The 45,646-nt window shown below is 46.6% G+C and carries 53 protein-coding genes and 3 pseudogenes; 41 read left to right on the top strand and 15 right to left on the bottom strand.

The features are described from left to right. Positions 1-96 precede the first annotated feature (96 nt). Complete coding sequence (locus QUA77_RS17505; protein WP_333039577.1) at positions 97-1,728, bottom strand: alpha-amylase family protein; 1,632 nt, start codon at positions 1,726-1,728, stop codon at positions 97-99. 436 nt (positions 1,729-2,164) lie between these two features. After that, complete coding sequence (locus QUA77_RS17500; RefSeq protein ID WP_333039578.1) at positions 2,165-2,743, bottom strand: DUF3611 family protein; 579 nt, start codon at positions 2,741-2,743, stop codon at positions 2,165-2,167. Positions 2,744-3,798: 1,055 nt separating this feature from the next. Between QUA77_RS17500 and QUA77_RS17495 the strand changes: the two genes are divergently transcribed. The 3 genes from QUA77_RS17495 (at position 3,799) to QUA77_RS17485 (ending at position 6,418) form a co-directional block, all read left to right on the top strand. Continuing rightward, positions 3,799-4,026 (top strand): AI-2E family transporter, encoded by a 228-nt coding sequence (locus QUA77_RS17495; RefSeq protein ID WP_333119776.1) that lies wholly within the window; start codon positions 3,799-3,801, stop codon positions 4,024-4,026. Between the two features lie 370 nt (positions 4,027-4,396). Beyond that, the gene (locus QUA77_RS17490; RefSeq protein WP_333451452.1) at positions 4,397-5,248 is read left to right on the top strand and encodes a DUF1206 domain-containing protein; all 852 of its coding nucleotides are present in this window, start codon (positions 4,397-4,399) and stop codon (positions 5,246-5,248) included. Positions 5,249-5,449: 201 nt separating this feature from the next. After that, a complete protein-coding gene (locus QUA77_RS17485) occupies positions 5,450-6,418 on the top strand; it encodes a TIGR03885 family FMN-dependent LLM class oxidoreductase (protein WP_333451450.1) in 969 nt (322 codons plus the stop codon). A 31-nt stretch (positions 6,419-6,449) separates the two neighbouring features. Here the strand turns inward: QUA77_RS17485 and QUA77_RS17480 are convergent, their stop codons facing one another. The 4 genes and pseudogenes from QUA77_RS17480 to QUA77_RS17470 form a co-directional block, all read right to left on the bottom strand. Next, positions 6,450-6,779: a hypothetical protein gene (locus tag QUA77_RS17480; protein ID WP_333451448.1), complete on the bottom strand. Its 330-nt coding sequence runs from the start codon at positions 6,777-6,779 to the stop codon at positions 6,450-6,452. Between the two features lie 99 nt (positions 6,780-6,878). Then, positions 6,879-6,947 (bottom strand): annotated as a pseudogene (locus tag QUA77_RS29355) (hypothetical protein); the annotation flags it as partial. A 248-nt stretch (positions 6,948-7,195) separates the two neighbouring features. Beyond that, complete coding sequence (locus tag QUA77_RS17475) at positions 7,196-8,107, bottom strand: DUF2382 domain-containing protein (RefSeq protein WP_333039584.1); 912 nt, start codon at positions 8,105-8,107, stop codon at positions 7,196-7,198. 542 nt (positions 8,108-8,649) lie between these two features. Continuing rightward, positions 8,650-9,888 (bottom strand): HetZ-related protein, encoded by a 1,239-nt coding sequence (locus QUA77_RS17470; protein WP_333451446.1) that lies wholly within the window; start codon positions 9,886-9,888, stop codon positions 8,650-8,652. Positions 9,889-9,931: 43 nt separating this feature from the next. Here QUA77_RS17470 and QUA77_RS17465 point away from each other — a divergent pair, with 43 nt between their 5' ends. Continuing rightward, a complete protein-coding gene (locus tag QUA77_RS17465; protein WP_333039588.1) occupies positions 9,932-10,300 on the top strand; it encodes a hypothetical protein in 369 nt (122 codons plus the stop codon). Between the two features lie 107 nt (positions 10,301-10,407). Here QUA77_RS17465 and dtd read toward each other — a convergent pair whose 3' ends face one another. From dtd to QUA77_RS17445, 4 genes are all read right to left on the bottom strand, one after another. Continuing rightward, the gene (gene dtd, locus QUA77_RS17460; RefSeq protein ID WP_333039589.1) at positions 10,408-10,863 is read right to left on the bottom strand and encodes a D-aminoacyl-tRNA deacylase; all 456 of its coding nucleotides are present in this window, start codon (positions 10,861-10,863) and stop codon (positions 10,408-10,410) included. A gap of 879 nt (positions 10,864-11,742) precedes the next feature. Beyond that, complete coding sequence (locus QUA77_RS17455) at positions 11,743-12,873, bottom strand: GTP-binding protein (RefSeq protein ID WP_333039591.1); 1,131 nt, start codon at positions 12,871-12,873, stop codon at positions 11,743-11,745. A 943-nt stretch (positions 12,874-13,816) separates the two neighbouring features. Next, complete coding sequence (locus tag QUA77_RS29350; RefSeq protein ID WP_445242227.1) at positions 13,817-13,996, bottom strand: transposase; 180 nt, start codon at positions 13,994-13,996, stop codon at positions 13,817-13,819. Positions 13,997-14,338: 342 nt separating this feature from the next. Next, a complete protein-coding gene (locus QUA77_RS17445) occupies positions 14,339-14,509 on the bottom strand; it encodes a hypothetical protein (protein ID WP_333451443.1) in 171 nt (56 codons plus the stop codon). Positions 14,510-14,726: 217 nt separating this feature from the next. Here QUA77_RS17445 and QUA77_RS17440 point away from each other — a divergent pair, with 217 nt between their 5' ends. The 4 genes from QUA77_RS17440 to QUA77_RS17425 all read left to right on the top strand — a co-directional run bounded on the left by QUA77_RS17440 (position 14,727) and on the right by QUA77_RS17425 (position 21,085). Next, a complete protein-coding gene (locus QUA77_RS17440; RefSeq protein ID WP_333451441.1) occupies positions 14,727-17,597 on the top strand; it encodes an ATP-binding protein in 2,871 nt (956 codons plus the stop codon). Then, the gene (locus QUA77_RS17435; RefSeq protein ID WP_333039597.1) at positions 17,590-18,921 is read left to right on the top strand and encodes a response regulator; all 1,332 of its coding nucleotides are present in this window, start codon (positions 17,590-17,592) and stop codon (positions 18,919-18,921) included. Before QUA77_RS17440 ends, QUA77_RS17435 begins: the two co-directional genes overlap by 8 nt. Before the next feature lie 98 nt (positions 18,922-19,019). After that, positions 19,020-20,549 (top strand): thymidylate synthase, encoded by a 1,530-nt coding sequence (locus tag QUA77_RS17430; protein ID WP_333039599.1) that lies wholly within the window; start codon positions 19,020-19,022, stop codon positions 20,547-20,549. After that, a complete protein-coding gene (locus QUA77_RS17425; RefSeq protein ID WP_333039601.1) occupies positions 20,546-21,085 on the top strand; it encodes a dCMP deaminase family protein in 540 nt (179 codons plus the stop codon). The genes QUA77_RS17430 and QUA77_RS17425 overlap by 4 nt, the downstream gene beginning before the upstream one ends. A gap of 241 nt (positions 21,086-21,326) precedes the next feature. Here the strand turns inward: QUA77_RS17425 and QUA77_RS17420 are convergent, their stop codons facing one another. From QUA77_RS17420 to QUA77_RS17410, 3 genes are all read right to left on the bottom strand, one after another. Beyond that, positions 21,327-21,812 (bottom strand): salt stress protein, Slr1339 family, encoded by a 486-nt coding sequence (locus tag QUA77_RS17420; RefSeq protein ID WP_333451438.1) that lies wholly within the window; start codon positions 21,810-21,812, stop codon positions 21,327-21,329. Positions 21,813-21,884: 72 nt separating this feature from the next. Then, entirely contained in the window at positions 21,885-22,490 is a 606-nt protein-coding gene (locus tag QUA77_RS17415; RefSeq protein ID WP_333039604.1) for a VWA domain-containing protein, read from the bottom strand. A gap of 118 nt (positions 22,491-22,608) precedes the next feature. Then, positions 22,609-23,085 carry an NAD(P)H-quinone oxidoreductase subunit N gene (locus tag QUA77_RS17410; protein ID WP_333059805.1) on the bottom strand — a complete coding sequence of 159 codons (477 nt, stop codon included), beginning with the start codon at positions 23,083-23,085 and terminating at the stop codon, positions 22,609-22,611. Positions 23,086-23,516: 431 nt separating this feature from the next. Here QUA77_RS17410 and rplC point away from each other — a divergent pair, with 431 nt between their 5' ends. The 31 genes from rplC to prfA all read left to right on the top strand — a co-directional run bounded on the left by rplC (position 23,517) and on the right by prfA (position 42,984). After that, on the top strand, positions 23,517-24,152 hold the full coding sequence (gene rplC / locus QUA77_RS17405; RefSeq protein WP_333039608.1) for a 50S ribosomal protein L3: 636 nt from the start codon (positions 23,517-23,519) through the stop codon (positions 24,150-24,152). 190 nt (positions 24,153-24,342) lie between these two features. Beyond that, on the top strand, positions 24,343-24,975 hold the full coding sequence (gene rplD, locus QUA77_RS17400) for a 50S ribosomal protein L4 (RefSeq protein WP_190657994.1): 633 nt from the start codon (positions 24,343-24,345) through the stop codon (positions 24,973-24,975). After that, positions 24,968-25,276, top strand: a complete 309-nt coding sequence (locus QUA77_RS17395; protein WP_006634999.1) for a 50S ribosomal protein L23 — start codon at positions 24,968-24,970, stop codon at positions 25,274-25,276. Before rplD ends, QUA77_RS17395 begins: the two co-directional genes overlap by 8 nt. 158 nt (positions 25,277-25,434) lie before the next feature. Then, the gene (rplB, locus tag QUA77_RS17390) at positions 25,435-26,298 is read left to right on the top strand and encodes a 50S ribosomal protein L2 (RefSeq protein ID WP_333039612.1); all 864 of its coding nucleotides are present in this window, start codon (positions 25,435-25,437) and stop codon (positions 26,296-26,298) included. 113 nt (positions 26,299-26,411) lie between these two features. Then, positions 26,412-26,693, top strand: coding sequence for a 30S ribosomal protein S19 (gene rpsS, locus QUA77_RS17385; protein ID WP_006634997.1), 282 nt, complete (start codon positions 26,412-26,414; stop codon positions 26,691-26,693). A gap of 97 nt (positions 26,694-26,790) precedes the next feature. Continuing rightward, on the top strand, positions 26,791-27,150 hold the full coding sequence (gene rplV, locus QUA77_RS17380) for a 50S ribosomal protein L22 (RefSeq protein WP_006634996.1): 360 nt from the start codon (positions 26,791-26,793) through the stop codon (positions 27,148-27,150). 113 nt (positions 27,151-27,263) lie between these two features. Then, a complete protein-coding gene (gene rpsC, locus QUA77_RS17375; protein WP_006634995.1) occupies positions 27,264-27,992 on the top strand; it encodes a 30S ribosomal protein S3 in 729 nt (242 codons plus the stop codon). A 114-nt stretch (positions 27,993-28,106) separates the two neighbouring features. Next, entirely contained in the window at positions 28,107-28,526 is a 420-nt protein-coding gene (gene rplP, locus QUA77_RS17370) for a 50S ribosomal protein L16 (protein ID WP_333039615.1), read from the top strand. A 159-nt stretch (positions 28,527-28,685) separates the two neighbouring features. After that, positions 28,686-28,967, top strand: a complete 282-nt coding sequence (rpmC, locus tag QUA77_RS17365) for a 50S ribosomal protein L29 (RefSeq protein WP_333039617.1) — start codon at positions 28,686-28,688, stop codon at positions 28,965-28,967. 68 nt (positions 28,968-29,035) lie between these two features. Then, a complete protein-coding gene (rpsQ, locus tag QUA77_RS17360; protein WP_006634992.1) occupies positions 29,036-29,284 on the top strand; it encodes a 30S ribosomal protein S17 in 249 nt (82 codons plus the stop codon). A 116-nt stretch (positions 29,285-29,400) separates the two neighbouring features. Beyond that, positions 29,401-29,769 (top strand): 50S ribosomal protein L14, encoded by a 369-nt coding sequence (rplN, locus tag QUA77_RS17355; protein WP_006634991.1) that lies wholly within the window; start codon positions 29,401-29,403, stop codon positions 29,767-29,769. A gap of 1 nt (position 29,770) precedes the next feature. Next, positions 29,771-30,133 (top strand): 50S ribosomal protein L24, encoded by a 363-nt coding sequence (rplX, locus tag QUA77_RS17350; protein WP_242719707.1) that lies wholly within the window; start codon positions 29,771-29,773, stop codon positions 30,131-30,133. A gap of 142 nt (positions 30,134-30,275) precedes the next feature. Continuing rightward, positions 30,276-30,821: a 50S ribosomal protein L5 gene (gene rplE / locus QUA77_RS17345; protein WP_006634989.1), complete on the top strand. Its 546-nt coding sequence runs from the start codon at positions 30,276-30,278 to the stop codon at positions 30,819-30,821. Positions 30,822-30,843: 22 nt separating this feature from the next. After that, complete coding sequence (rpsH, locus tag QUA77_RS17340) at positions 30,844-31,248, top strand: 30S ribosomal protein S8 (RefSeq protein WP_190657976.1); 405 nt, start codon at positions 30,844-30,846, stop codon at positions 31,246-31,248. A gap of 122 nt (positions 31,249-31,370) precedes the next feature. Continuing rightward, the gene (gene rplF / locus QUA77_RS17335; RefSeq protein WP_333039622.1) at positions 31,371-31,919 is read left to right on the top strand and encodes a 50S ribosomal protein L6; all 549 of its coding nucleotides are present in this window, start codon (positions 31,371-31,373) and stop codon (positions 31,917-31,919) included. A 2-nt stretch (positions 31,920-31,921) separates the two neighbouring features. Further along, on the top strand, positions 31,922-32,284 hold the full coding sequence (gene rplR, locus QUA77_RS17330; RefSeq protein ID WP_333039624.1) for a 50S ribosomal protein L18: 363 nt from the start codon (positions 31,922-31,924) through the stop codon (positions 32,282-32,284). A gap of 162 nt (positions 32,285-32,446) precedes the next feature. Next, positions 32,447-32,995 (top strand): 30S ribosomal protein S5, encoded by a 549-nt coding sequence (gene rpsE / locus QUA77_RS17325; RefSeq protein WP_190745441.1) that lies wholly within the window; start codon positions 32,447-32,449, stop codon positions 32,993-32,995. 146 nt (positions 32,996-33,141) lie between these two features. Next, positions 33,142-33,588: a 50S ribosomal protein L15 gene (gene rplO, locus QUA77_RS17320; RefSeq protein ID WP_006634984.1), complete on the top strand. Its 447-nt coding sequence runs from the start codon at positions 33,142-33,144 to the stop codon at positions 33,586-33,588. Positions 33,589-33,690: 102 nt separating this feature from the next. After that, positions 33,691-34,995: a preprotein translocase subunit SecY gene (gene secY / locus QUA77_RS17315; protein WP_333039629.1), complete on the top strand. Its 1,305-nt coding sequence runs from the start codon at positions 33,691-33,693 to the stop codon at positions 34,993-34,995. Positions 34,996-35,000: 5 nt separating this feature from the next. Next, a complete protein-coding gene (locus QUA77_RS17310; RefSeq protein ID WP_333451434.1) occupies positions 35,001-35,585 on the top strand; it encodes an adenylate kinase in 585 nt (194 codons plus the stop codon). 293 nt (positions 35,586-35,878) lie between these two features. Then, entirely contained in the window at positions 35,879-36,103 is a 225-nt protein-coding gene (gene infA, locus QUA77_RS17305) for a translation initiation factor IF-1 (RefSeq protein WP_006276978.1), read from the top strand. 368 nt (positions 36,104-36,471) lie between these two features. Next, positions 36,472-36,585, top strand: a complete 114-nt coding sequence (rpmJ, locus tag QUA77_RS17300) for a 50S ribosomal protein L36 (RefSeq protein ID WP_015178722.1) — start codon at positions 36,472-36,474, stop codon at positions 36,583-36,585. 83 nt (positions 36,586-36,668) lie between these two features. Next, complete coding sequence (gene rpsM, locus QUA77_RS17295) at positions 36,669-37,052, top strand: 30S ribosomal protein S13 (protein ID WP_006634981.1); 384 nt, start codon at positions 36,669-36,671, stop codon at positions 37,050-37,052. A gap of 84 nt (positions 37,053-37,136) precedes the next feature. After that, a complete protein-coding gene (gene rpsK, locus QUA77_RS17290; protein WP_332978136.1) occupies positions 37,137-37,535 on the top strand; it encodes a 30S ribosomal protein S11 in 399 nt (132 codons plus the stop codon). A gap of 174 nt (positions 37,536-37,709) precedes the next feature. Continuing rightward, positions 37,710-38,654, top strand: a complete 945-nt coding sequence (locus QUA77_RS17285; protein WP_332958426.1) for a DNA-directed RNA polymerase subunit alpha — start codon at positions 37,710-37,712, stop codon at positions 38,652-38,654. Positions 38,655-38,779: 125 nt separating this feature from the next. After that, the gene (gene rplQ / locus QUA77_RS17280; RefSeq protein WP_190657966.1) at positions 38,780-39,130 is read left to right on the top strand and encodes a 50S ribosomal protein L17; all 351 of its coding nucleotides are present in this window, start codon (positions 38,780-38,782) and stop codon (positions 39,128-39,130) included. A 29-nt stretch (positions 39,131-39,159) separates the two neighbouring features. Further along, the gene (truA, locus tag QUA77_RS17275) at positions 39,160-40,002 is read left to right on the top strand and encodes a tRNA pseudouridine(38-40) synthase TruA (protein ID WP_333451431.1); all 843 of its coding nucleotides are present in this window, start codon (positions 39,160-39,162) and stop codon (positions 40,000-40,002) included. A 181-nt stretch (positions 40,003-40,183) separates the two neighbouring features. Further along, on the top strand, positions 40,184-40,639 hold the full coding sequence (gene rplM / locus QUA77_RS17270; RefSeq protein ID WP_015178725.1) for a 50S ribosomal protein L13: 456 nt from the start codon (positions 40,184-40,186) through the stop codon (positions 40,637-40,639). Beyond that, the gene (rpsI, locus tag QUA77_RS17265) at positions 40,639-41,052 is read left to right on the top strand and encodes a 30S ribosomal protein S9 (protein ID WP_006634975.1); all 414 of its coding nucleotides are present in this window, start codon (positions 40,639-40,641) and stop codon (positions 41,050-41,052) included. The genes rplM and rpsI overlap by 1 nt, the downstream gene beginning before the upstream one ends. Before the next feature lie 198 nt (positions 41,053-41,250). Further along, positions 41,251-41,559, top strand: coding sequence for a 50S ribosomal protein L31 (gene rpmE / locus QUA77_RS17260; RefSeq protein WP_333451429.1), 309 nt, complete (start codon positions 41,251-41,253; stop codon positions 41,557-41,559). 330 nt (positions 41,560-41,889) lie between these two features. Next, positions 41,890-42,984, top strand: a complete 1,095-nt coding sequence (gene prfA, locus QUA77_RS17255; RefSeq protein WP_333039635.1) for a peptide chain release factor 1 — start codon at positions 41,890-41,892, stop codon at positions 42,982-42,984. A 15-nt stretch (positions 42,985-42,999) separates the two neighbouring features. On the opposite strand, the gene QUA77_RS17250 is transcribed toward prfA, so the two are convergent. Together QUA77_RS17250 and QUA77_RS17245 are read right to left on the bottom strand one after the other, a co-directional pair. Further along, complete coding sequence (locus QUA77_RS17250) at positions 43,000-43,437, bottom strand: hypothetical protein (RefSeq protein WP_333451427.1); 438 nt, start codon at positions 43,435-43,437, stop codon at positions 43,000-43,002. A 284-nt stretch (positions 43,438-43,721) separates the two neighbouring features. Continuing rightward, positions 43,722-44,432: pseudogene (locus QUA77_RS17245) on the bottom strand (IS1 family transposase). A 177-nt stretch (positions 44,433-44,609) separates the two neighbouring features. Here QUA77_RS17245 and QUA77_RS17240 point away from each other — a divergent pair. After that, on the top strand, positions 44,610-44,990 hold the full coding sequence (locus QUA77_RS17240; RefSeq protein ID WP_333451425.1) for a hypothetical protein: 381 nt from the start codon (positions 44,610-44,612) through the stop codon (positions 44,988-44,990). Positions 44,991-45,075: 85 nt separating this feature from the next. Then, positions 45,076-45,646, top strand: a pseudogene (locus QUA77_RS17235) (hypothetical protein); the annotation flags it as partial.

The raw sequence follows: 45,646 nt of genomic DNA, 5'->3' as shown, positions 1-45,646 counted from the left end.
TTACGGATGGGGGCCAGAAACCGCGTTGTTTACCTAATCAGCGAAGTAAATTCCTAATAGTTAGAGTCGCTAGTGTTCCCATCAACATTAACTTTTTTACCCCAAGATTCGATTGGCTCGAAACCAGCGATAGCCGTAGGGTTCTAAGGGAATAGAGGGCGAGTCGGCACCGAGAGATTCATACAGGCGATCGCCAAATAAATCGAACAGAGGGGTGTATTCGTGAAATTTCAGCGTAGCGGTACAAGGTTTGTCGGCTAAATTGTGCACAGCAATCACCGTCCTGCCTTGCCAGTCGCAGCAGTGGGCTAACACGGAGGGAGAGTCGGTTTCGAGAATGTGCCACTTGCCCCTACCCCACTCAGGACATTGCTTGCGGATGCTAATTGCACGTTCCATCCAGTTAATTAATGAGGCAGGATCGCGCTGCGCTGCGACGACATTGACTTGTTTGTAACCGTATTCTCCGTGGGCGATCGCAGGTCTGGCAAGAGTATCAGTTGCAGCCGTCGAGAAGCCACCATTAGCTGCATCTGACCATTGCATCACGGTGCGAACGCTGTCTCGACCTTCCAGCGAAAGATCGTCGCCCATGCCAATTTCTTCCCCATAGCGCAGCATGGGTGTACCAGGCAGGGTGAAAAGCAAGCTGTAGACCAGTTCAATGCGGCGGCGATCGCCTCCCATCATCGGTGGTAAGCGACGACGAATCCCGCGCCCGAAAATTTGCATCGTTTCATCAGGGGCAAATGCTGCAAAAATTTCCTCTCGTTCCGATGAAGTAATGCGGTCTAGCGTCAGTTCATCATGGTGGCGCACAAAATTAAGCCACTGACAAATAGCAGGAATATCCGGTAAGGTTTTTAGTCCCTCGCGCAGCGCTGTGGATTCTTGACGCGCCAGGGCCAAAAACAGATGCTGGTTCAGCAAAAAGTTGAACAGGATGTGCATTCTGTCGCCCTTATCAAAGTAGATAGGAATTTGCTCGCGATCGACATTTGCTTCTGCCAGCAACACAGCATCACCCTGACGCGATGAGACAAACTCTCTCATTTCTTCCAAGAAACCTCGCAGGCTTTCGGGGTCTGCACCTTCGATGCCAATTCCTTTAATTAAAAAGGGAACAGCATCAATGCGAAATCCAGACACCCCCAGTTCTAACCAAAAACCCATAATTTTGCATATTTCTTCTCGTACCGCCGGATTGGCAATATTCAAATCTGGCTGTTCTTTATAGAAGTGATGCAAATAGTAAGCGTTTGCTTGTTCGTCATACTCCCAAATACTGTCCTCGGCATCGGGAAACACCAGCAATTCTGGATCAGTTTTGGGTGGATTTTCTGACCACACATAGTAATCGCGATACTTGGAGTTTTTATCGCTTTTGGCTGCCACAAACCAAGGATGCTGATTGGACGTATGATTTACTACCAGATCGATCAGCACGCGAATGCCTCGTTCCCTTGCTTGGTGCATGAACTCGACAAAATCTCCCAGGGTTCCCAGTCGCGGATCAATGTTGTAGTAATCCATCACGTCGTAACCATTGTCGCGGTTAGGGGAAGGATAAAACGGCAGCAACCACAAACAAGTAATTCCTAGCGCGGATAAATAGTCTAGGCGGTTGATAAGTCCCTGAAAGTCGCCTACACCATCGCCGTCCGAGTCCATGAAGGTTTCAACATCAAGGGAGTAGACAATTGCATTTTTATACCAGAGGTCTTTCATTGCAGTAAATTTCTTAATAGAGAAACGGTGTAGCATGGCTGTGTTCAGAAACCCGGCCACAGGGCTATTTAGGAAGCTGAATGCCACGGCTATAGCTCATCTTTCGGAATCTGATTCTAAGTCATATTTGTCCCAATTAAAAATATATCAATATAAAGGTAGATGAAATATCTATCAAGATAATAAATTACGTTTTTTAAATAAATAAAAAAATAACGGTTGATCAGGCTGACTACCATTACGAGGAGCGATCGTTACCAATTTCCGATTATATGTTCATCCAAATAGCCAACTTGTTTAGCTTGTAGCTGCACTGTCTTCGCTCTGTTTCGCCAAGACAGTGCAAAACCACAAACCTTAGTTAAATCGGTCAGCCTTTCTCACTCCTAACGACATAGGAGCTGTGTTTGCCTTTAGCGATCGCCCATGCTGCCAACTAATCTTCTACCCAATTGAGTAACCCAAGAGAAGTAACAGCTCCAAAAAAGTGAGCGCCAACCAGATTGACGTTTGCCATCGTCACAAAAATATCTAGGGAACGAATCACATTTTCTGGCGCATAAGCTGCCATCGCTTGGGGCTGACTAAGAGTTTTTGCTAGGACTACAGCAACTGTTTCTTCAGAAGCGACAAACGCGATTAATACCCCCACCAAACTAGAAATTAATCCAACTCGTAAGGTGTGAGTAATATGTTCTTTACTGGGATATACTTGGGAATTTTCGGCGTGCAAAAGTCGGCCTAAAAGGCGATAGCGAAAATCCCAAAAAATTCTAAAGCACAGCAATAACAGACCAACTATCGCTAAAAATATGCCGAACCCAATACCTGCATTATTATTGGTTTGATCGCTCATGTTGCGACCCAACATAGCAAATAATAAAACAATGCCGGAAACAGCACCAAAGAATAACTGTATCCAAAAGCTAAATCTACTAAACAAGCGAAAAGTTGCGACGAATTCGCTTTGGGTCAGCGGTTGCGACAAGGGTTCTGGTTGATTCAGTTGATTCATTATATACACCTTATTGCTGAATTGAGCATCAAAGCAAACGACGTAAGAAATAGGTTCTGCTTGTCTTCCTGTCGCAAGCGATCGCCTGGTGGTTAGCTATTAGAGTTTTCCTGAAAAGTCAGTTAACGGCAGGACAGGATGCCGGATGTTTGAGAACCGAATTCGGCAATTTCCGGTAAATAAAAGGTTGAACTCAACACGGACACTGCCGTTGTGGTTGATTTGATTCTCCTAAAATCCTCCCGGTTCTGAACAATCAACTTCTTGCGACAATGGGAATTTAGAGTCTTAAAAATCGACTTAGGCAAAACGTCTATTGTCTTTGTTCACCATTTCAAAATCTTGCTTCTACATACCATTTAATCAAACTAGCCCAACCTTGCCATCTGTCTGATGCCATAAGAAAATATCCACCTGATGGAAGATGATTGAGGAAAAATTTATGATACAGCTTTGAGTTAAGTGCGATCGATCGGACTATTGGCGATAGATGCTTGATTTCCAACTCCGGCACTGGGGCGCATCCATTCTTACAACGTCCATAAGCTAGTTAGGGCAGTTATTGCAGATTCCCAACTATTCATATGCGAGTTGGGTGCTATTGGTTGCAAGCAAGATTACCCGGACAAATTTTTGACCCCATTCCCAGTATTGACCATTTAACCCAACAAATTTAAACTATTTTTAGGTGAACCAATTCGCCTATTTATCTGTTGTATTCCTACTATCTAACCCTGATTACCCATAGCTTATTAGTTATATTTTTGACCATAGTTCTGGTAAATTCGATGCCATACCGCCACGCAAATATCAACCTTTTTATCGCTTTTTACCTCAGCGAGCGGATGAAATTATCTCAAAATGCGAAGAGGGTTTAATGGGTTGGTTGGCAGGCATTGCATAAAGCATGAGTTTTAGTGCTATAGCAATCCTTGCAGAATTCATAAATTTTTTACCCACCCCAACCCTCCTCTTAGTAAGGGGAGTTATTAAGAAATTCACCAATGATTTATGCTTGCTATATTACGAGCATTATTAATTTGTTTGCTTAGCAAGTGACACGGCTTTTTGTTAACGGGATTGTGGCATTTATATTCGCTTTCATTCCCTATATAGGCGAATTTTTAAGCGTAATTTCAGCACGGCTGCTTTTATTAGATTCGCCTTGGAAAGCAGGCGAGGTGTTGTTGCTATATTTCCTAATCAAACAATTTGCAGCAGGAAATTTTGTCAGCCCTATCCTTATAAAAAAGCAGGTATCTTGGCTTCCCAATTACCCCTGAAACTCTAGACAGTATTCAGATTATTCTTGGGTTTTGTGGGATTATTTTTAGCGCCCCCAATTCTAATTGTTATTAAAAATTTTGTTAAATAATTTTAAATCAAGGATATACTATACTGCTGGCAGACTGCTCCATCAGGGAAGCTATCTCATAGCCCATAAAGCTAGATTTGTCAAGGGTAATAAATAGGAAATTTATCAATCCATCCACCTCTGAAACTCCCGCTCAAGACAGATGAAAAAAATCTCTAAAGAAGGTAATTATTGAATTAATAAATAATACAAATTATTTGTTTAAAAAGTCAGTTAACAGGAAAGGAATTCACCATATGCCTAGACCAGCAGTCGTTAACAACTAAAGTATAAAAAATATGAAACGCCACAACTCACCCACCGACAGTATTAAAGACTCAATTGGACAGACAGCTTCTCATCCCTGGTTTGAGCGACTGGCAAGATTGGGATATGCTTCCAAAGGCTTAGTTTACTTTATTGTCGGTTTTCTAGCAGCACAAGCAGCCTTTAGTATGGGCGGCAGGACAACGGATACTAGCGGTGCATTATCAGAAATTGTTAACCAACCGTTCGGTAAATTTCTACTATTTCTGGTAACGATTGGCATTATTGGTTATGCCCTTTGGCGTATCGTTCAGACAATTCTCGACCCAGAACACCAAGGACAGAAAATGGATGCCAAGCGAATTGCCCAACGCATTGGCTACGCCTTAAGTGCTTTAGCTTACGCAGGTTTGGCTTTAACGGCTGTAAAACTGATAATGGGTTCGGGCCGTAGTAATAGCAATACAACCGAAGATTTGACAGCCCAAATTTTAGCGCAACCGTTTGGACAATGGCTGGTAGGATTGGCAGGATCAATTGTTATTGGTGTAGGCTTTTCTTATTTCTACGAAGCATATAAAGCCAAATTTCGCCGCCATTTCAAGCTAGATGAAATGAGCCAAACCGAGCAAAAGTGGGCGACAAGGTTGGGTCGATTTGGAATTGCTGCCCGTGGAATTGTTTTCGTTATAATTGGTTTTTTCTTAATTCAAGCAGCAAGGCTCTCGGATGCCAGTCAAACGAAGGGATTGGGCGAGGTGTTGGCAATTGTGGCACAACAGCCTTTTAGTCCAGTGATTTTGGCTTTAGTACCTTTGGGTTTAATTGCCTATGGCATCTACTCGGTAATTGAAGCTCGCTATAGGCGAATTTTACGCTCATAAGCTTAACCGTTATACAGAAAGTTATGAATTTTGAGTGCAAGATTATTTTGGGTGAATTCAAAACTTATCTAACTCAAAACTCAAAACTTTTACTAGGCGTCCTGATTCAATCACCTGCTTTTAAGTCTGGATATTTTAACTCAAAACTCAGGGCGGGTAAGGATGTACCGCCCCTAGTCAACTCAAAACTCCTAAAAACTTATGGCACAAATTGGTTATCACGCTTCCCACGAACAGTTTAAGCCCAGCCAACTGCTGAAATATGTCCAAATGGCAGAACAAGCTGGCTTTACCCATGCCCTTTCTTCCGATCACTTTCATCCTTGGAGTGAAGCGCAAGGACAAAGCGGTTTTGCTTGGTCTTGGTTGGGTGCAGCAATGCAAGCAACGCCGAGGCTTTCCTATCGAGTTGTTTGCGCTCCCGGACAGCGGTATCATCCGGCTATTATTGCCCAAGCTGCGGCAACTTTAGCAGAAATGTTTCCAAATCGTTTTTGGCTAACGGTTGGCAGCGGTCAAGCGTTGAACGAACATATTACTGGGGATAAGTGGCCTACTAAGAGCGATCGCAACACGCGCCTCAAAGAATGTGTCGATATTATCCGCGCTCTTTGGGCAGGAGAAACCGTCACCCATCGGGGTTTAGTGTGCGTAGAAGATGCAAAACTCTATACCCGCCCGGAAATTCTCCCATTAATTATCGGCGCCGCAGTTACCCCAGAAACCGCAGAATGGTTGGGCAGTTGGGCAGATGGATTAATTACTACTTCTCGCCCACCTGAAAAGTTAAAAAAAGTCGTCGATGCGTTTCGTCGCGGTGGCGGAGAAGGAAAACCAATGATTTTGAAAGTGCAGCTTTCCTATGACACTAATGCAGAGAAAGCACTACAAGGCGCTCATCATCAATGGCGTAATAACATCTTCCAAACTAAAATGCTGACAGAACTGATAACACCCGATCAATTTGAGGCCGCCGGGGAGTTTGTGCAACCAGAGGAGTTATATCAACACGTCCGCATCTCGGCAGACCAAGAGCAGCATATTGAGTGGTTGCAAAAAGATATGGAATTGGGGTTCGATCAACTAATTTTGCACAACGTTAACCGAGAACAAGAGCCGTTTATTGAGGTGTTTGGTGAAAAAGTAGTGCCCGCGCTGACAAAAAGTTGATGGGAAAATCAGTATGTAAATGCGATCGCTTTTAGGATTGATACTGCTTTAAAAATAAATTATTCCTTTTAGCAGGACTAGCAGGAAGGTATTTCGTAGCTTCCTCATTATTAAACAGTGGTTCGATGGGACCTTGATAAACCAAAGCTTGATGAATTAGCGCCGTAGCACTCCCCCGACTGAGCAACTCGGTTGGATTAAGAACTCTGGGATCTTGATAGTTGACCGGGATATTTGCTTTTGTCGCTGCTGCCACTTCATCAACCACATCTTTAGGAATTTTGTCGGCATCTTTATAATAGGCTTCTTGAATGGAGGTTCTGCCCAATAGCCCTGAGTACATCATTAAAGGCACTTGCATTGGGTATGTTCCTAATCTTTGATCGCTCAAAGGCTAGGCGGATTATGCCGCAAATTAGTCCGGTTCCACAGCGTGTTTAGGTCTAAATGTTCTATCAACTTATCCTGTAACAATACCTTTTTTAGCTAAAGATTTAATAAATGGACGCGCCCAGTAATTAGGCGGAACATCAGGAAATGGCTACTGAGCTTGGTGAGCTGCAACTGGCTCAGGCTTTACTAAAAACTGGTCGCATAGATGCTAAACCACAAAGCTAAAAGTGCTGCGCTTAATTAACGGTCAACACCAGGAATTAGACATGAGAAATCTCAGATTTTTGGGCAGTCTTAGTGAGCCTTTAGGTTCGTATTTGCGCTTCAACCCTCATGTGGTCGAAGACAGCGCAATTACAAACCCTTGTTCAATTCAGTCGCACTCTAACGCCCTTCCGTCTTCACGTCCAACTCTTCACGACGCAGTGTTTTCGTTGCCTCAACAATTTCCGTTTCAACTTCTTTCCTGATGTTAACTTCTTCGCGCACGAAAGCTTCTTTTTTGATATCAGCAGTTTCTTCGTAAACTTCCATACGCATCACCTTTTCCTGCTTGAAGGGAGTATCCCGAGTTACTGGCGCACCTGCCTTTTCTGGAGTTATACTCTCAATTACCACTCGCTCTTTTTCTGTGGGAATTGAAACCCGTGCCGTTTCGGTTTCAACTCGCTTGCCAATTGCTACCTCGCCAGTTTTGTGACGGCTTTTTTCTGCAACCAGTCGTTCTTCGTAGAGTCGGAATTTGTGATGTTCGCGCTCGTTCATCTGATACAATTGAGGCTCTTGTTCGTAAGTGTAGGTGTTGCGATCATAACCAGCAGCCCTAGCTTGGTTAGAGACAGAGCGCGGCATAGAAACTGGTGGAGATGCTTGTACAGGCAATGAGGTTTCTAAAGGCAATGATGCTTCTACAGGTGCAGACGCTTCTACAGTTAGAGTACGATAAACACCCCGAACTTGTTCTTCATAATCGTAATCCACCACCATTCCATCCTCATACCTGGGTAGTCTTTCTGCTTGGTCTTGACTGCTCAAACCCGTTGCGTAGATGCGCTCTGCATCAACATCCACTCGACAAAGAGCAACTGGAACTAATACCTTCTTGCCAAATATCCAGAAACCCGTGTCAACAACAAAATATCGGAAACGTCCTGTCTCATCAACTAGCGCGGTATCGATGGAGCCAATCTTCTCATCTGTATTTCCAGCATAGATATCCAGACCTTTGATATCTTCGCCATTAAAAGCAGCTTCGCGGTAGTTGGGATTAAAATCTTCAATTTTGTAAAGTAACATAGGAATCCTTCCCTTTCTATCTACATCAACTTATGCCCCCATTTTAGATATAACTCAAATTTGATGCTTCCTTCTTATGAAGTATTAAATGAAACAGAATAGTACGATGAGGATATTTATTTGATTTTTTTTCTGTCTCTGGATAGATGAATTGTCATTTTTTATCCATCTTCCCCCCCTCAAGTTTCACAATTTGAACTTTGAACAACTTTGCCTTGATTATGCTACTCCCTATGTTTAAATATCATTATAAATATATGATGCAATGCAATGCTGCCTCTTCAGCAAGCAATTTTCCATAACTGAGAACTAATGACTAATGACTAATAAAAACAAATTCCCCTGCCTAACCAGGGAACGAAAGATATTAAAAAAAGTAATGTTGTTTTAATAAATTGAATAGGCCAAAAAGCGGCGATAATTTAGTAGCAGCCCTTGTTGATTTGAGAGCGGACGCCGGGGCGGGCATTCCTGTGCAGGTGCCGCACCCGATCGCATTTTCCAGTCTCAAGAAAACAGTTGCATTCATATTTGAGTACCAGTTAAGCTTGGCTGCTGTTGCGAGTCTGGCTAGCCAGCTCCAACAGTTGCGCCCAGCGTTTTTGGACTTGTTTGGGAGTGCATTTGAGCGCCGTGGCGATCGCCTTGTCGCTTTCTTGATTCCGCTTCATTTCTAACAGTTGCTGCATTTCGGGCGCAAGTTGAGCGCGAAATGCTTCCCATTTCTCCGAAGTCATTCCCAGCTTTTGATCGACATCAGCACCCAGCCATTCGTGGACAAGTTTCCAATTTTGAGTGCGGGCAAATTTTTCGACGTGGTACTTAAACCGCTGTTGCAAGTAGTCGCGCTGGCGGGAAGACAAACCGAGCACGCGGTCAATTTCCGAAGCCGAAAGGTCTTGCAATTTTAAAGTTAAGTAATTCACGCATTCTGGCTGATTTTGCGATTCCAGATAGGCGATCAATTCCGAGACTACTCGATCGCGCAGCACAGCATCAGCCGGATCGACAGTTTCCGATACCATTTGCTCGCGCACTTGTTGCAGCGCCGGAGAGCGGCTGTACATTTCCGCTTCTTCTCCCTTGCCGGATTCTACAGCCATTTCAATGTCGATCGCAGTTTCGGGAGGTTGGCCCTTGGCAAATCCTTGAGCGCGCAACACGATCAGGCGTTGGCGGTTGCGGCCGGGTAAACCGATTTGGCGCTTCGCGTAGTGTTCGGTGAAAGCCATGTACTCAGCCAATTCTAGCTGCGTGCGGGGCTGGTAGGTGACATCGAGTTGGTGTTCGCGGCGGAAAGCTCGCAGAGATTCGATGTAAAAGCCTTGCAAAAAGTCTTCAATCATGTTGTAGCGAGCTTGGAAGTTCAAGTTCGAGCGGAAAGAAGCAACATGGCGGTAAATCATAGCCGCGAGGTGAGAATGCAGTTCGACGCGGCCTTGTTTGGAACCGAGGCGGTAGTATTGCAGGGTTTTTTGCAACCGATGCTCGGCCAAGGTGATTTGCCAAGCTTCAACTTCGCCGGAAATTTGGATGCGATCGCTTTTTTGGCAAATCCGTTCGACTTCCTTAGCAATCCGCATCGCCACTGCTTGAGCGCTGCGGCTGGAAGTTTTCATTTCCGCTTGCAATTCTTTGAGGGCGAAGTTAGCCAAAGCGAGGACATCGATGCTTGGAAGAGAATTGATTTCGGCGGTTTGTTCGCTGGATGCAGCCGGAATGCTGTTGATGTCAGAAGCGGTGTTGCAGTTGACGGTGTTGGTGGCAGTTTTGAGAGTCATGGCGTTTATCGGGTGGTAGGGCACAGCGGGTGTGCGAGGACATTTGTCAGAGAGTGAGGTGGCAGTTGCTGGCGGTTTCGCTTGCTGTGCTGATTCAACTCTCTATACATTGAATGTTACGGAAGTAGAGATAACCGCAGTGATGCCAGTGTTCCACTCTCTCATGCAACAGTTTTTGGCTGCTGAATCTGATTCTAAGCGCTGGCTGTGGAAGATTGATTTTATTGCCGTTAAAGCCTTACTGTACAAGCATTCTGAGCTGTTATTTGGGTGGGCGAGCGCGAGGAAAATTGAGGGTGCTGCCAGGCCGCTGAGTGGACAATCTAATAACTGGCTATTTGAGGCGGTTTTGACCGTTATAGATTGTGGAATCGAGACTCGGCAGAGTGTAGCTAACTGCAATGTATTCTGAAGCTACGGCACAGTAATTCGGAAACCCGGTTAATCTGGAAATTTGATCTTATCCAAGAAGGAAGAAGGAATAAGAAAGAAGCAAAGAGAGCTTTGTTGGCAAACAATTCACCCTGATTCTTTCTCTAATACCAAAGTCACCGGCCCGTCATTCTCGATCGAGACTTGCATCATCGCTCCAAACAAGCCTGTTTCGACTTTTAAGCCGCTCTGGCGCAACTTTTCGACAAATTTATCATAAAAAATTTCCGCTCTTCCAGGAGCCGCTGCTCTGTCAAAGGAAGGTCGCCGACCTTTGCGGCAGTCCCCGTAGAGCGTAAACTGACTCACAACCAGCAACTCGCCGCCGATGTCTTGTACGGACTTGTCCCAGCGCCCGGTATCCCCGGCAGAGTCGGGAAACAAACGCAGTTCCAGGCATTTGCGAGCCATCCAATCGAGTTCTTCTTCGGTGTCGGTGTCTGCAATACCTACAAGCAAGTTAAGCCCGCGGCCAATTTTGCCGACAATTTGACCTTCTATTTCGACTTGAGATGATTTTACTCGCTGGATGATGACTCGCATTGACTTGCTTTTTGGTAGCGTCTTAGGATTATTTGAACAGCAGCGCCATCGCCGTGTCGCGATGAAAATGAAATTGTCAGCCACTCACCACTAAATCTTAGATTAAGCGTGGGGGCTTCAAAGGCAAGTTTATAGTTGACCCGCCTGAGTCTTAAATGACACGGCAGGCTTAGGCTCGATCACTGGTTCAGGACACTGAGATTGGAGGGTTATGCGCGCACGGCTAATTTGTATGTCAACTAGACAGAAATGACCCAGCATTAAAATCAAACCCAAAAACAAGGCAGCGTAACCAATCAATTTGAGAAGGGCTAACAAACAATTAGCAAAAAAAAGAAAAATGTCATCTTGAATTTTTACCCAAAAACACCAAAAATTCCTTTTGAGTCGTAATAAAAAGAGCGAAATACAATCACGAATTCTTTTTAGCCGCCGATTGCTCATAGCCCGTCTTCTTGCAAGCTTGTTGTAATAGCTTAGCCGAAAACAAGGAACGTGAGACTATCACGGGAAACTCCCAGACCTCGTTGAGTTTGCCAACTATTGCGCTGCTTGTGGGAAGTAGGAGTGGTGAGAGGTGGTGGGAACAGCATAAAGGTGCAGAGATTACGTAAAACCAACGCAACTCTGCACCTTTGAAAGCACTGGCGATCGTGCTTTTGAGATCGGCGGACAGTATAAGTGTGCGGCTCTGTTTTTGTTAGCAACAATAAAATAGGTCGATCGCTCTTTTTATTCGAGGGCGCTCTTTTTCTTGGAGGGCACTCTTTTTCTTAGAGGGCGATCGCCCTTCATTGTCCCCATCCATCTCCAGTTCGCGATCGCGAAAACAATTAGACCGCGACGCTCTTTGGTTTAGGTGAAAAGAATATTTTACTGTTAGTTCTTCCCAAAACCTTTACCGCGACTGGTTGAAGGCATACAAAGACAGTTTTCGAGTTGCGATCGCAAAGTCTCGGTATCCAAACCCTGACCGATGAGAACAAGCTGGTTTTTGCGATCGCCTTTCCACTCATCATCGTCCATCGTAAATCGCTTGCCGCTCAAGTGAAAAATATGCCGTTTCGGACTTTCTTCAAACCACATAATCCCTTTCGCGCGAAACACATTTGTTGGCAGTTGTTTGTCTAAGAAATATTGAAATTTTCTCAGAGAAAACGGCTTGTCGCTTTGGAAAGAAATTGAGGTAAATCCGTCATTTTCTAAATGGTCGGAGTGGTCGTGATGGCTGTGGTCGTGATGGTCGTGATGGCTGTGGTCGTGATGGTCGTGATGGTCGTGATGGTCGTGATGGTCGTGATGGTCGTGATGGTCGTGATGGTCGTGACTGCTAGCAGTTTTTTCAGATTGGAAATATTTGTCCGATTCAAACAATCCGACGCTGAGGACTAGCGGCAGGGGAACTTGCGATTTTACTGTTCGCAAAATTCGAGCACCTTCTTTGACATCGCGAATCTTAACTTCTAACAAATCTAAATCTGCTTCTTCAACCAAATCTGTTTTGTTGAGGATAATTATATCGCCGTAAGCTATTTGACTGTAAGCTGCTTGAGAGTTGAACAAATCTAAGCTGTAGTTAGCTGCGTCTACTACTGTCACTATCGAATCGAGACGAGTTAGGTCGCGCAGTTCTGTGCCTAAAAAAGTCATCGCTACTGGCAGCGGGTCGGCGAGTCCGGTTGTTTCGACTACCAGATAATCGAGATTTTCTTGACGTTCCAGAACTTTGTAAACTGCATTAACTAAATCTTCATTAATTGTGCAGCAGATGCAGCCGTTGTTCAGCTCAACCATGTTGTCGTCGGTGGTGACAATCAGTTCGTTGTCGATGCCGATTTCGCCAAATTCATTTACCAAAACTGCTGTTTTCAAACCCTGCTGATTGGTCAGGATGTGGTTGAGCAGGGTTGTTTTGCCGCTGCCGAGAAATCCTGTAATGATTGTAACGGGCAATCCGTGTTTGGGAGCGTCCATCGCCAGTTCTGTCTCGGACTGAGTTGTAGATTGCATAGCTTGACTGTCAAATAATGTCGATCGCAATTTCTTTGTGGTTCTTATTGTATCTTAATTAGGACAAGGCCTCGTAAACCCAGTTTCTCGGAGAAATGTTGGGTTTGGTGGCATGGTATCTACGCATCAACCGGCAATCAGCCCGATAGTGCAAAATAAGTGCGCCGCTAATAATCGGCAATTGCTAACGCGGTCGATCGTACTTTTTTATTTTTTTTATAATTTTTTTGTTCAGAGTACCTGTGGCAGTTTGCCTGCAACCAGTTTTCCCGGTAAACTCAGCAGCGACAAATTTGGGACAGACTCAAGCTCAGTGCCATCGGCAAATCCCGCTAATCTATAGAACCCATTTGAGATCTTTTTACGCAGTGGCTAGTCTTCTAAGCATCAGTCTGATCAAGCAAAGCTTGAGTTTGGCATTTGAACGAGCGAGTGTGCCATCAAAGTTTTTGACGCCAGCTTTTGCATCTTTCCACCCAAGCGTTGGAACGTTCTCTTCCCCCATCTAGCCGCCGAGGGTACAAATTCAGATTGCCGTTTAGCGTACTTTTCGGCTTTTGATGGCGCGGCTGCGAGTTCAAATTTAATCTTAGCCATAATCTGAGGATAAATCTCCTCCAAGGCAAGAGTTGCGTTTCTCAGGGTGGTACCCGTTGTCTAACAATATGGTAGTTTTGGGAAGTTCGGCAGGTTTAGATTTGAAGTAATCGATGTTTTGGGAAAGAATTTCAATCAGCTTGCAGATCATCAGATAAGCTAGCTTTGGTACAGTGGGTAAAGAAGGGAAAGCCAAGTATATCGACAGCTAGATGTCTTTTGATGCTAAACGGTGCATCTGTAGAAACAAAACCCTTTAGACTCCTCACTAGCGTAGAAGGGTGTTTTTCTCCCATGAGTGAGTCAATCATTATTAGGGTTGTCCACAGCGGTTTTTTTTGACTTGTTAGCGCACCTTACTATGTAACTCGGTCATAATCAGATCAAGTACACAGTCCTCACACCAATTGGGGTAATGCCAGAAGACAGTAGAATATTGTGGTAGAGCTCTGGGAAAGTCTGACCAATTACAACCGTTCTTGAGTTGATAAAATATCCCCGAAAAGGATTTGCCGCGCAAGTCCACACCGGAGGTTTGGTTTTCTTCTTTTGGAACAGTAATGGCTCAATAATTTCCCACTCTTTGTCGCTGACATCGCTGGAATAACCCATTTTAAACCCCAATCTGATTAAATTTACCTCTTTTTGTCAATTTTACTCGATCGCCCCGGGAGCATCCCACTTTTGCAGCCAAGCTAGAAATTGGAGTTTGGAGGCTACAGACTGTCAGGCGCGAGGCTGCGAGGAAAGAGGAAGAAATAAGGAGCCATTGGAGGCAGGAGACAGGAGGAAAGAGGAAGAAGGAGCCAGAAGAAGTGTTTTTACAAATATGAGATGCTCCCCTCGCCCAAAAGATGTCAAGTTGATTCTATAAGCGGTAGTCTTCGATTGTAATGGGGTTGAGATATTTTTGGTGGAGTGTGTGCGATCGCCTTGAAATTTGAGCCAGAACGATCGCCCGATCTACTAAATACAACAGTCTGCTAACAGATCCGAGGTGATAACAGCATCCCTGCCACTCCACCAACCAACGCCACATCTAACTCAGGCATTGTTGCTCTCCGTGAAAAAGAGAAAGTGACTCGCAACTTGCTAATGCGACTGGTCGTTGGAGGTAGGAGATTAATTGTTAGCGTTGGTGTCGATTTCCGCTACCAAGTGGTGCAGGATTTGACGCTATAAAACTTGAACCGCAATGCTTTTTTAGAAGTCCAACCGAAGCCGATATTTTTCCTGTTTATTGCAGATAAAATCTGGTGCCTATAAACCAAGTTTGGGAACTCTCAGGCCTGTACCCTATCTTTACTGTTCTGAACGCTATGCTGTCGAAGTCCACAATTGGTGCTGCTAAAGGCTTTAGTAAGGTTCCCCTGCGAACCGGTCTGGTTGTTCCATTCATCCTGCAAATCTTCGCTGCCGTAGGATTAACAGGGTATCTGTCGCTGCGAAATGGACAAAAAGCAGTGAATGAGCTAGCGACTAACTTGCAAACAGAGGTGAGTAACCGTGTGGATCAGCACCTCGACAGCTATGCCGCTGCAACCCGCTATTTGACGCAAATCAACGGCGAGCAAATTGACCTGGGATTGCTGAACTTACAGGATGCCGATCGTCTGGCTCAATTCTTTGCAAAGCAGGTAAAAACCTACAAAGTTGGCTATATCCTGTACGGGTCTAAAACGGGGGACTTTATCGCCTCGGGATATTACCGCGAGTCAACCATTCCGAACCACGGCAATCCTGACATTAGCCTGGTGCTACCGAAGCGGTACGGCAATCCAGATTTGTACAACTACATTACAAATGACCAAAGCAAGCCAACTAAAATGTTTGAAATCACCAAAGCGTATCAGTTCCAGAAAGAAGGCTGGTACGCCAAAGGTGTCGAGACGGGCAAGCCAGGGTGGAGCGAGATCTATCAATGGGAGACTAATAACTACCCCTTGTCGATCGCCACGAGTCGCCCCATCTATGACAAGAATGGTCAGTTGATCGGCAGCGTGGGGGTCGAGCAACGCCTTTCGCAAATTAGTGACTTTTTACGTGAAATTAAGGTTAGTCAATCCAGCAAGGTATTCATTCTGGAGCGCAACGGATTAATCGTTGCCAGCTCTAGCGATGCGCCGGTGTTTTCAGTGACCAACGGCAAACCTCAGCGACTGCGGGGCTTTGAGAGTAAGGACGCCCTAATTCAAGCCACGTCCAAGTATCTCGGCGATCGCTTCGGCGATCTGAAAACCATTCAAACCATCCAGCGCGTAGACTTTGAGATCGAGGGTGAGCGGGAGTTTGTTCAAGTAACTCCCTGGCAGGACGAATGGGGATTGGACTGGCTCGTAGTCGTCGCCATGCCGGAATCAGATTTCATGGGACGAATTAATGCCAATACAGTCAACACGATTTGGCTGTGTTTAGGCGCATTAGGACTGGCAACCGTTTTGGGTATCTACACCTCGCGCTGGATTGCTCGACCCATTTTGCTGCTCAGTCACGCATCGGAAGCGATCGCCGAAGGAAAACTCGACCAAAACGTCGAAACCTCTGGCGTTAAAGAACTGGGTGTACTTGCTCAATCCTTTAACCGAATGGCGCAGCAATTGCGCGATTCCTTTACCGCCCTAGAGCAAACTAACCAGCAGCTTGAACAGCGAGTTGAAAAACGCACCGCCGAACTCAAGTATGCAAAGGAAGCTGCAGACAATGCCAACAAAGCAAAAAGCGAATTTCTCGCCAACATGAGCCACGAACTTCGCACTCCTCTCAACGGTATTTTGGGCTATGCTCAAATCCTCAACCGCAGCAGCGCATTGCCAGCTAAAGAACGTCATGGGGTAGAAATCATTCACCAGTGTGGTTCTCATTTGCTGACCCTGATTAACGATGTGTTGGACTTGTCCAAAATTGAAGCCGGCAAATTAGAACTCACACCTAAAGGGATTCACTTTCCCTCATTCCTCCAAGGTGTCGCTGAAATCTGCGGCATTCGTGCCGACCAAAAAGGCATTAACTTCGTTTACCAGCCCGATCCGCAGTTGCCTGAAGGGATTTTTGCCGATGAAAAACGGCTGCGTCAGGTGTTACTCAACTTGGTGGGAAATGCGATTAAATTCACCGACAAAGGTTGTGTCACGCTCAAGGTTGCCGTAGTTGAGAATCATCCCAATCCGTCCACTCACTCTTTCAAATTTCAAGTTGAGGATACGGGCGTAGGAATTGCGCCCGATCATTTGGATAAAATTTTTCAGGCTTTTGAACAAGTGGGCGATCGCCAGCGCCAAGTCGAGGGTACGGGTTTAGGACTCGCGATCAGCCAAAGGATTGTCCAACTTATGAACGGAAAAATCCAAGTTAAAAGCCAACCCGGAGTCGGTAGTGAGTTCTTTTTTGAGGTGGAAATGGCGATCGCCACCGATTGGGCCGAGCAAAACTCCCTCACAACTGGAAAACAAATTATTGGTTACGAAGGACAACGACGCAGCATTCTTGTTGTAGACGATCGTTGGGAAAACCGAGCCGTTCTCGTCAACTTGTTATATCCACTAGGATTCCAACTTACTGAGGCAGAAAATGGACAAGAAGGATTGGAAAAAATACGACAGTCTCAACCTGACTTAGTGATTACAGACTTGGCAATGCCAGTCATGGATGGCTTTGAACTGCTCAAACAGGTTCGCAGTGCAAATGAGTTGCAACACCAGAAGATCCTTGTCTCTTCTGCATCAGTATCACAAGCCTATCAACAGATGAGTTTAGATGCAGGGGGAAATGATTTCCTGGCCAAGCCAGTGGAAGTCAGTGAATTATTTAACCTCTTAGCCACTCATTTGGAATTAAAGTGGAAATATGAAATGACAGCCTCAAACGACTCTGGGCCATCCACTCTAACGACTGCATTAGATAAGCCTGAAGGGATGATTCCTTCGACTTTAGAGTTAAGGGCGTTACTACAACTGGCACAGCAAGGCAACTTAAAACGGCTACGAGAACACACAGAGCATCTTGCTCACTCTAACCCTCGCTACGCTGATTTTGCATCACAAATTCTTCCGCTTGCCAAGCAATTTAAAGACGAAGAAATTGAAGAGTTGCTACAACAACACCTCACAGAGAAAAAAGCCGATGTCTAGTCCTCAATTAATTCTGGTGGTGGATGATACCCCTGCAAACTTAGAAGTGGTTTGTGAAACCTTAAGTGATGCGGGGTATGAAGTAGCAACCGCAATCAACGGCGATCGCGCTCTTAAGCGAGTCCAAGTTTATCCTCCCGATCTGATCTTGCTCGATGTTCAAATGCCAGGAATTGACGGCTTTGAAACCTGCCAACGTCTGAAGGCAGATCCCAGGACAGCCAGCATTCCGATCATTTTTATGACCGCTGTCTCCGATGCCGATAGTAAGGAGAAAGGATTTGACTTGGGTGCTGTGGACTACATCACCAAACCCTTTCAAGAAAAGGAGATGCTAGCACGGGTAAAAACTCATTTGCAGCTACGGCAGTTAACGAAAAATCTCGAACAGCGTGTAGCTGAGCAAACGGCTGATTTAGAAGCAGCCTTCACACAACTGCAACAGTCTCAGTGTCACTTAGTCCACACCGAAAAGATGTCTGCTTTGGGCAATTTAGTGGCGGGTGTCGCGCACGAGATTAATAACCCACTTGGCTTTATTGCGGGCAATCTGAATCCCGCTCAGGACTATATTAAAGACCTCTTTAAACTGATCGCTCTCTACCAAAAAGAACTCCCTTATCCAAGTACCACGCTTCAGGCATTCGTGGAGGAAATAGACTTGGAATACTTACAAGAGGATCTACCCAAATTAATCGATTCGATGCAAGAAGGAGTCGATCGCATTCGCACAATCAGCACCAGTTTAAGAACCTTCTCGCGTTCGGATTGCGAACTCCCAATTACTTGCAATATCCACGACGGCATTGACAGCACGCTGTTGATTCTCAAGCATCGCCTCAAAGCCAACGAATGTCGCCCGGAAATTCAAGTCATCACAGACTATGGCGATCTGCCAGAGGTAGAATGCTTTGCCGGACAGTTGAATCAGGTATTTATGAATGTGCTGGCAAATGCGATCGATGCCCTTGAGGAATCAAATCAAGGGCGCAGTTTTGCTCAGATCAAAACCAAACCCAACCAGATTACTGTCAAAACCCAATTGTCGGAATCTCAGGTAGTGATCCGAATTCAGGATAATGGGATTGGGATGACGGATGCGGTGAAGCCAAAAATCTTTGAGCATCTGTTTACCACTAAAGGCGTGGGGCAAGGAACAGGCCTAGGATTGGCGATCGCTCATCAAATCGTAGTCCAGAAACACTCTGGAACTTTAGAAGTCAACTCAACTTTAGGTGAAGGTACAGAGTTTGTGATTTCAATTCCGCTGAAGGCGATCGCGGTAAAAGACATTCAGGCAAAGATTTGCGTTGACGCAGCATAACAAATCCTTGCAGCGGTGGCATAAAGATGATTGATAGTGCCCCTTCAAACCATCCAAACTATTGATATAGTAGTACGCGGTGCAAAAAACGGTAAACCATGACAGCCACAAATCTCGTCAATAAATTTGAGTACAAACCCCTATACAAGCCAAATCAATTAATTTGCGGAACGGGGCAAACAGCCATTGTCAGTGGCTGGACAGTAAAAAGTGCGATCGGCAAAAAATTACAACCCAACGAATTTGCTGTCATCGGACAACTATACTCTCCTACTCGCGGCATCAACTTCTTAATTAGAAACTTGCTGTGCAATCCCCACGTCCGCTTTTTAGTAATTCTCAACGCTACCAAAGAAGACCGTAACTCCGGTGCAGCAGCGTGCTTAATCGACTTTTTTCGCAACGGCTTTGAAGTCGGCAAAAGCGATACTGGTAGAGATTGCTGGTTAATTAAATCTTCAATATTTGGCTACATTGATATTGAAATATCAGCAGAAGCCTTAGAACTATTGCGTCATTCAATCGAATGGAAAGAAGCAATAAATATAGCAGAAACAGTAACTTTTGTAAAGTTTTTTTCCGAAAAAGCAGTGGTTGAACCTTGGGGAGAAACCGTAACTTTTCCATTAGTTGAAATCGTCCCGACTGTACTTCCCGGCCAGAAATACGGACACAGAATCGAAGGCAAAACTATCGCCGAAACATGGGTAAAAATCATCCACCGAATTAAGACCACCGGCACCTTACGGCCGACTGGTTACGACGGACAGTGGCAAGAATTAATCGACTTAATGGCAGTGATTACAGATGAACCTGCGGAGTTCTATTTTCCCGAACCGAATTACTTACCAATAGACCGTGATTTCCTCGAACAGTACAAACCGCAAATGCTGGAAGATGCCCCATATAGCGAAGGCATTAAATATACCTACGCACAGCGGATGCGGTCATGGTTTGGACGAGATCAAATTGAAGAAGTTATTGCCAAACTAATTAAGGAAATTGACGCAGCAAGTGCTGTAATTAGTCTGTGGGATGCGGGCGGAAATGTTAACAGAAGACCTGACGGTTCATCCGACCACCAGCACAGTGGCAGTCCTTGTTTAAATCACATTTGGGTGCGAGTTGTGGACGGTGAAATATCGCTAACCGCAACTCTCCGCAGTAACGATATGTTTGCGGCTTGGCCGGCAAATGCAATGGGTTTGCGGGCTTTGCAGCAGCACATTCGAGATGAAATTGCGAGGCGTTCCGATTATAATTTGACGATGGGCCCGTTGGTAACGCTGAGTCAATCTGCTCACTTGTATGACGATACCTTTGAAAATGCCGATCGACTCATTCAAACCCAATATGCTAAAATCTGCGAAGATCGAGACTTTTTCGATGCAGCAGGCAATTTTTTAGTTGAAGTAGCCGACAATCAAATAGTTGTCACGCAAACCACCCCGGGCAGCGGCGAAGTTGTCACCTGTTATTCTGGAAAAAACCCTCTCAAGTTAGTGCGAGAAATTTGTGCGGCTTCCCCTGCCATCCAACCCGAGCATATTGGTTATTTGGGAATAGAATTGCAAAAGGCGGCCGAGTGTCTGAAAACCAGCAACCAATACATTCAGGATAGAAAATGAATCTAGAAGAAGAAAGACCGAATTGGGACGAATACTTCTTAATGTTAGCAAAATTGGCCGCTACTCGATCGACTTGTCTGGCTTTTCCTGTAGGCGCGGTGATAACTAAAAACAGGCAAGTTTTAGCAACGGGTTACAACGGTTCGCCGTCAGGTTCGGCACACTGTACTACTCAAGGCTTCTGCTATCCTGGTTTGAGTAGTTGCGACGCCAGCAAAACTTTGCCCTCAAGGGCGGTTCACGCGGAAGCAAATGCGATCGCCAAAGCTGCTAAACACGGTATATCTACTGCTGGGGCTAGTATTTACGTCACTTTAGAACCCTGCATCTATTGTTTGAAATTAGTTATTGCGGCTGGAATTAGAGAAGTGTTTTACGAAACGACTTTTAACAGCGGAGAAAAAGCTGCTTTGAGAGATACTTTTATCAGTGAAGGTATTGTTGAGTTAAAACAAATTCAGCTATCTGAAGATACAGCAAAAAAGGCGGCTTTGTTTTTATTGCATCCTACATCTGTGTCCAAAAATTTAGTATAGGAGCAATCCTCCCCGTGGTTGTGGCAGCCACAGGAAATAACTGTGCTGTGTTCCTATAAATGATTTTTATTTTCTGGCAATTTACAGGGATACGGCACTGCCATGTCCTAAATCCCGCGTAATACAAATGATCTGTATTTTACGCTTTGTAAAGACACAGCACTGCCGTGTCCTTACAACAAATAGAGATGGCAATCAACCAAAAAACGGCATTAAAAATCGTGAATACCGTGTAGTTCAATCAATCAAACTCATTCACTGCTTGCAAATAGTCTATCGCCGCATCTATCCTCGAAGAATACTTAAAAGCAAACTGATCGAACCAATATCCCTCATCGGAATTTTTATCCAACTTTTTCAGCCAAACCTGAGCTTGCCTAACTTTCTGTCTGTGCGTTTGTACGTCCAACTGTGGTTCCGCGACTTTTTCTGCGGGTTGCGGTTGCAGTGAAGCGACTTCCTGAGCTTTATTTTGCGTTTCGTGCTCAGCCTTAAGCGGTTGCAGTGAAGCGACTTCCTGAGCTTTATTTTGCGATTCGTACTCAGCCTTAATTTGAGCTAAATCCTTATCCAAAGGACTAGCATACAAATTTATATCTGATGTTTTAAATGTTGCATTTGACGGCGTTTGTGCTTGCGCCGGCGCCTGACTTTTCAACTCAGCAATTTTCTGAGATGCTTGATACTCTGCCTTCAGTTCACCTAACAGGCGCTCGATCGATTCCATAACTTAAACCCCCTAAAAAATGCTGCTGGGCTAACTGGCCCCAATATAATCACGGAAACTTCGCCCGCCTCCTTAATCAGTTATTGCATTCAGCAATACCTCTGTCAGGGTCATTCCTTCAATATCATCCATCGTGACAGTATCAACGATATCGAATTTAGCCCCGGCGCTTTGCAGTTCGTCATCCAATATCTTGAGAAACTTAGTAGCTTCCGGCGCATTCCCTACTTGAATGAAAGAAATCGCCAACTCTTCATCTCGATCGAGCTTCCGGGAAGCCTCTATAATCGTTTTCATCACTTCTTTGCGATCGTCCGGTTCCCCGTCCGTCACCACTAATATTGTTTCCCCATTTAGCTTGGTCTTACCGGATGCTTTGCGCTGAAAATAACTGTTCAGAGCGTCTTGCAGAACAGCAGCTAAATTCGTAGTTCCCGAAGGTTCGTTTTCTTGGAAAATTTGCACTACTTTAGCTGATGTTACGTTGTCGTAGCGCTTGAAGCGACCGGAAAACACATAAACTGTTATGCCATCAGGATCAAGTTCTTCGCATTTATTCGCCAATGCGATCGTCGATTCTTGCATGAGCGCCCACCGACTTTTACCGCCCATCTGGTCTTTTGTGTACATACTGCCGCTTTTGTCAATAATGATGGTATAATCGCGGTTCTGAAGCATAAGATTTTTCCTGTTAATTAAGTTTTTCCCCAAAATATCAAAACCAGCGAGCAGAAGCTGTTGAGCTTTAGTTGCTCGCTGGTTTTTTTAGTAGATTTGCGATCTAAAATAGCAGAATTTAAGCTGCAACTAAAGCATCTTTAAGTGGCTTCCAGCTAAAAGCTCGATCGCCCCCCATCTCCACTGCTATTTTAACTCGTGGTTCTAACGTCGGCAAAACAGTCAAATACTCAATCTCCTGACTCGACAAAATTTGCCCTTCAATAATCCACAGCACCAATCCTTTTGCTTTCGGTGGCAAATTGTCTAATTGAGTTTTCAACATCGGCGGCACGTAGTATGTATAACCAACCGCCCCTTCGTTGCCAGTAGTTTTCTTGCCCAAATGCGGCGGTCGTACCCCGTGAACCCCCGTTAAATACATCGCCAAATCGCCCAAACCCCGCGCCGAAATCGTGTACCCACCGTAGCCCGCTGCCCTCAGCCGGCGGAGGTAGCGCCCCTCAAATCCTCCCTCTAAAGGAACGTACAGGGCCAGCGACCCCGACTTTTCCAAATCCCGAATCAGATCAGATCCCGTCGTAATCAGTCCCATAAATTTGTGTTTCCTGCTGTATCAAAATTTGGTCGATCGCTGCTTGCGAGCTGGAAATATTATAAATCCTAAAGTTGAGGCGAAAAATTATCATCGCGCCCTTGACAAACGGCAAACACTTCATGTACTATTGTGAATTGTCGCCGTAAAGGATACTGAGTGGTTTGCTGCTCAAGTCCTGGCACAAACAAGCAAGACCGAGACAAAACTCGGAGATAGAGTCGGTAAAAAGCCGCGAATCTCAACCCTTGCAAGACTTCCACAAGCTCGCTCCCAAATTTAAAACTCAAATTTTAAACACCGAGGAAGGCTGTTGGTTGATAACAGTTAATTGCAGGAACACTGAAATAAATGTTTCTGCACAAGAGCAAGCGGATTGACGTAAATTTCGCAATCCGAAACCTCTTGCGTAAATAAAAGGAAGAAAATCCGTGTCTGTAGGCATTCTTGGCACTAAACTAGGCATGACTCAAGTGTTTGACGCCGAAGGGAGAGCCATCCCCGTCACCGTCATACAAGCAGGGCCTTGTACAGTAACTCAAATCAAAACAAAACAAACTGACGGCTACGGTGCCGTTCAAGTTGGATACAACGAAGTCAAACCAAAGGCTCTCAACAAGCCAGAACTAGGACACCTTGCCAAGTCGGGGGCGAATCCACTGCGCCACTTGCAGGAATACCGATTGGAAGACACCAGTTCATTTGAATTAGGTCAACAACTAAAAGCAGATACTTTTACACCGGGACAAATAGTAGATGTCATCGGTACCAGCATCGGTAAAGGTTTTGCAGGTTTTCAAAAGCGCCACAACTTTAAACGAGGCCCCATGTCTCACGGTTCCAAGAACCACCGCGAGCCTGGATCGATCGGGCCTGGAACTACTCCCGGTCGCGTTTATCCTGGGAAAAGAATGGCGGGACGTATGGGCAACGTTCAAGTCACCGTCCGCAAACTAACAATTGTCCGGGTGGATACAGAGCAGAATTTGCTGCTAATTAAGGGAGCAGTTCCCGGCAAAGCTGGCGCCTTAGTCAATGTTGTGCCTGAGAAAAAAGTAGGACGTTAGTCAGTAGTCATTAGTCAGTAGTCAGCAGTCAGTAGATAGTGGTTGGCCGTTAGTAGCAAGCAATAACTAAGAACTAAAAGCTGAAAACTAAGAGCTGAAAACTAAGACCTGAGAACAGACAACAGACGACAGACAACAGACGACAGACAACTAACAACAGACAACTAACAACAGACAAAGGACAAAAGATATGGTTAATTGTGTAGTGCGAAATTGGCAAGGCGAAGAAGTTGGGGAAACAACTTTAGAACTGCGCGTAGCCAAAGAAGAAAATGCGTCTCACATCGTTCACAGAGCATTGACGCGGCAACTGAATAACGCCCGTCAAGGAAATGCTTGCACCAAAACTCGATCGGAAGTCAGAGGCGGTGGCCGCAAACCCTGGCGTCAAAAAGGCACGGGTCGAGCCAGAGCAGGTTCTATCCGTTCTCCGCTGTGGCGGGGCGGCGGTGTCATCTTCGGGCCAAAACCGAGAGACTTTGAAGTCAAAATGAACAAAAAGGAACGCCGTCTCGCTTTGCGGACAGCATTCCAAAGTCGCACCGAAGACATCATTGTGGTTGAAGAATTTGCAGAGCAATTTCCGAGACCGAAAAGCAAAGAATTGCTGAGTGCGATCGCCCGCTGGGGTATTGAACCCGATACAAAAGTTCTGTTAATCTTGCCAGAACCGCAACCAAACGTCTACTTATCAGGACGCAACATCGAATTAGTAAACGTCATCTTGGCAACCTCCCTGAATGTTTACGACGTTCTCGCGGCTGACAAAATTATCGTCACATCTACAGCCATAGCTAAAATTCAGGAGATTTACGGTGAGTAAAATCGACCCCCGCGACTACGCAGATTTGATCCAGCGTCCGATTCTCACCGAGAAAGCTACCCGAATGATGGAATTAAATCAATTCACATTCGACGTAGCCCCCAAAGCGACCAAGCCTCAAATCAAAGCTGCAATCGAAGAACTATTTAAGGTCAAAGTCATCGGCGTCAACACCCAAAACCCGCCGCGCAAAAAGCGTCGAGTTGGCAAATTCGTCGGCTTTAAACCTTGTTACAAGCGAGCAACCGTAACTCTGACCGACGGAGACTCGATCCGCAAACTTTTATTCCCAGAAGTTTAGCCAATTTTGGATTTTAGATTTTAGATTTTAGATTGCGGTTAACTGGTGAAAATACCAAACCCAGAAAGTTACCAAGTTAACTGATAATCCCAAATCTAAAATCCAAAACCGCCAAGTCCTTGCATCCCAAATCTAAAATCTAAAATCTAAAATCGATTATGGGCATCCGTTCTTACCGACCTTATACGTCCAGCACCCGAGAACAAACCGTCTCGGACTTTGCTGAAATTACCAAATCAGAACCAGAAAAGTCTCTAACCAGTAATAAGCACACCAAACAAGGCCGCAACAACCGAGGCGTCATCACCTGTCGCCACCGGGGAGGCGGTCACAAACGGCTTTATAGAGACATCGACTTCCGCCGCGACAAACACAGCATTCCCGCTACTGTCAAGGCGATCGAATATGACCCCAATCGCAACGCCCGCATCGCCCTCCTGTTCTACAAAGACGGCGAAAAACGGTACATCCTGCACCCGCTTAACTTAAACGTCGGTACAGTAATTGTCTCAGGTCCAGACGCGCCGATCGAGATCGGTAACGCCCTCCCCCTGAAGAACATTCCCCTCGGTACCAGCATCCACAACGTCGAGCTAGTACCTGGAAAAGGCGGACAAATCGTTCGCTCCGCCGGCTCCAGCGCTCAGCTAATGGCAAAAGAAGGTAGCTACGTTACCCTCAAACTGCCATCCGGCGAACAGCGCAAAGTCCGCGCCGACTGCTATGCCACTATCGGTCAAGTCGGCAACACAGACGCCAGAAACATCAGCCTCGGCAAAGCAGGTCGCACCCGCTGGAAAGGTCGCAGACCCACCGTTCGCGGTAGTGTCATGAACCCGGTAGACCACCCGCACGGCGGTGGCGAAGGCAGAGCTCCCATCGGACGTCCGGGGCCTGTCACTCCTTGGGGTAAACCAGCATTGGGTGCAAAAACTCGACGCAAAAACAAGCGCAGCGACGCTTTAATCGTCCGCCGCCGCCGCAAATCTTCCAAGCGCGGTAAGGGCGGTAGACAAAGCTAGTCATCAGTCAGCAGTCTTCAGTGCTTAGTTATTAACTGCTAACTAATGACTGAGGACTGATGACCAATGACTGCTGAATCATGCCTAATGACTCCTGAATTACTAAAAAAATCATGTCTCGATCGCTAAAAAAAGGCCCCTTTGTCGCAGATGCTCTGATGACAAAAATCGAAAAACTCAACGCCGCCGGCCAAAAACAAGTAATTAAAACTTGGTCGCGATCTTCCACAATCCTGCCCCAAATGGTAGGTCACACGATCGCCGTTCACAACGGCAGACAGCACGTACCAGTCTACCTCACCGACCAAATGGTAGGTCACAAACTCGGAGAATTTTCCCCCACTCGCACCTTTAGAGGTCACGCGAAAAGTGGTGATAAAAAGGCAAAAAGATAGCCGAATTAGGTGACAGGTAATAGGTAGTCGGATCAACTTTTTCCCAATTACCAATTACCTTTTTCCCAATTACCAATTACCAATTACCCAAATCGAAATGGTTATAGATACCACATCCGAAATTAAGGCGATCGCCCGTTACATCCGGACATCCCCCTTCAAAGTGCGCCGAGTCCTCGACCAAATTCGCGGCAAAAGCTACCAAGAAGCGCTGATTTTACTCGAATTCATGCCCTACCGCGCCTGCGAACCAATCGTCAAAGTTTTGCGATCGGCAGTAGCCAACGCCGAACACAACGCAGGATTGGATAAATCCAAGCTGGTAGTTTCTCAAGCATACGCAGACCAAGGCCCAGTCCTCAAACGCTTTAGACCCCGCGCTCAAGGTCGCGCCTACCAAATCCGCAAGCCAACCTGTCACATTACCGTAGTAGTAGCTCCGCTCGTAGAAAACTAAACCAGGGAAAAACGTAATAGGTAATAAACAGCTTAAAGTTGAAAAAATGGGTAATCACCAATTACCAATTACCAATTACCAATTACCAATTACCAATTAACTCATCAACTATTATGGGCCAAAAAATACATCCAATTGGTTTTCGCCTCGGCATTACCCAAGAGCACCGCTCTCGCTGGTTTGCCGATCCCAAAAACTATCCAGAACTCTTGCAAGAAGACTATAAAATTCGCAAGTACGTTCGTAAAACCCTCAGCAATGCTGGCATTTCATCGGTCAAAATTGAGCGGAAAGCTGATCAAATCGACCTAGAAGTGTTCACCGCCAGACCAGGCGTTGTCGTAGGCCGCGGCGGAGCAGGCATCGAAACCTTGCGCGTCGGTTTGCAGCAGCAACTCGGTAGCAACCGCCAAATCCGCATCAACGTCGTCGAAGTCCAGCGAGTAGACGCCGATGCCACACTGATCGCGGAATACATTGCTCAGCAACTAGAACGGCGCGTATCTTTCCGCCGAGTCGTCCGCCAAGCGATCACCCGCGCCCAAAAAGTCGGCATCCAAGGCATCAAAATTCAAGTCAGTGGACGCCTCAACGGTGCAGAAATTGCCCGTACGGAATGGACCCGGGAAGGAAGAGTCCCCTTGCACACGCTGCGGGCAGACATCGACTACTCCTACTGCACTGCTCAAACCATCTACGGTATTCTGGGCATTAAAGTTTGGGTTTTCAAAGGTGAAATTATTCCCGGACAGGAACAAGAGGCTGCACCAAATGCAGCAGTGCCCCGCACCAAACAAAAGCGCCGCCGCCAGAACTTTGAAGATCGATCGAACGAAGGCTAGCTAATTGTTAACTGTTAGTTGTCATTTGTTAAGTGTGAGTTGTTCCAAACCAATTAGCAATTAGCAATCACCAATTAGCAATTACCAATTACCAATTACCCAACTCCCAAAGCCATGTTAAGCCCTAAAAGAACGAAATTCCGCAAACAACAGCGCGGGCGAATGAGCGGTATTGCCACCCGCGGCAATACAGTTAGCTTTGGCGACTTCGCGCTCCAAGCCGTCGAACCCGCCTGGATCACTTCCCGCCAAATAGAAGCCGGACGCCGCGCCATGACCCGCTATATCCGCCGGGGTGGCAAAATCTGGATTCGCATTTTTCCCGACAAACCAGTCACCGAGCGCGCAGCAGAAACCCGGATGGGTTCTGGTAAAGGCTCACCAGAGTTTTGGGTGGCCGTGGTCAAACCGGGCCGGGTAATGTTTGAAATTGGCGGAGTAAGTGAAGAAACTGCCCGCGAAGCAATGCGTTTGGCATCTTTCAAGTTACCAATTAAAACCAAGTTCATCACTCGCGAAGAAGGCCAGTCATAGCGAAGAGCGAAGGTAGAATTAGGTCTGTATTAATCAGCATTTTAAACGGCTACAGCATTTTAAAATCTGGCTTTCATAACTTTTCTTTCCTTCGACCTTCAGCCTAAGAGACAATTAGGTCTTCTGTCATACCGCTCGCTAACGAGAAAGCACACAATTATGTCTTTGACCAAGATTAAAGAAGCTAGAGAATTAAGCGATGCTGCAGTAGCAGAGCAAATTTTAGCCGTCAAGCGCCAATTAATGGAATTGCGGCTCCAGCAAGCTACCGGCCGCATGGAAAAGCCTCACCTGTTCAAGCACGCCAAACACCGGCTAGCTCAATTGATGACAGTTGAACGCGAGCGCCAAATCGTTGCTGAGAAAGAAGCGGCAGAAAAATCAGCCGCAGCTCAAGAAGCCGCAGGTTCGGCTCCCAGCCCAGAAGTCAGCCAAGAGTGAGCAGCAACCTAGCCTCGGCTCGCACAGTAGCTAAAAACAAGTCAATTGCACAACAAAAATAGGTAGGTATGGCAATTAAAGAACGAGTTGGCGTAGTAGTCAGCGACAAGATGGATAAAACCGTCGTGGTAGCAATCGAAAACCGCTCCTCCCACACCAAATACGGCAAAATCGTAGTCCGCACCAAGCGCTACAAAGCTCATGACGAAGAAAATCAGTGCAAATCTGGCGATCGCGTCCGCATCACGGAAACTCGCCCACTGAGCAAAACCAAACGTTGGACGGTTGCTGAGATTTTCGGGACAAAAAACGGCTAACAGTTAATTGCGATCTCGCGCTCGCCCGATCGGTACTTGATTAATCAATTAGTCGTCAACAGTCAACAGTTAACAGTCAACAGTTAACAGTCAACAGTTAACAGTCAACAATCACCATGATTCAACCCCAGACATACCTCAATGTCGCCGACAATAGCGGAGCCCGCAAACTGATGTGCATCCGCGTATTGGGAGGCGGCAACCGTCGCTACGGCGGAGTCGGCGATGTCATCATTGCCGTCGTCAAAGACGCCATCCCCAATATGGCGGTCAAAAAATCAGATGTTGTTCGGGCTGTCATTGTCAGAACCCGCAAAGGTCTGCGTCGCGACAGTGGCATGAGCATTCGTTTTGACGATAACGCCGCCGTTATTATCAACGTAGACGGCAACCCCAAAGGCACTCGCGTCTTCGGCCCCGTTGCCCGCGAATTGCGCGACAAAAACTTTACTAAAATCGTTTCCTTAGCCCCGGAGGTACTTTAAAATGTACGGAAAAAAGGGTAAACCAACTAGCGAGCCGCAGCGCTACAGAATGCACGTCAAAGCGGGCGACACCGTGCAAATAATTACTGGCAAAGAGAAAGGAAAAGTCGGAGAAATCTTAAAGACATATCCTAAAGTCAGCAAAGTAATTGTTAAAGGTGTAAACATCAGAACAAAGCACGTCAAGCCCCAGCAAGAGGGAGAGTCCGGGAAAATACTCACATTTGAGGCTCCCATTCACAGCTCAAATGTCATGCACTATTCCGAAAAAGAAAAAATAGCTAGCCGCGTTTGCTATACATTTAGCGAAGACGGTCGGAAACTGCGACAGCTCAAAAAAACTGGAGAAATCATCGATCAATAGTGATTTGTTATTAGTCATCGGTCATTAGTCCGCCTTCTGACAAGTGACTTTTCAACTCATAACTAACAGCTAACATCGGTGGGACGGACAATCGACAAATTCCCTGACCAAGCCCAGGGACAGTTAACGAAACACAAAAACTATGCCGGACAAACTCAAAGTTCTTTATCAAGGAAAAATCGTTCCCACACTGATGGATCAGTTTAAATATACTAATATCCATCAGGTTCCCAAACTCGTCAAAGTCACAGTGAACCGCGGTTTGGGAGAAGCATCTCAAAACGCTAAGGCACTGGATTCGTCGATCAACGAAATTGGCATCATCACCGGTCAAAAACCAGTGGTGACGCGGGCGAAAAAAGCGATCGCAGGCTTCAAAATCCGCAAAGGAGTACCCGTCGGCGTTATGGTGACGCTGCGCGGCGATCGGATGTACGATTTTCTCGATCGGCTGATCAACCTCGCACTCCCCCGAATCCGCGACTTCCGCGGCATCAGCCCCAAAAGCTTCGACGGACGCGGCAACTACAGCTTGGGTCTGAGAGAACAGCTAATTTTTCCAGAAATAGAATATGACCGCATCGATCAAATTCGAGGCATGGACATTTCAATTATCACCACAGCAAACACTGACGAAGAAGGACGCGCCTTGCTTAAAGAAATGGGAATGCCGTTCCGGGACAACTAAGCACTAGAGTAAGAAGCAAAAGATGGCAGCTAACGATACCATAGCAGATATGTTGACGCGCATTCGCAATTCTTGCATGGCGCGCCACCAAACAACGCAAATTCCAGCTACAAAAATGACCCGCAGCATCGCCCAAGTCCTCAAAAGTGAAGGCTTCATCGGCGAATTTGAAGAAGCAGAAGCAGAAGGGGTCAAGCGACATTTAGTGCTTTCTCTAAAGTACAAAGGTAAAACTCGCAAGCCCATTATCACGGCACTTAAGCGAGTCAGCAAACCAGGACTGCGCGTTTACTCGAACCGTAAAGAATTGCCCAGAGTGTTAGGCGGAATTGGCATAGCCATTATTTCCACCTCCAGCGGCATTATGACGGATAGAGAAGCTCGACGCCAAGGTTTGGGCGGTGAAGTGCTTTGTTATGTTTGGTAGTCATTAGTCATTAGTCATTAGTCACTGGTCGTTGGCAACCGACTCAAAAATCAATCACTAAGGACTAATAACTAAGCACTAATAATCAAGGACTAATAACTAAAAACAAAGGACAAAAAACTATGTCGCGAATTGGCAAGCGTCCGATTAGCATCCCCACGAAAGTCACCGTCACCCTAGACGGTCAAAAAGTAGCCGTCAAAGGCCCTAAAGGTGAACTTTCCCGAGTTATCCCAGCCGAAATCCTCATGGGAATTGAAGGCGAGACTTTACTCGTTACTCGCCGAGACGAATCTCGCGTCGCCAGACAACTGCACGGCTTGTGCCGCACCCTAGTCGCAAACATGGTCGAAGGTGTATCTCAAGGTTTTCAGCGGCGTCTCGAAATTATCGGCACAGGTTATCGGGCACAGGTTCAAGGACGGAACCTGATTTTAAACGTCGGTTACAGCAAACCCGTTGAAATGCCTCCTCCAGAAGGCATCACAATGGCAGTTGAAGGCAACACAAACGTCATTGTCTCCGGCATTGACAAAGAACTCGTAGGCAATACAGCAGCCCGCATCCGCGCAGTGCGTCCGCCCGAAGTCTACAAAGGCAAAGGCATTCGCTACAGCGGCGAAGTCGTCCGGCGCAAAGCTGGTAAAACAGGCAAAACAGGTAAGAAGTAACAATGAAGCTTACTCGCAAAGAATCAGTCCAGCGCAGACACCGCCGTGTTCGGCGCAAGGTGTTCGGCACCGCCGAACGTCCCAGACTAGCGGTATTTCGTTCAGAGCAGCACATCTACGCTCAAGTAATCGACGACACCGCCCAGCACACTTTGGCCGCCGCGTCAACCCTCGATCCCGAATTGAAGTCAACTCTCAGTTCTGGCGGCAACTGCTCCGCGAGCGTGCAAGTCGGTCAGTTGATTGCCAAACGCTGTTCCAGCGCTGGCATAGTCAAAGTCGTATTTGATCGGGGGGGCAACCTCTATCACGGTCGTGTCAAAGCCCTCGCAGAAGCAGCTCGCGAAGCGGGGTTAGACTTCTAGAGGGGGTAATGGGTAGCGGGTAATGAGTAATTAAAAAGTAAAAAGTCAAAAGTTGAAAGTTAAAAGGCAAAATCCAGATTTCTTCTATTTTTACTTTTTACTCAAACAATTACCACTTGCCGATCGCCTTTCACCAATTACTAATTCCCACAGGACAAAACTATGGCAGAACAAAAAGAACAGCGCAACAAGAAAAAAAGCAGCAGCAACAACAAAGGGCGCGAAAAAGAATCCGAATGGCAAGAACGGGTTGTTCAGATTCGGCGCGTTACCAAAGTAGTCAAAGGTGGTAAAAAACTCAGCTTCCGCGCCATAGTCATTATCGGCAACGAACGCGGTCAAGTTGGAGTAGGAGTCGGCAAAGCTAGCGACGTAATCGGTGCCGTTAAAAAAGGCGTCGCTGACGGCAAAAAGCACCTAATTGAAGTCCCCCTCACCAAATCTAACTCCATCCCTCACCCCATCAACGGTGACGGCGGCGGAGCTAAAGTGATGATGCGGCCGGCCGCTCCGGGAACCGGGGTAATTGCAGGGGGAGCAGTGCGAACTGTTCTCGAACTAGCAGGAGTCCGCAACATCTTAGCCAAACAGCTAGGTTCTGGAAATCCCTTAAACAACGCCCGAGCCGCAGTCAATGCCCTCTCCACCCTCCGCACCTTGTCCGAAGTTGCTCAAGAGCGCGGAATTCCAGTAGAAAATCTCTACGGTTAGGGCACGCGAGAATGGGAAACTGTAAGTTTTGAGTGTTAAGTGCTTGCGGTGAAAATAAAAAAATCCGCAACTTAAAACTCACGCACTCAAAACTACTGCGTACCCCCTCTCTACATACCAATTACCAATTACCAATTACTAAAACTATGAGATTGCAAGACGCCCGACCCAAAGCAGGCTCCCAAAAGCGCCCCCGACGCTTGGGCAGAGGTATTTCTGCCGGTCAAGGCGCGAGCTCCGGCAAAGGGATGCGCGGTCAAAAATCTAGAGCCGGTAGCGGCACTAGACCCGGTTTTGAAGGAGGTCAAAATCCTCTCTACCGCCGTCTCCCCAAGTTGAAAAGCTTCCCTCTAGTGAACCGGAAAGAGTACACTACCATTAATGTAAGTAAATTAGCATCGCTGCCAGCAAACACCGAAGTTACTCTCACCTCTTTGATCCAAGCAAAAATTGTCACCACAGACGACGGGCCGCTGAAAATCTTAGGAGATGGTGAACTGAATGTACCTTTGCAAGTGCGCGCCTCGGCTTTTACCGCAGGTGCTCGCACCAAAATTGAAGCTGCAGGCGGAAGTTGTGAATTAGTTGCGTGAAGATTTGAGGTTTGAGAGTCTGTCCAAATCTCAAATCCTCAAGCTTGCTATCAGAAAATGATTTAGTCGAAAATCCCAAATCTAAAATCCAAAATCGTAACTATGGACGTTAGTAGAGAGAAAGCGCCAACTGCACAAGAGACGTTCATGCAGATGGCTCAAGCTGCTGGTTTACGAGGCCGCATCCTCGTAACCGTTGGCTTACTGATTTTAGTACGCCTGGGTGTCCACTTGCCAGTCCCCGGCATCGATCGAGTCGCCTTTGCCCAAAACGTCCAAAATAGCCCTTTAATTGGCTTTCTGGACTTGTTCTCAGGAGGCGGCTTGTCAGCGTTGGGGATTTTCGCGTTGGGGATTTTGCCCTACATTAATGCTTCAATTATTGTGCAACTTCTAACTGCGGCTCTGCCAAGCTTAGAAGACTTGCAGAAAAATGAAGGAGAAGCGGGGCGACGCAAAATTTCTCAAATTACTCGCTACGTTTCTTTGGGCTGGGCAATTCTGCAAAGTATTGGCATTGCGATTTGGGTCAGCCCTTTTGCTCAGTCTCCATCGCCTTTATTCATAGCACAAACTGCTTTGGCTCTGACAGCCGGCTCAATGTTTGTGATGTGGATATCGGAAGTGGTGACGGAACGAGGTATCGGGAACGGAGCGTCGCTGCTGATTTTTATCAATATTGTGTCGGTATTGCCGCGCTCTTTGGGACAAACTTTTGAATTGGCTCAAAGTGGGGACACGCAAGTTGTCGGCCGCGTAGTCGTTCTGCTGCTGGTCTTTTTGGTAACGATTGTCGGGATTGTTTTTGTTCAGGAAGGTACTCGCCGCATTCCGATTATTTCGGCCCGTCGCCAAGTCGGCCGCAAAGTTTATCGGGAGAGCCGGAGTTATCTGCCCCTGCGCTTGAATCAAGGCGGAGTGATGCCGATTATTTTTGCATCTTCGGTGTTGATTGTGCCTTCTTTCCTCGCTCAGTCTCTCAATAACCCGTTTTTGGTTCAAGTTGCTAATGTTTTGAGTCCGAACGGCCCTGCCCCTTGGGCTTACGCGCTGTTTTATCTAACTTTGATTCTGTTCTTCAGCTATTTCTACGCTTCGTTGATTGTCAACCCCGTAGATATGTCTCAGAACTTGAAGAAAATGGGCGCTAGCATTCCTGGAATTCGTCCGGGTCAGAAAACGAGTGATTATGTGGAGAAGGTTTTGAACCGTTTGACTTTCTTGGGAGCGATTTTTCTAGGTCTGGTGGCTATTGTACCAACTGCTGTAGAAAGCGCGATCGGTGTGCAAACTTTTAGAGGTTTTGGCGCAACTTCCCTACTGATTTTAGTAGGTGTGGCGATCGAAACTGCTAAGCAAATTCAAACTTACGTCATCTCCCAGCGATATGAAGGAATGGTGAAGTAATCGTAATGCAATTTATTTTCATGGGACCTCCTGGGGCGGGAAAGGGAACTCAGGCTCAGATATTAGCCGCTCTCTGGAAAATACCCCACATTTCTACGGGCGAAATCCTGCGCGCCTGTGTGGTGGCGAAAACTGCCTTGGGCCTAAAGGCGCAATCTTACATGGATAGGGGTGAGTTGGTTCCCGACCAATTGCTGATGGATATCGTGCAGGAACGCTTGAATGAACCGGACGCGAATGCGGGCTGGATTCTCGACGGCTTTCCCCGCACTGTCGCCCAGGCAACTTTTTTAGACAAACTGCTGCACAAGCTTAGCGGTGCCGAGGAGAGTACATCGAACCCCAAATGTGGTCTCAAAGCTGTTAATCTCGACGTGCCTGACGACATTTTGGTGTCTCGCCTGCTGTCGCGGGGCCGGCAGGATGACAATGAGGAGACGATCCGCCGTCGGTTGCAAGTTTATCGCGAGCAAACTGAGCCTTTGATTGATTTTTACAGCGGCCGTCAACAGTTAGTTGCGGTTGATGGCGATCGAGCAATGGAATTAGTCACTGCTGAACTGCAGCAAGCTCTCTCTGGCGACTCTTGAACCCTCGCAATACAGCTTGTTACTCACTAGCTTTTGCTAAGATATGTTAACTAGGAGCTTTTTGTGCTATCAGGTTTTGTAAGGGTTGCGAGAGACCGGATTGAACTCCATACTAATTGCCACAACTTTACTCAAGTAAAGCTAAAACAAGCGGTTGGTTCAGTATTAAAGTCGATCGAGTCGCCCTAATTATTGCCCCCCGCTCCCGTTTGACTCCTACCAGTAAATAGGTTTGGAGGCCAACGCCGGGACACTCCTAGTTAATCAAATGTAGAGTTGAGGTAAATACCAAATTGTCTAAGCAAGATTTAATTGAAATGGAAGGGACAGTGACGGAATCCCTGCCCAATGCGATGTTTCGCGTTGACCTAGATAATGGGTTTAACGTGCTGGCTCACATTTCCGGCAAGATCCGCCGCAACTACATCAAAATTCTGCCTGGCGATCGCGTCAAAGTCGAATTGACTCCCTATGACTTGACCAAAGGCAGGATTACTTATCGCCTTCGGAAAAAATAGGCTTAGATAAAACTTTCTAAAAACGAATTCTAAGTTTAATTTAGAGAGAATTTGGTAAAAAGCTTCAAATTTATGCTATAATGCTACGTTTGTAGTGTTGCCGAGAAGGGCGTCAACAACCTACCGGTGTACCGGGTTAAGTCATTGTTACACCGTAAAAGTATCGCTCGCCAACACTCTGGCGCAGGCTAACTTTACCCAGCAATGGGAGTGGGTGCAAGCGGGCTCCTTCATGAAACAACCCGCACTTTATACAATTTAATCGAGGAGAGGTCTACACCTTGCCCAGCCTCTCCTCCCACCGCTCTACGGGCAGTCCCAGCGTGCCTGTTCTCCGCTAGAGCGGGGTTCTCCAGGCAGGAAGAAAGATGAAAGTTCGAGCATCTGTCAAAAAAATTTGTGAGAAATGTCGCGTCATCCGCCGTCGCGGTCGAGTGATGGTGATATGCACTAACCCGAAACACAAACAGCGCCAAGGTTAGAAAAAACGAAGATTGGGCACTGCACGCAGGTGCATCCTAATTGAACATTGTAGCCAAACAGGAAAACTAGGGAGACAAAAAGTGTGGCACGGATTGCCGGGGTAGACCTTCCACGCGATAAGCGCGTCGAAATAGGTCTGACATACATTTACGGAATAGGCTTGTCGCGGGCCCAAAAAATTATCGCTGCAACAGGCGTCAATCCTGACACTCGCGTCAAGGATTTAACAGAGGCCGACGTGACAGCTCTGCGGGCTCATGTAGAAACCACATACCAAATCGAAGGAGACCTCCGGCGCTGGGAGTCAATGAACATCAAGCGCCTGATGGACATCGGAACTTATCGCGGTCGGCGTCACCGTTTGGGTCTGCCGGTGCGGGGACAACGAACCCGTACCAACGCCAGAACCCGTCGTGGCGTCCGCCGAACAGTTGCGGGCAAGAAAAAGGCACCTTCCAAGAAGTAACATCTTTTTTGGAAAAATACGCTGGGGGCTGCTGGCTCCTAGCGCTTCTGGACATTAGTTGAGAGAAACGTTAAAGAGACTAATATGGCGCGACCACAAACAGGCAAGAAATCTGGTGCAAAAAAGCAGAAACGGAATGTACCCAATGGGGTAGGCTACATCCAGTCTACCTTTAACAACACGATTGTAACTATTACCGACCTCAACGGTGAAGTGATATCCTGGGCATCGGCAGGTTCCAGCGGTTTTAAAGGAGCTAAAAAGGGAACTCCCTTTGCCGCTCAAACAGCAGCAGAAAGTGCTGCCCGCAGAGCCAACGACCAAGGAATGCGCCAAATAGAAGTAATGGTGAGCGGGCCCGGAGCAGGTAGAGAAACTGCAATCCGGGCGCTGCAAGGGGCGGGACTGGAAATCACCCTGATTAGAGATGTTACCCCAATTCCTCACAACGGCTGTCGCCCTCCCAAGCGGCGTAGAGTCTAAAACGATTTGAGATTTTAGATTTTAGATTTTGGATAATGGCTAACTGCTTAAAGTCAAAAACTAATGGTTCTAACTGTTGCCCCGTCCATCCAAAATCCGAAATCCGTTCAGGGGTATGCTCTGCAATCTAAAATCCAAAATCAAAAATCCAAAGTGGAAAAGGGAGGTCACTCCGTGGCGCAGTTTCAAATTGAATGTATAGAGTCTAACACTGACAAAGACCGCAGTCAGTACGGAAAATTTGTCCTGGAACCGCTCGATCGCGGTCAAGGAACAACTGTTGGGAATGCGCTTCGGCGAGTTCTGCTGTCAAATTTGGAAGGAACGGCAGTAACTTCAGTCCGAATCGCGGGCGTCAATCACGAGTTTGCCACGATCGAAGGGGTACGTGAGGATGTTCTAGAAATTCTCCTGAACATGAAAGAGGTGGTCCTCAAAACTCATTCTCAGCAGCCGCAAATCGGCAGGTTGCGGATTGAGGGGCCGGTCACAGTTACGGCCGATAGATTCGATTTGCCCTCAGAGGTGGAATTGATCGATCGCTCCCAGTACATTGCAACTCTCTCGCCCGGCTCAGTTCTGGAAATGGAATTCAGAATTGAAAAAGGCATCGGATACCGAGCAGTAGACCGCAGTCGCGATGATGGGTCGGCTTTGGATTTTCTCCAAATTGACGCTATCTTTATGCCGATTCGCAGAGTCAACTACAGCGTTGAAGATGCTAGGGTAGGCGGCACGGTCGAGAAAGACCGGCTGATTATGGAAATCTGGACTGATGGCAGCGTGACGCCTCAAGAAGCTTTGAGTCAATCTGCCCACATCCTGGTAGATTTATTTGCACCTCTCAAAGACATCACCCAAGATTCTCTCAAACCAGAGTATCCAGGTGAAGCCGATCCTACCAGCCAAATTCCGATCGAAGAATTGCAGTTGTCCGTCCGGGCTTACAACTGTCTCAAGCGGGCTCAGATCAACTCAGTCGCAGACTTATTGGATTATACCCAAGAAGACTTGCTCGAGATCAAGAACTTCGGGCAGAAGTCTGCCGAAGAAGTGATTGAAGCTTTACAAAAACGCTTGGGCATTACCTTGCCACAGGAAAAATCAGCTAAAAGTTAATCAACGGGTAACGGGTAAAAAAGTTCTGAATTTTAAGTAGGTGAGTTTTTAAGTTAAAGAAATCACCGCTCAAAACTCGCGGACTATCCCGGCACCCAATTACCAATTACCAATTACCAACTGCTATGCGTCACCGCTGTCGCGTTCCCCAACTCAACAAACCGGCTGACCAGCGCCGCGCCCTGCTGCGCTCGCTGACCACCGAATTAATCCGCCACGGTAAAATTACTACCACTCTCGCCCGCGCCAAAGCGCTGCGCCCAGAGGCGGACAGAATGATTACCCTGGCAAAAGATGGCTCATTGGCCGCTCGCCGGCAAGCTATGGGCTTTATCTACGACAAACAGTTAGTACACGCCTTGTTTGAAGCAGCCCAAGAACGGTACGGCTCGCGCAACGGCGGCTACACCCGCGTCGTGCGAACTGTCCCCCGTCAAGGAGACAATTCCGAAATGGCGATCGTTGAACTGGTTTAATTCCATTTTGGGTTGGAGATTTGTGATTTATGACTGACAATCGAAAATCCCCAATCGAAAATCCCCAATCGATACAGCGCGTTGCTTTGGTGATCCAATACCTCGGCACTAACTTTCACGGTTGGCAGCGACAGCCGAACCAGCGTACAGTACAAGAAGAAATTGAAACAGCAATATCGACTGTTCTGGAACGCCCGGTAACGCTGCACGCTGCTGGGAGAACCGATGCGGGAGTTCACGCTGCTGCTCAAGTAGCGCATTTTGATGCCCACGGCCCAATTCCGGCTCACCGCTGGGCAAGCGTTCTCAACTCTCGACTGGCAAAAGATATTTTAATTCGAGCTTCGGCAAAGGTGGAACCTACCTGGCACGCTCGGTTCTCAGCCAGTTGGCGGCGCTATCGCTACACCCTTTATACAGACCCGACCCCTAATTTGTTTGTGCGTCCTTTTGCTTGGCACTGCTACCGGGCCCCTGTGGATGAATCTTTAATTCAGACAGCTTTGACACCGCTAATCGGGCGGCATCACCTGGCTGCTTTCCACCGCGCGGGTTCTGCCCGACCCCATTCCTGGGTGGACGTGCAAGCGGCCGAGTGTCAGCGTTCTGGGCCTCTTATCTATATTGAGGTTCAGGCGAGCGGGTTTCTGTACGGGATGATGCGGCTGCTGGTGGGGTTGCTGGTGCAGGTGGGTCGCGGGGAAAGACCGATCGACAATTTCACAGATATCTGGGTCAACGAACGCCGAGAAATGGTAAAATATGCCGCTCCCGCTCAAGGTTTGTGCCTGCTGCGGGTTGGCTATTCAGAATTTCCCTTTCCCCCAGATGTCTGGTACGACACTCAGCCAAAATTAGTCATTAGTCATTAGTTATTAGTTATTAGTCATTAGTCATTAGTCATTAGTCATTAGTTATTAGTCATTAGGTAACTACTAATAAAAAACTAAGGACAACTAACAATTAAAAACTGACAACTGACAACTGACAACTGACAACTGACAACTGACAACTAACAACTAACAACAGTTAATAGACAACTAACAACTAACAATGAACAAAACTTACGTCCCTACTCAAGACTCCCTAGAGCACAAGTGGTACGTGGTCGATGCCGCCGACCAGCGGCTGGGCCGTCTGGCAACTGAAGTTGCCATGTACCTCCGGGGGAAACACAAACCGACTTACACTCCTTCTATGGATACCGGCGACTTCGTAATAGTCATCAATGCGGACAAAATCGCTGTTACTGGCAAAAAACGCACCCAGAAAATCTACCGCCGCCATTCTGGAAGACCGGGCGGCATGAAAACAGAAACTTTTGCCAAATTGCAAGCACGTTTGCCCGAAAGAATTGTCGAAGAAGCTATTCGGGGAATGCTACCTCACACTTCTCTGGGCAGACAACTGTTTACTAAACTGAAGGTGTACGCTGGCCCCAACCACCCGCACCAAGCTCAAAAACCAGAAGAATTAATTGTTCACACGATTCCGGGAGGAAATGAGTAATGCAAGCAACAGATACATCCGGTCGCGCTGTGTACTGGGGTACCGGACGCCGCAAGCGTTCCGTAGCGCGGGTGCGCTTGGTTCCCGGCACTGGCATACTGACTGTCAATGGTAAAGAGGGGGATTTGTACCTGCAATTCAACCCTACTTATTTGGCTCTCGCTAAGGCCCCTCTGGAAACTTTGGGTCTGGAAAATGAGTACGATATTTTAGTAAAAGTCGAAGGCGGTGGCTTGACAGGTCAGGCTGACTCGATTCGCTTGGGTGTCGCTAGAGCACTTTGTCAATTAGACCCGGACAACCGCAAGCCTCTGAAGACTGAGGGCTATTTGACTCGCGACCCGCGGGCCAAAGAACGGAAAAAGTACGGTTTGCGGAAAGCTCGCAAAGCTCCTCAATACTCGAAGCGGTAATCGAAGGAAGAAGGAAGAAGGAACCAGGAAAAGGCAAAAATTATCTATCCAGATTTTACCTGCCTTTTTTTTGAAGTTTATTTCCGATTCCTGATTCCTGGTTCCAACAGATATAAGGCAAAATTGGTGCTGTTGTTGGTATACAAGTCCTGCGGCAGCTAAAATGGTTGTAAAGTCAAAAATTAGAGAGTAAAAACAATGGCAAAAGATGGCATTCACCCTGAGTGGTATCCCGAATCTCAGGTTTATTGCAACGGGGAACTTGTGATGACGGTGGGTTCAACTAGACCAAAGCTTCAAGTTGATGTCTGGTCGGGAAATCATCCTTTTTATACTGGCACTCAGAAGATTATTGATACTGAAGGTCGTGTGGAGCGCTTTATGCGGAAATACGGCATGAGCGAGGTAGAAATGCCGAAGGCAGATGCTTCCTCTGGACCGCTGAAAATGGAAGATCCGAAAGCAGATGCTTCTAAGGCTGCTGGTAAAGGCAAAAAGAAGAAGTAGCCGGATTGTCATTTGTCCGCAGTTTGTTGAGAGTAGTTCTTTCTACTGGCAACTTACCGCCCTCGGATTTTAGATTTTAGATTGAAGACTTGCTACGGCTGGCAGTAGAGTTCGATCGACATTCTATCCTAACTGCTGTTGAGTTCTAAAATCTAAAATCTAAAATCTAAAATCTAAAATCGATCCGCCCTCGGATTGGAGAGTTTAGATTGAAGACTTGCTATGCAGGCAGTTGAGTTCGATCGAGATTCTATCCCAACTGTTCTTCAAATCTAAAATCTAAAATCTAAAATCTAAAATCTAAAATCGATTGACAAAGGACAACTGACAATGGCTGAATCTTATTTGCTGGATAAATTGAAGTCGGTAGAGCAAACTTTTAATGAGTTGACTCGCCGCATGGCTGACCCGGATGTCGCTAGGGACAATCAAGAGTTTCAACGGGTAGCGAAAGCTCGATCGTCCTTGGAGGAAGTGGTCGATACTTTTGCTCTGTGGAAAACCACTCAGGAAGATTTGGTGGGCGCGCGACAGGTTCTCAAGGAAGCCGCGGGCGATCGAGATATGCAAGAAATGGCTGCGCTGGAAGTTCAGGAACTTGAGGCGAAGCTGGAGAGTTTAGAAAGTCGTTTGAAGGTTTTGCTGCTCCCCCGCGACCCGAACGATGACAAGAATATTATGCTGGAAATTCGGGCGGGTACTGGTGGAGATGAGGCTAGTATTTGGGCTGGAGATTTGCTGCGGCTGTATTCCCGTTACGCTCAAACTCAAGGCTGGCAGGTGAAGTTGGTGAGCGAGTCGCTGGCGGAAATGGGCGGGTTTAAAGAAGTGATTCTGGAAGTTACAGGCGACAGCGTTTACAGCAAGCTGAAGTTTGAGGCTGGGGTACACCGGGTGCAGCGGGTGCCTGTGACTGAGGCTGGCGGCCGGGTGCATACTTCGACGGCGACGGTGGCTGTGATGCCAGAGGTTGATGATGTGGAGATTCACATCGATCCGAAGGATATTGAGATGAGTACGGCTCGATCGGGCGGCGCTGGCGGTCAAAACGTGAACAAGGTGGAAACTGCTGCGGATTTGTTTCACAAGCCGACGGGAATTCGGATTTTCTGTACTGAGGAGCGCAGTCAGTTGCAGAATAAGGAGCGGGCGATGCAGATTTTGCGGGCTAAGCTCTACGAGATGAAGTTGCGGGAGCAGCAGGATGAGGTGAAGTCGCGGCGTTTGGCTCAGGTTGGTACTGGTTCGCGATCGGAGAAGATTCGCACTTACAACTATAAGGACAATCGGGCTACCGACCACCGTTTGGGGGAAAATTTCTCGCTCAATAGTGTTTTGGAAGGGGATATTGAGGGGATTATTCAAACTTGCATTTCTCAGGATCAGCAGGAACGTTTGGCTGAGTTGGCTGCTTCTACTAATTGATGGAGTGATGGGGGGCTAAGCGCATTGTTTGCTCAGCCTCAGTCCCCTTGTTACGCGGGAGATATGGTTGAGTAGGGCTTCCCAAATTGCGTCGGCGCTTTGGACGGGATATTTGAAATGTTCGAGGTCGTATTGTACAAGGACTTCTAGGGCTGCTAGGATTTGCTGGTTTCGACAACTGGCAATTGCTGCGATCGCCTCTTGTTGCCATCGGGCAAATAGTCTGTAGCTGAAAAAGGAGCTGCATTTTTGTCCTTTCTTGTTCAGGTAAAGGACTATTACTTGATGTTGTTTGGTGTAGACTTTTACTAGGCGATTGACGGGCATTCTCAGAGCTTCGGCAGCTTCTATTTTGGAGATTTGCCAGCATTTGGGTTTGAGCCAACCGGAGGCTGTAAGGCTCTGGCGTGTATGGCTGGGCTTGTGAGTTTTTTGAGTGCGTCTCTTGGTCATTTTCAGGGGGCGACAAGCGCCCCCGAACTGTTACAGGCAAAACTTTTCGCGCGATCAAGCCGCCTCAAAAATTTCTGCTTATTGACAAAATAATCTCTTGAGGGAAAAGAATACTCAGTTGTGATAAAAAAGAAGGGTCCTGCTAATACCACAAGACCCAAACCAATAATATGTTGCCCTTATTCTATCACTCGATACTTGAAAAATATCTGACACCAGCACAATTACTTACCCTTCAAATGCTAGTCTGGTTGTTACAGTCTCAAAAACAAGTTAGGGTAGTGCTAAACAAGTAATGATGCATTATAATGATGGATAAAATACCAGATAGCACCGATATGGTTGGCTAATGACTTTGAAAAGGACAAGGTTTTGCGTACTAAGCGAGAAACCCGCTGGCGTAAGGTATTGTTGAATCGTTCAATATAACTGGTCTTACCCGTTTCTTTGCCCACGGCTTGATGGCGCTTTTTCGGTAGCACTGCTCCATAGGCTGCCCAGAAATCGGTGTGAGCAACCGCACAGCAGGCGGTAAACCGGAGGCAAGGAATTCCACAATTGACGGGCTGCTGCTTCGTCCCTTGCCCCAATATAAACACCGACAATTTCACGAGTATTGGAGTCTAGAGCTAACCAGACCCATTGCTTGTGGCGTTTGTCAGCCACAAATGACCATAACTCATCACATTGAATCGTTAGCCTCCCCTTTTTTTTTGCGTCACCTGCACACTTCGAGGGATCATGGCATATTTCTGGTTGACGTATGTTTGGAGCCATTGTTCAGAAACCTGTGCTGCACGAGCAATTCCAGCCTGGGAAATGCGTTCTAGGAGTAATCGATCAATCAGTTCCCCTGTAGCTTGAGCAATCACTTTTTTAGTCGGTTGTTCGACAAACTGTCGTCGGCAGTTATGGCATTTGAACCGTTGTTTACCGTTGTGGATATGACCATTTTTTACGGTTTGAGAAGACGCACAAATGGGGCAGGGTGGCATGATATAGCAATCCTAAATGAATTGTGAAAAGGCATCAAATCTTTTCAAGTTAGGAAAATTGAAAAGATTATATTTAGCAAACAATTGAAATAAAAGATTAACGTATCGGCTCAATAAGTAGGGGTAGCAGAGAAAAAAAAGTAAGCAGAGTGCACAAACTGTCATAAAATAAGACACATGACGCCAAAGATTATTTCACCAGACAAGTCATCCTCCCATATCCTGCAAACCATCGACCCCCCAGGGATTGCAGACGAATCCATGCGTCATACAGTAGAGCTTTTACTGAACCTCATAGAACAATTACAATTAAAAGTCAAAGACTTGGAGTCAGAGAATCAACGGTTAAAAGATGAAAACAACCGATTGAAGGGAGAGCAAGGAAAACCAGACATCAAAGCCAAGTCCAAAGGATTCAAAAGCCAGCACTCTTCAGAGAAAGAACGAAAAACGCCAAAAAAGCACAGCAAAGGCAGTAAGAACGCCACAAGTAAAATAGATCGAGAAGAAATACTAGAATATCCTTGCATACCAACTACCAGCAGACGCAGAATTTAAAGGATACGAACAAGTAATCATCCAAGATATCAGCTTAGCAACCGACAACATATTATTTCGCAAACAGAAATATTACTCACCCTCAGTGGGAAAAACTTATGTAGCAGAATTACCAAGGGGCTACGAAGGAGAATTTGGACCTGGAATCAAAGCCTTAATCATCAGTTTGTACTATGGGGGTAATATGACCCAAGGCAAACTACTAGATTTTTTAGCCGATTTAGGTATTTCCATCTGGGCCGGTTATTTATCCAACCTATTAATCAAAAACCAATGCCTTTTTGAAACCGAGAAACAAGAAGTTTATAATTCAGGACTAGCGAGTAGTCCTTGGCAACACTTCGACCAAACTGGCGCGCGTGTAGGTGGAGTCAACCATACCACCAATATCATCTGCAACCCTTTATATACAGTCTACTTCACAACAGCTAATAAAGATAGATTGACGGTAATCAAAGGATTACAGCCCGGACGAGAACTAAAATTTATTCTGAATCCACTGACATTCTCACTAATTGGGGACTTCAAAATCCCGACTAAATGGCAGAATGCTCTCCAGCTATTACCCCAAGGAACTGTGTTGAGTGATGCACAGTTTAATCACCTACTCAATAAGTATGTACCCAAACTGGGCGAGCAACAAGTTACCCGGATTA

Origin of the sequence: Microcoleus sp. K5-D4, assembly GCF_036704575.1 — a bacterium.
GTDB lineage: Bacteria > Cyanobacteriota > Cyanobacteriia > Cyanobacteriales > Microcoleaceae > Microcoleus.
This window is presented reverse-complemented; position numbering and strand designations above follow the sequence as displayed.

What these genes read in the sequence shown, in the direction of transcription:
- QUA77_RS17505 (WP_333039577.1), bottom strand. Translation starts at nt 1,728, where the DNA reads ATGAAAGACCTCTGGTATAAAAATGCAATTGTCTACTCCCTTGATGTT.
- QUA77_RS17500 (WP_333039578.1), bottom strand. Translation starts at nt 2,743, where the DNA reads ATGAATCAACTGAATCAACCAGAACCCTTGTCGCAACCGCTGACCCAA.
- QUA77_RS17490 (WP_333451452.1), top strand. Translation starts at nt 4,397, where the DNA reads ATGAAACGCCACAACTCACCCACCGACAGTATTAAAGACTCAATTGGA.
- QUA77_RS17485 (WP_333451450.1), top strand. Translation starts at nt 5,450, where the DNA reads ATGGCACAAATTGGTTATCACGCTTCCCACGAACAGTTTAAGCCCAGC.
- QUA77_RS17480 (WP_333451448.1), bottom strand. Translation starts at nt 6,779, where the DNA reads ATGCAAGTGCCTTTAATGATGTACTCAGGGCTATTGGGCAGAACCTCC.
- QUA77_RS17475 (WP_333039584.1), bottom strand. Translation starts at nt 8,107, where the DNA reads ATGTTACTTTACAAAATTGAAGATTTTAATCCCAACTACCGCGAAGCT.
- QUA77_RS17470 (WP_333451446.1), bottom strand. Translation starts at nt 9,888, where the DNA reads ATGACTCTCAAAACTGCCACCAACACCGTCAACTGCAACACCGCTTCT.
- dtd (WP_333039589.1), bottom strand. Translation starts at nt 10,863, where the DNA reads ATGCGAGTCATCATCCAGCGAGTAAAATCATCTCAAGTCGAAATAGAA.
- QUA77_RS17455 (WP_333039591.1), bottom strand. Translation starts at nt 12,873, where the DNA reads ATGCAATCTACAACTCAGTCCGAGACAGAACTGGCGATGGACGCTCCC.
- QUA77_RS17445 (WP_333451443.1), bottom strand. Translation starts at nt 14,509, where the DNA reads ATGTGGCGTTGGTTGGTGGAGTGGCAGGGATGCTGTTATCACCTCGGA.
- QUA77_RS17435 (WP_333039597.1), top strand. Translation starts at nt 17,590, where the DNA reads ATGTCTAGTCCTCAATTAATTCTGGTGGTGGATGATACCCCTGCAAAC.
- QUA77_RS17430 (WP_333039599.1), top strand. Translation starts at nt 19,020, where the DNA reads ATGACAGCCACAAATCTCGTCAATAAATTTGAGTACAAACCCCTATAC.
- QUA77_RS17425 (WP_333039601.1), top strand. Translation starts at nt 20,546, where the DNA reads ATGAATCTAGAAGAAGAAAGACCGAATTGGGACGAATACTTCTTAATG.
- QUA77_RS17420 (WP_333451438.1), bottom strand. Translation starts at nt 21,812, where the DNA reads ATGGAATCGATCGAGCGCCTGTTAGGTGAACTGAAGGCAGAGTATCAA.
- QUA77_RS17415 (WP_333039604.1), bottom strand. Translation starts at nt 22,490, where the DNA reads ATGCTTCAGAACCGCGATTATACCATCATTATTGACAAAAGCGGCAGT.
- QUA77_RS17410 (WP_333059805.1), bottom strand. Translation starts at nt 23,085, where the DNA reads ATGGGACTGATTACGACGGGATCTGATCTGATTCGGGATTTGGAAAAG.
- rplD (WP_190657994.1), top strand. Translation starts at nt 24,343, where the DNA reads ATGGTTAATTGTGTAGTGCGAAATTGGCAAGGCGAAGAAGTTGGGGAA.
- rplB (WP_333039612.1), top strand. Translation starts at nt 25,435, where the DNA reads ATGGGCATCCGTTCTTACCGACCTTATACGTCCAGCACCCGAGAACAA.
- rpsS (WP_006634997.1), top strand. Translation starts at nt 26,412, where the DNA reads ATGTCTCGATCGCTAAAAAAAGGCCCCTTTGTCGCAGATGCTCTGATG.
- rplV (WP_006634996.1), top strand. Translation starts at nt 26,791, where the DNA reads ATGGTTATAGATACCACATCCGAAATTAAGGCGATCGCCCGTTACATC.
- rpsC (WP_006634995.1), top strand. Translation starts at nt 27,264, where the DNA reads ATGGGCCAAAAAATACATCCAATTGGTTTTCGCCTCGGCATTACCCAA.
- rplP (WP_333039615.1), top strand. Translation starts at nt 28,107, where the DNA reads ATGTTAAGCCCTAAAAGAACGAAATTCCGCAAACAACAGCGCGGGCGA.
- rpmC (WP_333039617.1), top strand. Translation starts at nt 28,686, where the DNA reads ATGTCTTTGACCAAGATTAAAGAAGCTAGAGAATTAAGCGATGCTGCA.
- rpsQ (WP_006634992.1), top strand. Translation starts at nt 29,036, where the DNA reads ATGGCAATTAAAGAACGAGTTGGCGTAGTAGTCAGCGACAAGATGGAT.
- rplN (WP_006634991.1), top strand. Translation starts at nt 29,401, where the DNA reads ATGATTCAACCCCAGACATACCTCAATGTCGCCGACAATAGCGGAGCC.
- rplX (WP_242719707.1), top strand. Translation starts at nt 29,771, where the DNA reads ATGTACGGAAAAAAGGGTAAACCAACTAGCGAGCCGCAGCGCTACAGA.
- rplE (WP_006634989.1), top strand. Translation starts at nt 30,276, where the DNA reads ATGCCGGACAAACTCAAAGTTCTTTATCAAGGAAAAATCGTTCCCACA.
- rpsH (WP_190657976.1), top strand. Translation starts at nt 30,844, where the DNA reads ATGGCAGCTAACGATACCATAGCAGATATGTTGACGCGCATTCGCAAT.
- rplF (WP_333039622.1), top strand. Translation starts at nt 31,371, where the DNA reads ATGTCGCGAATTGGCAAGCGTCCGATTAGCATCCCCACGAAAGTCACC.
- rplR (WP_333039624.1), top strand. Translation starts at nt 31,922, where the DNA reads ATGAAGCTTACTCGCAAAGAATCAGTCCAGCGCAGACACCGCCGTGTT.
- rpsE (WP_190745441.1), top strand. Translation starts at nt 32,447, where the DNA reads ATGGCAGAACAAAAAGAACAGCGCAACAAGAAAAAAAGCAGCAGCAAC.
- rplO (WP_006634984.1), top strand. Translation starts at nt 33,142, where the DNA reads ATGAGATTGCAAGACGCCCGACCCAAAGCAGGCTCCCAAAAGCGCCCC.
- secY (WP_333039629.1), top strand. Translation starts at nt 33,691, where the DNA reads ATGGACGTTAGTAGAGAGAAAGCGCCAACTGCACAAGAGACGTTCATG.
- QUA77_RS17310 (WP_333451434.1), top strand. Translation starts at nt 35,001, where the DNA reads ATGCAATTTATTTTCATGGGACCTCCTGGGGCGGGAAAGGGAACTCAG.
- rpmJ (WP_015178722.1), top strand. Translation starts at nt 36,472, where the DNA reads ATGAAAGTTCGAGCATCTGTCAAAAAAATTTGTGAGAAATGTCGCGTC.
- rpsK (WP_332978136.1), top strand. Translation starts at nt 37,137, where the DNA reads ATGGCGCGACCACAAACAGGCAAGAAATCTGGTGCAAAAAAGCAGAAA.
- rplQ (WP_190657966.1), top strand. Translation starts at nt 38,780, where the DNA reads ATGCGTCACCGCTGTCGCGTTCCCCAACTCAACAAACCGGCTGACCAG.
- truA (WP_333451431.1), top strand. Translation starts at nt 39,160, where the DNA reads ATGACTGACAATCGAAAATCCCCAATCGAAAATCCCCAATCGATACAG.
- rplM (WP_015178725.1), top strand. Translation starts at nt 40,184, where the DNA reads ATGAACAAAACTTACGTCCCTACTCAAGACTCCCTAGAGCACAAGTGG.
- rpsI (WP_006634975.1), top strand. Translation starts at nt 40,639, where the DNA reads ATGCAAGCAACAGATACATCCGGTCGCGCTGTGTACTGGGGTACCGGA.
- rpmE (WP_333451429.1), top strand. Translation starts at nt 41,251, where the DNA reads ATGGCAAAAGATGGCATTCACCCTGAGTGGTATCCCGAATCTCAGGTT.
- prfA (WP_333039635.1), top strand. Translation starts at nt 41,890, where the DNA reads ATGGCTGAATCTTATTTGCTGGATAAATTGAAGTCGGTAGAGCAAACT.
- QUA77_RS17250 (WP_333451427.1), bottom strand. Translation starts at nt 43,437, where the DNA reads ATGACCAAGAGACGCACTCAAAAAACTCACAAGCCCAGCCATACACGC.
- QUA77_RS17240 (WP_333451425.1), top strand. Translation starts at nt 44,610, where the DNA reads ATGACGCCAAAGATTATTTCACCAGACAAGTCATCCTCCCATATCCTG.